54 protein-coding genes, 1 other RNA gene and 2 other annotated features (2 of these 57 cut by a window edge) are annotated in these 57,671 nt (G+C 37.0%); of the genes, 47 read left to right on the forward strand and 8 right to left on the reverse strand.

The genetic code is table 11. The features are described from left to right. The 3 genes from obgE to pheA form a co-directional block, all read left to right on the forward strand. A protein-coding gene (gene obgE, locus LDK52_RS03040) for a GTPase ObgE (RefSeq protein WP_277584477.1) crosses the window boundary here: on the forward strand, positions 1–549 show its end. Its footprint begins 741 nt before the window's first position; 549 of the gene's 1,290 nt are visible here — the last part of the coding sequence; its start codon lies beyond the left edge, outside the window; the stop codon is at positions 547–549. An 18-nt stretch (positions 550–567) separates the two neighbouring features. Beyond that, a complete protein-coding gene (locus tag LDK52_RS03045; RefSeq protein ID WP_277584478.1) occupies positions 568–1,023 on the forward strand; it encodes an ACT domain-containing protein in 456 nt (151 codons plus the stop codon). Between the two features lie 133 nt (positions 1,024–1,156). Then, positions 1,157–2,035: a prephenate dehydratase gene (pheA, locus tag LDK52_RS03050; RefSeq protein ID WP_277584479.1), complete on the forward strand. Its 879-nt coding sequence runs from the start codon at positions 1,157–1,159 to the stop codon at positions 2,033–2,035. 579 nt (positions 2,036–2,614) lie between these two features. On the opposite strand, the gene LDK52_RS03055 is transcribed toward pheA, so the two are convergent. Then, positions 2,615–3,145 (reverse strand): transcription repressor NadR, encoded by a 531-nt coding sequence (locus LDK52_RS03055; protein WP_277584480.1) that lies wholly within the window; start codon positions 3,143–3,145, stop codon positions 2,615–2,617. Positions 3,146–3,280: 135 nt separating this feature from the next. On the opposite strand from LDK52_RS03055, the gene safA reads away from it, so the two are divergent. The 8 genes from safA to LDK52_RS03095 all read left to right on the forward strand — a co-directional run bounded on the left by safA (position 3,281) and on the right by LDK52_RS03095 (position 10,196). Further along, on the forward strand, positions 3,281–4,096 hold the full coding sequence (safA, locus tag LDK52_RS03060) for a SafA/ExsA family spore coat assembly protein (protein ID WP_277584481.1): 816 nt from the start codon (positions 3,281–3,283) through the stop codon (positions 4,094–4,096). Positions 4,097–4,099: 3 nt separating this feature from the next. Continuing rightward, positions 4,100–4,948, forward strand: coding sequence for a phosphotransferase (locus tag LDK52_RS03065; protein ID WP_277584482.1), 849 nt, complete (start codon positions 4,100–4,102; stop codon positions 4,946–4,948). Between the two features lie 93 nt (positions 4,949–5,041). Beyond that, complete coding sequence (gene ruvA / locus LDK52_RS03070) at positions 5,042–5,662, forward strand: Holliday junction branch migration protein RuvA (RefSeq protein ID WP_277584483.1); 621 nt, start codon at positions 5,042–5,044, stop codon at positions 5,660–5,662. Positions 5,663–5,683: 21 nt separating this feature from the next. Then, positions 5,684–6,694, forward strand: coding sequence for a Holliday junction branch migration DNA helicase RuvB (ruvB, locus tag LDK52_RS03075; protein ID WP_277584484.1), 1,011 nt, complete (start codon positions 5,684–5,686; stop codon positions 6,692–6,694). Positions 6,695–6,709: 15 nt separating this feature from the next. Next, a complete protein-coding gene (queA, locus tag LDK52_RS03080; RefSeq protein ID WP_277584485.1) occupies positions 6,710–7,750 on the forward strand; it encodes a tRNA preQ1(34) S-adenosylmethionine ribosyltransferase-isomerase QueA in 1,041 nt (346 codons plus the stop codon). Further along, positions 7,751–8,890 (forward strand): tRNA guanosine(34) transglycosylase Tgt, encoded by a 1,140-nt coding sequence (tgt, locus tag LDK52_RS03085; protein ID WP_277584486.1) that lies wholly within the window; start codon positions 7,751–7,753, stop codon positions 8,888–8,890. 43 nt (positions 8,891–8,933) lie between these two features. Beyond that, a complete protein-coding gene (yajC, locus tag LDK52_RS03090) occupies positions 8,934–9,200 on the forward strand; it encodes a preprotein translocase subunit YajC (protein WP_277584487.1) in 267 nt (88 codons plus the stop codon). A gap of 357 nt (positions 9,201–9,557) precedes the next feature. Next, positions 9,558–10,196, forward strand: coding sequence for a DUF421 domain-containing protein (locus LDK52_RS03095; protein WP_277584488.1), 639 nt, complete (start codon positions 9,558–9,560; stop codon positions 10,194–10,196). Between the two features lie 9 nt (positions 10,197–10,205). Here the strand turns inward: LDK52_RS03095 and LDK52_RS03100 are convergent, their stop codons facing one another. Further along, positions 10,206–11,732 carry a putative polysaccharide biosynthesis protein gene (locus LDK52_RS03100; protein WP_277584489.1) on the reverse strand — a complete coding sequence of 509 codons (1,527 nt, stop codon included), beginning with the start codon at positions 11,730–11,732 and terminating at the stop codon, positions 10,206–10,208. Between the two features lie 92 nt (positions 11,733–11,824). On the opposite strand from LDK52_RS03100, the gene LDK52_RS03105 reads away from it, so the two are divergent. From LDK52_RS03105 to dtd, 7 genes are all read left to right on the forward strand, one after another. Then, positions 11,825–12,139: a post-transcriptional regulator gene (locus tag LDK52_RS03105; protein ID WP_277584490.1), complete on the forward strand. Its 315-nt coding sequence runs from the start codon at positions 11,825–11,827 to the stop codon at positions 12,137–12,139. Between the two features lie 76 nt (positions 12,140–12,215). Beyond that, positions 12,216–14,492, forward strand: a complete 2,277-nt coding sequence (gene secDF / locus LDK52_RS03110) for a protein translocase subunit SecDF (protein WP_277584491.1) — start codon at positions 12,216–12,218, stop codon at positions 14,490–14,492. Between the two features lie 86 nt (positions 14,493–14,578). After that, positions 14,579–14,929 carry a LapA family protein gene (locus tag LDK52_RS03115; RefSeq protein WP_277584492.1) on the forward strand — a complete coding sequence of 117 codons (351 nt, stop codon included), beginning with the start codon at positions 14,579–14,581 and terminating at the stop codon, positions 14,927–14,929. Positions 14,930–15,439: 510 nt separating this feature from the next. Further along, positions 15,440–17,794 (forward strand): single-stranded-DNA-specific exonuclease RecJ, encoded by a 2,355-nt coding sequence (gene recJ / locus LDK52_RS03120; protein ID WP_277584493.1) that lies wholly within the window; start codon positions 15,440–15,442, stop codon positions 17,792–17,794. Continuing rightward, positions 17,785–18,297, forward strand: a complete 513-nt coding sequence (locus tag LDK52_RS03125; protein WP_277584494.1) for an adenine phosphoribosyltransferase — start codon at positions 17,785–17,787, stop codon at positions 18,295–18,297. Before recJ ends, LDK52_RS03125 begins: the two co-directional genes overlap by 10 nt. 128 nt (positions 18,298–18,425) lie before the next feature. Then, the gene (locus tag LDK52_RS03130; protein ID WP_277584495.1) at positions 18,426–20,618 is read left to right on the forward strand and encodes a RelA/SpoT family protein; all 2,193 of its coding nucleotides are present in this window, start codon (positions 18,426–18,428) and stop codon (positions 20,616–20,618) included. Between the two features lie 49 nt (positions 20,619–20,667). Then, positions 20,668–21,105: a D-aminoacyl-tRNA deacylase gene (dtd, locus tag LDK52_RS03135; RefSeq protein ID WP_277584496.1), complete on the forward strand. Its 438-nt coding sequence runs from the start codon at positions 20,668–20,670 to the stop codon at positions 21,103–21,105. 696 nt (positions 21,106–21,801) lie between these two features. On the opposite strand, the gene LDK52_RS03140 is transcribed toward dtd, so the two are convergent. Then, positions 21,802–23,367 carry an N-acetylmuramoyl-L-alanine amidase family protein gene (locus tag LDK52_RS03140; protein ID WP_277584497.1) on the reverse strand — a complete coding sequence of 522 codons (1,566 nt, stop codon included), beginning with the start codon at positions 23,365–23,367 and terminating at the stop codon, positions 21,802–21,804. 113 nt (positions 23,368–23,480) lie between these two features. Then, positions 23,481–23,717: a binding site (T-box leader), on the forward strand. Between the two features lie 56 nt (positions 23,718–23,773). Here LDK52_RS03140 and hisS point away from each other — a divergent pair. From hisS to LDK52_RS03155, 3 genes are all read left to right on the forward strand, one after another. After that, positions 23,774–25,063 carry a histidine--tRNA ligase gene (gene hisS / locus LDK52_RS03145; protein ID WP_277584498.1) on the forward strand — a complete coding sequence of 430 codons (1,290 nt, stop codon included), beginning with the start codon at positions 23,774–23,776 and terminating at the stop codon, positions 25,061–25,063. Continuing rightward, on the forward strand, positions 25,060–26,832 hold the full coding sequence (aspS, locus tag LDK52_RS03150) for an aspartate--tRNA ligase (RefSeq protein WP_277584545.1): 1,773 nt from the start codon (positions 25,060–25,062) through the stop codon (positions 26,830–26,832). The genes hisS and aspS overlap by 4 nt, the downstream gene beginning before the upstream one ends. An 844-nt stretch (positions 26,833–27,676) precedes the next feature. After that, a complete protein-coding gene (locus LDK52_RS03155) occupies positions 27,677–27,943 on the forward strand; it encodes a YqhV family protein (RefSeq protein WP_277584546.1) in 267 nt (88 codons plus the stop codon). 53 nt (positions 27,944–27,996) lie between these two features. On the opposite strand, the gene LDK52_RS03160 is transcribed toward LDK52_RS03155, so the two are convergent. Together LDK52_RS03160 and LDK52_RS03165 are read right to left on the reverse strand one after the other, a co-directional pair. Then, positions 27,997–29,232 carry an MFS transporter gene (locus tag LDK52_RS03160; protein ID WP_277584499.1) on the reverse strand — a complete coding sequence of 412 codons (1,236 nt, stop codon included), beginning with the start codon at positions 29,230–29,232 and terminating at the stop codon, positions 27,997–27,999. A gap of 70 nt (positions 29,233–29,302) precedes the next feature. Further along, positions 29,303–29,929: a LysE family transporter gene (locus tag LDK52_RS03165; RefSeq protein ID WP_277584500.1), complete on the reverse strand. Its 627-nt coding sequence runs from the start codon at positions 29,927–29,929 to the stop codon at positions 29,303–29,305. A 191-nt stretch (positions 29,930–30,120) separates the two neighbouring features. Here LDK52_RS03165 and ssrS point away from each other — a divergent pair. The 3 genes from ssrS to LDK52_RS03180 all read left to right on the forward strand — a co-directional run bounded on the left by ssrS (position 30,121) and on the right by LDK52_RS03180 (position 31,411). Then, a non-coding RNA gene (gene ssrS, locus LDK52_RS03170) (6S RNA) lies at positions 30,121–30,305 on the forward strand. An 89-nt stretch (positions 30,306–30,394) separates the two neighbouring features. Beyond that, the gene (locus LDK52_RS03175; RefSeq protein ID WP_277584501.1) at positions 30,395–31,156 is read left to right on the forward strand and encodes a tRNA threonylcarbamoyladenosine dehydratase; all 762 of its coding nucleotides are present in this window, start codon (positions 30,395–30,397) and stop codon (positions 31,154–31,156) included. Positions 31,157–31,216: 60 nt separating this feature from the next. Beyond that, positions 31,217–31,411, forward strand: coding sequence for a hypothetical protein (locus tag LDK52_RS03180; RefSeq protein WP_277584502.1), 195 nt, complete (start codon positions 31,217–31,219; stop codon positions 31,409–31,411). 806 nt (positions 31,412–32,217) lie between these two features. Here the strand turns inward: LDK52_RS03180 and LDK52_RS03185 are convergent. After that, positions 32,218–33,504 (reverse strand): replication-associated recombination protein A, encoded by a 1,287-nt coding sequence (locus tag LDK52_RS03185; RefSeq protein ID WP_277584503.1) that lies wholly within the window; start codon positions 33,502–33,504, stop codon positions 32,218–32,220. 136 nt (positions 33,505–33,640) lie between these two features. Between LDK52_RS03185 and cymR the strand changes: the two genes are divergently transcribed. From cymR to mtnN, 17 genes are all read left to right on the forward strand, one after another. Then, complete coding sequence (gene cymR / locus LDK52_RS03190; protein ID WP_277584504.1) at positions 33,641–34,063, forward strand: cysteine metabolism transcriptional regulator CymR; 423 nt, start codon at positions 33,641–33,643, stop codon at positions 34,061–34,063. A 10-nt stretch (positions 34,064–34,073) separates the two neighbouring features. Further along, entirely contained in the window at positions 34,074–35,204 is a 1,131-nt protein-coding gene (locus LDK52_RS03195) for a cysteine desulfurase family protein (protein WP_277584505.1), read from the forward strand. A gap of 88 nt (positions 35,205–35,292) precedes the next feature. Continuing rightward, positions 35,293–36,405, forward strand: coding sequence for a tRNA 2-thiouridine(34) synthase MnmA (gene mnmA / locus LDK52_RS03200; protein WP_277584506.1), 1,113 nt, complete (start codon positions 35,293–35,295; stop codon positions 36,403–36,405). 16 nt (positions 36,406–36,421) lie between these two features. Next, positions 36,422–37,078, forward strand: coding sequence for a tetratricopeptide repeat protein (locus LDK52_RS03205; protein ID WP_277584507.1), 657 nt, complete (start codon positions 36,422–36,424; stop codon positions 37,076–37,078). Between the two features lie 21 nt (positions 37,079–37,099). Beyond that, entirely contained in the window at positions 37,100–39,511 is a 2,412-nt protein-coding gene (gene recD2, locus LDK52_RS03210; RefSeq protein WP_277584508.1) for an SF1B family DNA helicase RecD2, read from the forward strand. A 36-nt stretch (positions 39,512–39,547) separates the two neighbouring features. Next, positions 39,548–39,758, forward strand: a binding site (T-box leader). 663 nt (positions 39,759–40,421) lie between these two features. Continuing rightward, the gene (gene alaS, locus LDK52_RS03215; RefSeq protein ID WP_277584509.1) at positions 40,422–43,055 is read left to right on the forward strand and encodes an alanine--tRNA ligase; all 2,634 of its coding nucleotides are present in this window, start codon (positions 40,422–40,424) and stop codon (positions 43,053–43,055) included. Between the two features lie 77 nt (positions 43,056–43,132). Continuing rightward, positions 43,133–43,399, forward strand: a complete 267-nt coding sequence (locus LDK52_RS03220) for an IreB family regulatory phosphoprotein (protein WP_093537053.1) — start codon at positions 43,133–43,135, stop codon at positions 43,397–43,399. A gap of 2 nt (positions 43,400–43,401) precedes the next feature. Continuing rightward, complete coding sequence (ruvX, locus tag LDK52_RS03225; RefSeq protein WP_277584510.1) at positions 43,402–43,821, forward strand: Holliday junction resolvase RuvX; 420 nt, start codon at positions 43,402–43,404, stop codon at positions 43,819–43,821. 11 nt (positions 43,822–43,832) lie between these two features. After that, positions 43,833–44,147 carry a DUF1292 domain-containing protein gene (locus LDK52_RS03230; RefSeq protein ID WP_277584511.1) on the forward strand — a complete coding sequence of 105 codons (315 nt, stop codon included), beginning with the start codon at positions 43,833–43,835 and terminating at the stop codon, positions 44,145–44,147. A 215-nt stretch (positions 44,148–44,362) separates the two neighbouring features. Further along, positions 44,363–45,481 carry an endolytic transglycosylase MltG gene (gene mltG / locus LDK52_RS03235; protein ID WP_277584512.1) on the forward strand — a complete coding sequence of 373 codons (1,119 nt, stop codon included), beginning with the start codon at positions 44,363–44,365 and terminating at the stop codon, positions 45,479–45,481. A gap of 114 nt (positions 45,482–45,595) precedes the next feature. Continuing rightward, positions 45,596–46,231 carry an O-methyltransferase gene (locus LDK52_RS03240; RefSeq protein WP_277584513.1) on the forward strand — a complete coding sequence of 212 codons (636 nt, stop codon included), beginning with the start codon at positions 45,596–45,598 and terminating at the stop codon, positions 46,229–46,231. A gap of 5 nt (positions 46,232–46,236) precedes the next feature. After that, positions 46,237–47,166: a peptidase U32 family protein gene (locus tag LDK52_RS03245; RefSeq protein ID WP_277584514.1), complete on the forward strand. Its 930-nt coding sequence runs from the start codon at positions 46,237–46,239 to the stop codon at positions 47,164–47,166. 56 nt (positions 47,167–47,222) lie between these two features. Beyond that, positions 47,223–48,497, forward strand: a complete 1,275-nt coding sequence (locus tag LDK52_RS03250; protein ID WP_277584515.1) for a peptidase U32 family protein — start codon at positions 47,223–47,225, stop codon at positions 48,495–48,497. Further along, entirely contained in the window at positions 48,497–49,135 is a 639-nt protein-coding gene (udk, locus tag LDK52_RS03255; RefSeq protein ID WP_277584516.1) for a uridine kinase, read from the forward strand. The genes LDK52_RS03250 and udk overlap by 1 nt, the downstream gene beginning before the upstream one ends. 111 nt (positions 49,136–49,246) lie before the next feature. Further along, complete coding sequence (gene greA, locus LDK52_RS03260; protein ID WP_277584517.1) at positions 49,247–49,720, forward strand: transcription elongation factor GreA; 474 nt, start codon at positions 49,247–49,249, stop codon at positions 49,718–49,720. 580 nt (positions 49,721–50,300) lie between these two features. Then, a complete protein-coding gene (locus LDK52_RS03265; RefSeq protein ID WP_277584518.1) occupies positions 50,301–50,996 on the forward strand; it encodes a YrrS family protein in 696 nt (231 codons plus the stop codon). Between the two features lie 94 nt (positions 50,997–51,090). Then, on the forward strand, positions 51,091–51,783 hold the full coding sequence (gene mtnN / locus LDK52_RS03270) for a 5'-methylthioadenosine/S-adenosylhomocysteine nucleosidase (RefSeq protein WP_277584519.1): 693 nt from the start codon (positions 51,091–51,093) through the stop codon (positions 51,781–51,783). A 345-nt stretch (positions 51,784–52,128) separates the two neighbouring features. Here the strand turns inward: mtnN and sigK are convergent, their stop codons facing one another. Then, positions 52,129–52,857: an RNA polymerase sporulation sigma factor SigK gene (gene sigK, locus LDK52_RS03275; RefSeq protein ID WP_277584520.1), complete on the reverse strand. Its 729-nt coding sequence runs from the start codon at positions 52,855–52,857 to the stop codon at positions 52,129–52,131. 93 nt (positions 52,858–52,950) lie between these two features. Beyond that, positions 52,951–53,490 carry a CDP-diacylglycerol--serine O-phosphatidyltransferase gene (pssA, locus tag LDK52_RS03280; RefSeq protein WP_277584521.1) on the reverse strand — a complete coding sequence of 180 codons (540 nt, stop codon included), beginning with the start codon at positions 53,488–53,490 and terminating at the stop codon, positions 52,951–52,953. Between the two features lie 91 nt (positions 53,491–53,581). On the opposite strand from pssA, the gene LDK52_RS03285 reads away from it, so the two are divergent. The 6 genes in view from LDK52_RS03285 to LDK52_RS03310 are tightly spaced (at most 39 nt apart) and all read left to right on the forward strand, a layout consistent with a single transcriptional unit that may run on beyond the window. Beyond that, a complete protein-coding gene (locus LDK52_RS03285) occupies positions 53,582–54,364 on the forward strand; it encodes a phosphatidylserine decarboxylase (protein WP_277584522.1) in 783 nt (260 codons plus the stop codon). 39 nt (positions 54,365–54,403) lie between these two features. Then, complete coding sequence (locus LDK52_RS03290) at positions 54,404–54,925, forward strand: YqeG family HAD IIIA-type phosphatase (protein ID WP_277584523.1); 522 nt, start codon at positions 54,404–54,406, stop codon at positions 54,923–54,925. Next, positions 54,922–56,025 (forward strand): ribosome biogenesis GTPase YqeH, encoded by a 1,104-nt coding sequence (gene yqeH / locus LDK52_RS03295; protein ID WP_277584524.1) that lies wholly within the window; start codon positions 54,922–54,924, stop codon positions 56,023–56,025. Before LDK52_RS03290 ends, yqeH begins: the two co-directional genes overlap by 4 nt. An 11-nt stretch (positions 56,026–56,036) precedes the next feature. Further along, positions 56,037–56,867: a shikimate dehydrogenase gene (gene aroE / locus LDK52_RS03300; RefSeq protein WP_277584525.1), complete on the forward strand. Its 831-nt coding sequence runs from the start codon at positions 56,037–56,039 to the stop codon at positions 56,865–56,867. Then, positions 56,854–57,159 (forward strand): ribosome assembly RNA-binding protein YhbY, encoded by a 306-nt coding sequence (yhbY, locus tag LDK52_RS03305; protein WP_277584526.1) that lies wholly within the window; start codon positions 56,854–56,856, stop codon positions 57,157–57,159. Before aroE ends, yhbY begins: the two co-directional genes overlap by 14 nt. Continuing rightward, positions 57,156–57,671 carry the 5' portion of a nicotinate-nucleotide adenylyltransferase gene (locus LDK52_RS03310; RefSeq protein ID WP_277584527.1) on the forward strand. The gene runs 57 nt beyond the window's last position, so only the first 516 of its 573 coding nucleotides appear in the window; the start codon lies at positions 57,156–57,158; the stop codon falls past the right edge of the window. Before yhbY ends, LDK52_RS03310 begins: the two co-directional genes overlap by 4 nt.

Raw genomic sequence — 57,671 nt, forward strand, 5'->3', positions numbered from 1 at the left:
GGTATGGAAGGCCGCGATCCTTACGAGGATTACTTAACCATTAATGATGAACTAAAACAATATAATCTTCGTTTAACGGAAAGACCACAAATTATTGTAGCCAATAAAATGGACATGCCAGATTCCGAAGAAAACTTAAAAATATTTAAAGAAAAAATCGGATCTGATATTAAAGTATTCCCAATTTCAGCAATTTCTCGTCAAGGTTTACAAGAGTTATTATTTGCTGTAGCAGACATGTTAGAGGTTGCACCAGAATTCCCATTAGAGGAATTAGTGGAAGAAGAAACAGAAACGTCTGTTATGTACAAGTATCAAGCGAAACAAGACGATTTCACTATTTCAAGAGATGATGACGGGGCTTTCGTATTAGCTGGTGGATCATTAGAAAGATTATTTAAAATGACTGACTTCAGTAGAGAAGATTCTATCCGTAGATTCTCTAGACAATTACGGGGAATGGGAATCGATGATGCTCTTCGTAAGCGTGGAGCTAAAGATGGGGATATAGTACGATTACTGAAATTTGAATTTGAATTCATCGAATAGAGGAAAGTAGGGAGCCGCATGAAAGATGTGACGAACCAGAGATTTTTTTTAGTACGGGAGGATGTGCTGACAGAGGCAATGCAAAAAACCTTGGATGCAAAACACCTCCTTCAATCTGGGAAGGCATCTTCGATATGGGATGCTGTAAAAGAGGTAGATTTATCTCGGAGTGCTTTTTATAAATATCGTGATGCGGTTTTTCCATTCCATTCGATCGTTCAAGAGAGAATTTTAACTGTCTTTCTCCAATTAGAAGATAGAGAAGGGACACTTGCTAGGCTATTGCAATTGGTGGCTGATTCCACATGTAATGTGTTAACAATCCATCAAACGATACCTATTCAAGGAAGAGCTAGTGTAACATTGTCACTGGATGTAACAGCGATGAATAGGGAATTAGAAGAATTTATAAATGAAATGAAGCGATTAGATTTTGTGGAATCTGCCGAAGTAATTAGCTCTGGTGCTTTATAATAGAAAAGAGGAAGACGCCGTCCAGCAGCGAAAAGCGCTGGAAGACTTGAAATAAAAGGCGTCCTTTGCCTTTTCTACAAGTCTGAAGCGATCGAGCTGTTGGCGTCTGAAGCTAGACAGGGAGGTTTTTCTAATGACAACAAAACAAGTTGCTTTTCTAGGGCCAGAAGCTTCTTTTACACATTTAGCAGCAAAGTCATTATTTTATCAAGAGGTATTAGTGCCAATTCGTACTATACCTGAATGTATTGAAGCTGTTGCAAATGGAGAAGTGGATATAGCTGTTGTTCCGCTAGAAAATGCGTTAGAGGGCACAGTTCCGTTAACGATCGATTATTTGTTTCATGAGGCGGATTTATTTGTGATTGCAGAGCTATTATCTCCTATTGAGCAACATTTAATGGTGCATCCAAAAAATGTGGAAAGATGGGAAGAAATAATAACTGTTTACTCCCATCCACATGCTTTGGCACAATGCCATAAATATTTGTACTATCGATTTGGAAAAGTACCATTAGAGCAATCAACCTCAACTGCTGCAGCAGCAAAATACGTTTCTGAAAATGAAGATTTATGTATCGCTGCTATTGGAAATACTTCAGCTGCATTAGAATATGGGTTGAAAATAGTAGAGCAAAATATACATGATTTCCATTTTAATCATACACGATTTTTTGTTATCTCTAAAAAGAATCATTGTATCGAACGAAATGGTCATACAGAGCAAGTGAAAACAACGGTGATGATTACCTTACCAAAAGACGATCGATCTGGAGCCTTACATCAGGTGCTTTCTGTGTTTGCATGGAGACAGCTCAATTTAAGTAAAATTGAGTCTAGACCATTAAAAACAGGTTTAGGGCAATATTTCTTTATCATGGACGTTCTTGAAGACGAGAACAAGCCAATGATGATCGGTGCACTAGAAGAGTTAAAGGCACTGGGCTGTGGCGTAAAATCATTAGGCTCGTATTATACATACGAAACAAAAAACGAAGCAATCCGTTCATAAATGGATTTGCTTCGTTTTTTTGTAATTATGTATATAAAAGTGTAACACCCAACAAGAAGTTTAAGCATAGCTTAGATGATAAGATTGGTTAAATTTTAGATAGTGATACAATAATTTGAAATTGCTTTTGTATTAGAAATGCTAAATGCCAATGATAGATGAAAATGCAGATTTCCTTTTTTAATAGTGGAAATAAAGAAAAATAATAAGTGTCTACGCAATAAAGAAGTGGAATAGCAAACGAAATTGCATCTTCAGGCAGTCGTTGCGAAATGTTTTTTTATTTTGCGACGAGCTTTGCGCAGGAGCACCACGATGTCGCGTACTTAGACTGTCATCATCTCTCCTCTATTATTAGGAAAGTATCTTTTCTCTAGTTAACCTAAAATGTACTTACCTGTTTCTAAAAGTTGTAGAAGGGCGACGGAAAGTCAATCGCCATAAGATTACCGAGAAAAAAGATGCTGGTCGTGACGTCAGTCACGACCAGCATCTTTAAAAAATCAAACGGTAATTATATAGCGATAAGTCTGTCCAAAGCCCTTCGAAAACAGTAGAAACATGTTTTGATCATAAAAGTTATTCTTCCATTAGATAACCCTTTTCTCTAATGGCACTTATACCTCTAGTTAAAATTTCTTCGGTTGATGCGGACAATAGATGCAAATGAATGCCAGATGTAAGCTCCAATAAAAATGGTGCGTCCGTATCACGCACTTTCTTTAAAAACATTTCTACATCGTGTCTATTAGAAACCATGATCGAAGAAGTGATTTCTCCATAAACAGGATGTTCAATCGTCACATTTTCTACAGTGACACCCGCATCCACTAATGCTAAAAGCTCATCCTCTGTATGACTGGATTGATGGTTACATGCTACTTTTCGCTGTACATATGGAGTATTTTCTTTATCAGGTAGTACAATATAGCCTTGGCTAGTAGACATAATAGGGGTATTCGCTGCTTTTAATAATGTGACGTCATTCACAATAACCTGTCTGCTAACATTAGCGAGCTTTGCTAACTCTGAGCCAGTCACAGGTGCATGTTGTTCCTTTAAATAGGAGAAAATCCAATTCCTACGGTCTCCACCTTTTAACTTTTTCACGATTATCCCTCCGAACTTGCATAATGACTTGGTTCCTATTCATAAGTTTATCATGAAGGGATGGTAGTTTGTTTAAAATCTGTGACCATTTCAAGGTGGTACACATAATTTAAAGGAGAAGGAAGGAGGAAGACTGTGCAAACTCATATTGTTGTAAAAGGGGACACTTTGTGGAAAATTTCCAGAAATTATGGTGTTTCTTTTGAGGAATTAAAGAAAGTAAATGCGCATTTAGCTAATCCGGAATATATCGTGCCTGGTATGAAGATTTTTATTCCGAATTCGAAAAAAATGGAATCGACCACTCATCCATATAGTGACAATCGACCAGTCAAAAAAGAAATGGTGAAAAAGGAGGAAGTGAAAATCCATCAACCTAATAAAGCAATGCCGATGCATCAAGTACCAAAAGCAATGCCAATGCATCCAACACCAAAAGCAATGCCGATGCAACCTGTACCGATGCCCCAGCCGATGCAACCAGTAGCACCGATATATCAAATACCACAACTGCCACAGCAACCACAACAACCACAACAGCCTCAACAACCGCAGCAACCGAATGTATCCTATACATTCCCATTTCATATGATGCCTGTCCCTGACATTGACATGACTCCGTCTCCACAAGGTTGGAGATTAATGGAGTCCACGTCTATTCACATCCATAATCATATAGAAAATTATGATATAGAGGTGGAGAAAGCGCCAACTCCGCCACCTGTCCAACCAGTACCTATTCAACCAACACCACAACTAACAAGCCCGATGGCAGAAGAGGCTTCACCTGAATTCCCGGAATCGCCTACATTCCCGATGATGTATCCGTGCCCACCATTTCAACATTTTCCATACATGCATCACCAGGCAGAACACGGGGGATGTCCTTGTATGCAGATTTGTTATGTACCTGTATATCCTTGTCCTCCCTATCCCTATCATCATTATTAAAACGTGAATACGTATATACGGCAGATTAAGAAAAATGTATGGAAATGGAAAAATGAAAACGGCGTATTTTCTGTAAAAAAATATCCAACCATTGAACAGGCAGAAAAAATTCGTTTAATTCATAAAGAGCTAGAATACATCGACAAACCTTTTATACTTCCAATTATTGAGTCGTCACAAGAGGATTTTATTATCCAGCCATGGTATACAGGTACACATACGGTTTCCTATAGTTTTAAAGATGACAGAAAGGCAGTTTATTCTCTTCTAAGTCAAATTCATGAGACAAATAAAATCGTAGACTGGGAAGATAGTCATTTATTTTATTCTTTTAATCTAATTTCCAAATGGCAGAATCGGCAATGGAAGATGAACGAAATTTCCTTTTTCATCGAGTCACATATAGGATGTAAACAGACAAAATTATTATTGCTTTGTGGAGATGTTGCATTACGAAATATGAAACCGTTTAATATGGAAAAGCGAACCTTACTCCACGGGGATGTAGTTCATCATAATTTTTTATCGGACAGTTCTGATTACAAAATAATTGATTTTGATTTGGCAGTGGTAGGTCCAAGAGAAATGGAAAATATATTATGGATGCATCGGGTACTTCCGGAAACAGATTATGATATTCTTTCACTTATCCAAGAATTCCCACATCTTGAAAAAGTAGTTCGGCGTAATAAGGAAGCGATGATGTATCCAAACGAGCTATACCGAGAATGGTTGTATGCGTATTCTTTACCTAAACAGCGTAAACAGAAATTTATCGATCAGTTAATACCCTATACGAATAAAGCACTAACAGAATGGCCCCAGTTATGCTATACTTTAAGTAAATTATAATCGTTCTATTTATGAGTTGGTCGCTCGAGCTTTGAGCGGCCTTCTTTGTCTGTTATGCTATAATTACAGTATGAAATGTGAGGGATTTAAAGGATGTATGATTACATAAAAGGACAAGTGACTCGTGTAACACCAGAGTATGTAGTAATAGAGCAGCAGGGAATAGGTTATCAACTTTTTACGCCAAATCCATTCGCTTTCCGAATAAGTGAGGAAATGGTTCAAGTATATACACATTTTCATGTCCGCGAGGATGCACAACAACTAATGGGATTTCCAACGCTTTCCCAAAGGGAGTTATTTCGAAAGCTCATATTAGTTTCTGGAATTGGTCCCAAGGGTGCATTGGCTATATTAGCTAGTGGAGAGCCGACCCACGTCATTCAAGCGATTGAACGGGAAGATGAAATATTTTTAGTGAAGTTTCCTGGTGTCGGAAAGAAAACTGCTCGTCAAATGATATTAGATTTAAAAGGAAAGTTAAATGATTTAATAGATTTTGAGCAGCTAGAATATGAAGCGGATGGGCCAAACTTATTCGATAATGGGGAAGCGAATCATGAACTAGAAGAAGCTATGCTTGCACTAACAGCATTAGGATATTCGGAAAGAGAATTAGCTAAAATTCGTCCACTACTTAAAGCGGAGGCTGGTCTTCAAACAACCGATCAATTTATGAAAAAAGCTTTACAGTTATTATTTTCAGGTAAATAAACAAAAAAGGAGGTTTTAGGTATGGATGAACGTGTCATTTCAAGCGAAATCTCCAATTTTGACGAACCATTTGAACAATCTCTTCGTCCCCAGTTTCTTCAGCAATATATTGGGCAAGATAAAATTAAACATAATTTAGCAATATTTATTGAAGCAGCTAAAATGAGAAGTGAAAGCTTGGATCACTGTCTTTTATACGGACCTCCTGGACTTGGTAAAACAACACTTGCTGCTGTCATTGCAAATGAAATGGGCGTGCAAATTCGAATGACGAGTGGTCCAGCTATTGAGCGTCCTGGTGACTTAGCGGCAATTGTTAGTTCTCTAGAGCCTGGAGATGTTTTATTTATCGATGAAATTCATCGGTTGAATCGTTCCATTGAGGAAGTGCTATATCCTGCAATGGAAGACTTTTGCTTGGATATCGTAGTAGGAAAAGGACCTGCTGCTAGAAGCGTGCGACTTGACCTGCCTCCATTTACGTTAATAGGTGCAACTACTAGAGCGGGTGCATTATCTGCACCTTTACGTGATCGTTTTGGAGTACTGCTACGGCTAGATTATTATGATGAAGATGCATTAACATCCATAGTGATTCGTAGTGCAGAGTTATTTAATGCAGCCATTGACCACGAATCAGCGGGAGAAATCGCTAGAAGGTCCAGAGGTACACCGCGTATTGCTAACCGTTTGTTAAAAAGAGTACGAGATTATGCGCAGGTTCGGGCAAATGGCTATATCTCGCTTACTATTGCCCAAGAGGCATTAGAGCTGCTACAAGTAGATCCTCGTGGCTTAGATCATATTGACCATAAACTAATTCTGTCCATGATTGAACGATTTAGAGGTGGTCCTGTAGGCTTGGATACTATTGCAGCAAGTATTGGAGAAGAGTCAACTACGATTGAAGATGTATATGAACCATACCTCCTACAAATTGGCTTTATCCAACGTTCCCCTAGAGGAAGAATTGTTACAGCACTTGCTTACGAACATTTCGAAATTCCATTGCCATTGGAAAGAAAAGAATAATAAAGGATGTCCTATATGAGAGTAGAAGATTTTGATTTTGAATTACCAGAAGAACTGATTGCCCAAACACCCCTATTGGATCGAACGAGTAGCAAGCTTTTAATTGCAGATTTTGAAAAGCAGTCGTATACACATACGGTTTTTAAGGAAATACTAAGCGAATTAAATGAGGGAGATTGCCTTGTCTTGAACGACACGAAGGTAATGCCTGCTCGGCTAATGGGTACGAAAGAAGAAACAGGAGCCAATGTAGAAGTCCTTTTATTGACACAAATAGAAGGGGATCATTGGGAGACACTTGTGAAACCTGCAAAAAGGGTCAAAATAGGTACAGAAATTACATTCGGTGAAGGATTGTTGAAAGCTGTCTGTACAGAGATAAAAGACCATGGAGGACGGATTTTCCGTTTTGACTATACGGGTGTATTTTTTGAAGTATTAGACCAATTAGGTGAAATGCCGCTTCCCCCATATATTCATGAAAAGTTGGAAAATAAGGATCGCTATCAAACGGTCTACGCTAAAGAGCAAGGTTCAGCAGCAGCTCCAACAGCCGGCTTACATTTCACCGATGCATTATTAGATGACATTCGCTCAAAAGGTGTTAAAATAGCGTTTGTGACATTACATGTAGGACTTGGAACTTTCCGCCCGGTTAGTGTAGATTCTATTGATGACCATGAAATGCATTCTGAATTTTATCGAATTACAGAAGAAACAGCAGTTGTTATCAACCAGGTGAAAGCCTCGGGAGGTAAGATTGTTGCAGTAGGAACTACTTCTACAAGAACATTGGAAACAGTGGCAACTAAATTTGATGGACAACTTCAAGCAGATAGTGGTTGGACGTCGATCTTCATTTATCCAGGTTATGAATTTAAATGTATAGATGCAATGATTACGAATTTCCACTTACCTAAATCTACCTTAGTAATGCTCGTTAGTGCACTTACTTCAAGGGATTTTATACTCCAAGCCTATAAAGAAGCGGTAGACTTAAAGTATCGATTTTTCAGTTTTGGAGATGCAATGTTTATAAAAGGAAGGAATTTTTAAATGACAGCAGTTACGTATGAACTTATCAAAAAAGACAAACAAACAGGCGCTCGATTAGGTATTGTACACACGCCTCACGGGTCATTTGAAACACCTGCATTTATGCCGGTAGGTACACAAGCAACAGTAAAAACAATGGCTCCAGAAGAGATCAAAGAGATGGGTGCAGGTATTATTCTTAGCAATACCTATCATCTATGGCTTCGTCCAGGAAACGACATTATTCGCGAAGCAGGCGGACTTCATAAATTTATGAACTGGGACCGTGCCATTCTTACTGATTCAGGAGGATTCCAAGTATTTAGTTTAAGTGATATGCGTAAAATTGAAGAGGAAGGTGTTCATTTTCGAAATCACTTAAATGGGGATAAATTATTCCTAAGTCCTGAAAAATCCATGCAAATTCAAAATGATTTAGGCTCAGATATTATGATGGCATTTGATGAATGTCCGCCTTTTCCTGCATCTTTTGAATATATGAAAGCATCTGTAGAACGTACTTCACGTTGGGCAGAGCGTTGTTTAACTGCGCACACGAATACAGATAAGCAAGGACTTTTTGGAATCATCCAAGGTGGAGAATATGAAGAATTACGCCGTCAGTCTGCCAAGGATTTAGTTTCGCTTGATTTCCCTGGATATGCAATTGGAGGATTATCTGTTGGGGAACCAAAAGATGTGATGAATCGTGTACTTGAATTTACAACGCCTATGATGCCTGAAAACAAGCCTCGTTATTTAATGGGAGTTGGATCTCCTGATTCCTTAATCACCGGCTCTATGCATGGTGTTGATATGTTTGACTGTGTTTTACCAACACGTATTGCTCGAAATGGTACGTTCTTTACGCATCAAGGTCGTCTTGTTATTAAAAGTGCTAAGTTTGCTCGTGATTTTGGACCAATCGATGAAAAATGTGATTGTTACACATGTAAAAATTATTCGCGTGCTTATATTCGCCATTTATTCAAAGCGGATGAAACATTTGGTTTACGTCTAGCATCTTATCATAACCTGCATTTCTTAATGAAATTAATGGAGAATGTAAGACAAGCAATACGGGAAGATCGTCTATTAGATTTTAAAGAAGAGTTTTTTGAAGAATATGGGTATAACAAACCAAATGCAAAAAACTTCTGATTCTTGTATACTAGATAAAGAGAAAAAGGGGGGAAATAAATACATGGATACATTAGTAGGTTTGTTACCAATTATTGCGATGTTCGGAGTAATGTGGTTCTTTATCATTCGACCAGCACAAAAGCGTCAAAAAACAACTTCACAAATGCAAAATAATCTTAAACGTGGAGACGATATCATCACGGTTGGTGGTCTACACGCGAAAGTTGATGCAGTAGATGATCAAACGATCTTCGTAATAGTTGGAGACGGAACTCGTTTACAATTCGAGCGCGTAGCAGTAGGAAGAATAGTTTCAGAAACTAAGTAATATCGAAATGTGAAAGCGCCTATGATAGCCCCGACAGGCACTGGAAGGATTTCGCGTAAAGGCGTACTTTGCAGGTGGAAGTCAGTCTAAGTTCGCGACATCGTGTCGCAACGACTGACTGACCGCATCGTGCGGCCCTGAAATCCTGAAGTGACCCGAGGGGCTAGGCGCTGGAACTAGACAGTAAGAAATGTGAAAGCGCTTTTGAAAAGTAATCACTCAACTGAGACTTGGATAAGCGCTGGATCAAACTACATAAATTCGTGGGACAACTAATTAAAAACAAAAGAAAAAGAACTTATTCATTTTTATGAATAAGTTCTTTTTCTTTGGACAAAGTAATCATGAGGTGATTATGTGCAGGACATACTCATAATTATTATTCGGACATTTTTTTTGTACTGGTTTATTTTAGTTATTCTTCGTTTGATGGGGAAAAGAGAAGTAGGCGAGCTAAGTATTTTTGATTTAGTTGTCTTTTTGTTAATAGCAGAAGTTGCTGCATTCTCTCTAGATGATCCTCATAGTAAACTTTTCCATGCCATTGTACCAATGATTATTTTATTTCTGATTCAAGTTAGTGTATCCTATTTTTCCTTAAAGAGTAAAAAATTTCGTGATGTCATGGAAGGGGAACCTTCGATACTTATGAGAGATGGAATCATTGTTGAAAAAGAGATGAGAAAACAACGCTATAATTTAGATGACCTCCTTCAACAATTACGAGAACAACAAATTGGTTCTATACAGTCTGTCTCCTATGCTTTTTTGGAGCCATCAGGGAACCTATCTGTCTTTAAAAAAGGAGAAGAACAATATGTTTTTCCTCTCATCATCGATGGTGAAATTCAACAAAGACATCTAGAGCATATTGGTAAAAATGAAAAATGGTTGTTAGAAGAGCTAGGGCAAAAACAAATTATGAGCTATAAAAAAATATTTTACTGTAGTTATGAAAATGAAACTCTTTACATTCAACTAAAAACTTCTTTTTAGCAATATCACTCAGAATCTGTTTTTAGAGGTTTTAGCAATCTTAAATATAACGCTTACCTCTTTACGTTTAATCTGCCTAAAAAGAACTAAAGCGACTGTTAAATAGAGCATAGTGAATAGACAATCAACTACTAAAGGGAAACTGCCAATGGAAATAATCAGTGGTCTTGAAATGATGGTTAATAAAAATACTGCATACGGCATGACAAAAAAGGAGAAGCCAATTTGTGCTTCTTTTTTTTCTTTTAAAGAAGCGATATGTAAAAAAGAAGTAATTAATACTCCAAATCCAATCGCAACAATCGCACCTTTTTCTTGAATAGTTGCTTGAGAAGCAAGGAAAAATAATAACAATAGCTTTCCTACACCACCATATAAGGAATTGAGAAAGGCAGCTTTTGAATTATCTAAGGCTTGCAAAATAGAAAATAAAGGACTTTGAATATAATAAAAGAAAAAAATTGGAGCTAAAATTTTCATATAAACAGTTGCATTTTCAACATGGAATAGGGCTTCTACTAGCTCCCCGCCGTGCAGATAAAACAGTGTAGCTGCGTAACATCCCGTCAATGTAGAAAATTTTAGCGAAAGGTGAATTCTTTCTTTTAACAGTTTGAAATTTTTCCGAGCGAATGCATCACTAACTGCCGGTATGAGGACAATAGATAGGGCGTATGGGATGAAAGAAGGGAATAATAACAAAGGAACTAAAACACCTGATATAACTCCATAAAGGGTTGTTGCAGCAACAGCAGTAACTCCAGTAATAGCTAATGCCTTGATGAAAATGATTGGTTCCAAAAACCATGTAAAAGATCCGAATAGACGGCTCCCAGAAGATGGTAATGCAATAGCGAAAAGTGGAGTTAATGGATACGTTTTAGATGATTTTTTATATGTTTGTTTTGATTTCCATTTGTCGTATTTCCATTTCAAGTAGACCAATGCGATAAGCTCTGCGATCAAAGCAAGGATCATTGCGTAAGCAGCGGCTTCTTGTGGGGAAGCAGACGTTAAAAAGAACGGAAGTAGAAAACTGATTAATATAATTCGTACGATTTGCTCCATTAATTGGGCAACTGCTGTTTCTTCTAATCGTGCTATTCCTTGGAAAAATCCTTTTAATATTCCTCCTGCCGCAGCTATCGGAACAATTGCGATAGATACGTACAAAGTCATTGTAATGGCATCATTTTTTAATAGATTACCCGAAATATAAGGTGCTACAAAGATAAATAGTGGTGTGAAAACTATAATAGAAATAACGGTAACAATGACAGAAGTCCGCATAACAGAGAAATAGTCTGTATTTGCATTTCTTGCTCGTAATTCGGCAATAATTTTAGCCATGGCAATTGGAATACCAAGTTGTACTAAAGAAAGGAAAAAAATAAAAGCAGGATAGGCAGTCATATAAATGCCCACTGTTTCTTCACCAGTTAAGCGAACAAACTGCATACGATAAATAAATCCTAAAAACTTAGACAAAAAAATAGAGATCATTAATAAAATGGACCCTTTTAAAAATGTAGACAATTAAACACTTCCTTCTCAAATACAGGAACTTCGTATACAATAACAATATGCATAATGCTTAGTACATTATTCTTTAAATGGGGTGCGATATTATGGAAAATAATTATGAAGATATCTTTGCGCACGTTTTACCAGCTATAGAAAGTAAAAGAAATGAGTTTGTCGTTTATCAATACGACACGGTTACAGAAAAAGATATTTGGAAATATTGTGTGACGAAGAAATGGAGAAAAAAAGATGTAGCTTCCTTGCCTCTCTATCAAATCATCAATGATATTCTAACTATCTCTCCCGCAGAATTTATGACATTTGAACAAATTGATAATCAAAGAACATCTAATTGGTTTTCGGATATTAATCATGAGGAATTGCGAATGTTATTAAACCCGGGTTTAGAAGAAAAGTAAGACAAGGTGATTTGACAGTGAGCGCAACGTGTTTCATAATAAACATGTTGCTTTTTTTTGAGGAGGAAACTTACATATGAAAACTAGAGGACGCATAGTTGCGTTTTTATTGTTACTCGTTATTTTTGCAGGCACAATCAGTCCCACGGTTACAGGTGTGTTAAAAGATATTAAACTAGGTCTAGATCTTCAAGGTGGTTTTGAAGTTCTTTATCAAGTCAAAGAGTTAAAAGAGGGGCAAAAAATAACAGAAGATGTTGTGGCGGATACAGCTTCAGCACTCTCAAGCCGTATTGACGTACTAGGAGTTAGTGAGCCTAGTATTCAAATTGAAGATGGCAACCGAATTCGGGTACAACTTGCAGGTGTGGAAGATCAGAACTCCGCTAGAGATTTACTTTCGACACAAGCGAATTTAACATTCCGAGATTCTGACGATATTGTAATGTTAGATGGAATGGACTTGAAGGAAAGTGGAGCTAAGGCAGCTTTTGATCAACAAGGACAACCTATAGTTACGCTAGAATTAAAAGATGCCGATAAGTTTGCAGAAATTACTTCGGAAATTGCTGCAAGGCCAGCACCAGACAATGTTCTAGTTATTTGGTTAGACTTTGAAGAAGGTGTAGATTCATATAAAGTGGAAGCATCGAAGCCTGAAGGAGAACAAAAATTCACTTCAGCTCCACGAGTTTCCCAACGTATCAACTCAGATAGCGTAGAAATTTCCGGTGCATTTACTGTGGATGAAACGAAAAATCTATCAGGTATTTTAAATGCAGGTGCTCTTCCAGTTAAATTAGAAGAAATCTACTCTACTTCTGTAGGGGCACAATTTGGGGAAGAAGCATTAAACAATACAATTTTAGCTAGTATTATAGGTATTGCAGCAATTTTCATCTTTATGATTGCATATTATCGCTTACCTGGTGTTGTTGCAGTTATTTCATTAGTAGTATATATTTTCTTAATCTTAGTTATTTTTGATTGGATTAATGGTGTATTAACACTACCAGGAATCGCGGCAATTGTGCTTGGGGTAGGTATGGCAGTAGATGCGAATATCTTAACCTATGAGCGGGTGCGAGAAGAATTACGTGTTGGTAAATCAGTGAAAAAAGCATTTGATGCGGGAGCAAAAGAATCATTTACTGCAATCTTTGATGCCAATATTACAACATTATTAGCAGCGGCAGTATTATTCTTCTTCGGTACAAGTTCTGTAAAAGGATTTGCTACACTGTTAATCATTAGTATATTAGTTATTTTCATCACTGCTGTATGGGCTTCACGAGTATTACTAGGATTGCTAGTAAATAGTGGATACTTCGATAATAAACCAGGTTGGTTTGGTATTCCGAAGAAAAGAATGCACGCTCCAGAAGAAGAAGTGGCTACACTTGACTTAACAACAAAATTTGATCGTTTTGATTTTGTTCATAGTCGTAAAATCTTCTATATTGCTTCGATCACATTGACGATAGCAGGTATTATTGTGTTGAGCGTGTTCAAGTTAAATTTAGGAATTGATTTCTCTTCTGGAACACGAGTTCAAATTGAGTCTACTCAGCCTTTAACTCAGGCAATTGTTACGGAGAAAATTGAAAGTATCGGCCTGCCTTCAGATGATATTGTAATCTCCGGTGAAAATGGAGACAGTGCAGTAGTTCGATATAAGGATGACTTTACACAAGATGAAATTAAAACATTAAAAACAGAAATGACTGAACAATTTGGCGTTGAACCAAGTGTGAGCACGGTTTCTGATACTGTAGGAAAAGAGCTTGTGAAAAATGCAATATATGCATTAATGTTTGCAGCTCTTGGAATAGTTATATATGTTGCTTTCCGTTTCGAATGGAGAATGGGTCTAGCATCGATCGTTTCGCTACTTCATGATGCATTCTTAATGGTTTCAGTATTTAGTATTCTTCGTCTAGAAGTGGATATTACATTTATCGCAGCAGTTTTAACGATTGTTGGTTATTCTATAAATGATACGATTGTAACGTTTGACCGTATTCGAGAAAACCTACATCGTAGTAAGACCATTACATCAGAAGATGAGTTGGCAACAATTGTCAATAAATCACTAAGACAAACATTAGGGCGTTCTGTAAATACAGTTCTAACTGTAATTTTAGTAGTTGTAGCTCTATTAATATTTGGTGCAGAAGGAATTCGTAACTTCTCTATCGCTTTATTAATCGGATTGTTAGCTGGAACGTATTCTTCTATCTACATTGCAGCACAAATTTGGTTTGATTTGAAAGTGAAAGAAATGCGTAAAACTGGCGGTATTGAAGTGAAGAAAGAAGAAAAAAAATGGGGTTCTGATGAGCCTGTCGTTTAATGTTTAAATAATATATGGAGCAGGGTATAACATCATATACTCTGTTCCATTTTTTTATGGTACATTTAGAAGAAAGAGGTGCTACTATGAAATTTCAATGGTCATTATTATTTGGTTTGTTATTCGCTATTATTATTGCTTTATTTGCAATTTACAATGTTGATCCTGTTCCAGTCAGCTATGTCTTTGGTACATCACAATGGCCTTTAATCCTCGTTATTCTAGGCTCAGCTCTTTTAGGAGCGCTACTAAGTGGCTCTGTTGCAATTTATCGTTCTTTTATGTTATCAAGGAAAGTGAAGCACTTGGAGAAAGAGCTTGAAAAGAAGGAGGCTACGATTGGTGTTTTGCAAAATGAGGTAGTAGCTTACAAAGAAAAACCTGTAGAGTTTTTTGATGAACCGGTGACAATTAAAGATGAAAATAGAACAATCTGACGCGTGAACCTTTTGACAACTGTCAGAAGGTTTTTTATATGTAGAAAGATAAGGTAAAAATGAAGGGTGAACATATGGTTTACAGAACTTTAAAAAGTGAATATTACTACTGATTTCCGTTACAGGTGAGGGAACAAAGGCTAAGAGCGCCACCTCTCAAAGGGAAGGCAATCTAAGTTCGCCGCGTCCTGCGGCAACGATTGCATAACCCACATCCTGTTGGCCACCGCGGTGTGAGCGATGAGCTATCACCGTCGCTAGGCTCCAGTGGGAACAGCACGAGCTGAAGACCCTGGACTGAGCGTGGCGAGGGAAGCGGCTGAAGCCATGCCCACGGAAAGCGTCCGCTCGGAGCGGAAATCAACGGCTTATCTACATTTTGGGTTATTAGAGGACCATGCGCCTTTTTGCAAGGTTTTTCTTAAGAGGGTGGTATTGCTCTGATATACTGCTTTTTCACAACGTTACTACTTCATATAAGGTATAATAGATTACAAGGAAGTGAATAAAATGATTCAATCTCAAAAAAAATGGCAAGTTTCTAGGCCTAATATACAAGTAGTAGAAATGTTAGAAAAAGAGCTTTCAATTCCGAGGGTTTGTGCAAAAGTATTAGCATCAAGAGGATTTGAACTAGTGGAGGATGCAAAATCATTTTTACATACAAGTGCTGACCAACTACATAATCCATTTTTACTTCCAGGTATGGAAGTGTTAGTTGCTCGTGTGAATAAGGCTGTTGAAGCTGAAGAACGTATAATGGTCTATGGAGATTATGACGCGGACGGTATTACAAGCATTACGATCATGGTTAAAACACTAGAATCACTCGGTGCTGATGTTATCTATAAGATTCCAAATAGATTTATAGATGGCTATGGTCCAAGTGAGCGATTGTTTCAAGAAGCCTATGACGAAGGCGTGAAACTAATTATTACCGTTGATAATGGAATTTCTGGTATAAAACCGATTGAATTTGCAAAAGGTTTAGGTATGGACGTCATTGTGACAGACCATCATGAACCTGGTGAGAGTTTACCAATGGCGGATATTATTATTCATCCGAGTTTAGAAAATTCAACCTATCCGTTTCCATATTTAGCAGGGGTAGGTGTAGCTTTTAAAGTAGCCCATGCATTACTTGGGGAAATTCCTAAGGATTTCTTTTATCTAGTTGCAATCGGAACTATAGCAGATCTTGTTTCATTGACCGGAGAAAATCGCTATCTAGTCCAGCAAGGCTTAAAGCAAATGCAGCATACAGATTCTGTCGCTATTGAAGCATTAGCAAATGTAAGTGGGGTAGAGCTTCGTTCAATCGACGAAGAAACGGTTGGATTTATGTTTGGACCTCGCATTAATGCGGTAGGACGACTTGGAGAAGCTGCACCTGGTGTAGATTTATTTTTAACAGAAAATCCTACCCATGCACTTGCACTGGCTAATATGCTCCATGAAAAAAATAAAGAGCGACAAGCAATAGTTAAGCAAATTACGGATGAAGCAATGGAGCAACTAGAGCAATTTCCACCTCAGGTTGGACCAAGTGTCATTGTAGTAGGAAAGGTCGGCTGGAATCCAGGCGTGTTAGGTATTGTTGCTTCCAAACTGGTTGAAAAATACTATAGACCTGCCATTGTATTAGGATTTGATGAAGAAAAGAATATTGCTAAAGGATCCGCTCGTAGTATTGAGGGATTCCATATGTATAAAGAGATTGCCAAAAACCAAGATATTGTCCCTCACTTTGGTGGACATCCTATGGCTGCAGGTATGACGATGGCTTTGGAAAATGTAGATGAGTTTCGAGAAAGACTAAATGATCAAGCTAAATCAGGTTTAACAGAAGATCAGTTAATACCTATAGTATCTATTGATGTACCGTTAGAGATGGATGAAATATCTACGGAATCCATTGAATCGCTAAAAAAATTAGCTCCATTTGGAATGGGTTTTGCAAAACCAGTTTACTGCATTGAACATGTAGAAGTTTCAACTGTTCGTAAAATTGGCTCTGCACAAAATCATTTGAAAATGGAATTGAAACAGGGGGCTGTCCTTTTAGATGCAATTGGATTTGGAAAAGGGCAACTAGCAGACGAGATAGCTCCAACGACCAAATTATCTTTTATCGGTGATTTGCAGATCAATGAATGGAATGGACGTAAGAAACCTCAACTGATGATCCAGGATGTAAAGACGGATGAATGGCAGCTTTTTGATATTCGAGGAATCCGACAAGTGAATCGTTGGAAACCACTTATACCTTTAGAAGATACAGTGTATGTTGCTTTTAATGAAAATACCATTAAGCATTTTAGTTCTACCATCGACAACAAACTCTATTTAATGAGTGAATTGCTGGAGCAATCTATACAAACCCCATATGTAGTACTTTTAGATTTACCAGAAGATGAGCAAACTCTTATTAATCTAATGCAATCTCATTCTTGGAAACGGATATATGCACACTTCTATACGAATGAATCTTCCTATTTCGAGGGAATACCGACGAGAGATCAATTTAAATGGTATTTTTCATTCCTAGCAAAAAGAAAAACTTTTGTCTTGAACCAGCATATTAACGAATTATCTAAACATACTGGTTGGAGTCAAAATACATTTAATTTTATGTCGAAGGTGTTTTTTGAACTAAGTTTTGTTAGAATAGACAATGGGATGTTGATACTCAATGAAAGTCCAGATAAAAAGGATTTATCGGAGGCACCTTCCTACAAACATCGTGAAAAACAAATGGAACTTGAACAAAAATTATTATACGCGCCGTATGTGGAGCTGAAACAATGGTTTGAAGAGCGAATAGCAGTACAAACCGTTCCTGAGGAGGAGCAACAATGGATTTAAAGCAATATGTAACAACTGTAGAGGACTGGCCAAAGCCAGGCATTAGTTTTAAAGATATTACATCAATTATGGATAATGGAGCGGCCTATAAATACGCTACTGACCAAATTGTAGAGTATGCAAAAAAAGTGAATGCGGAAATAATTGTAGGACCTGAAGCACGTGGGTTTATCACTGGATGTCCAGTTGCTTATGCGCTTGGTGTTGGTTTTGCACCAGTTCGTAAAGAGGGAAAACTTCCTCGTGAGGTTATTCGTGCTGAGTATGGTTTAGAGTATGGTAAAGATGTTTTAACCATGCACAAAGATGCAGTTAAACCAGGACAACGTGTGTTAATCGTGGATGATTTATTAGCGACAGGTGGTACAATAGATGCTACAATTCGATTAGTAGAAGAATTGGGTGGAGTAGTTGTTGGTTGCGCCTTTTTAATAGAACTTACTTATTTAGAAGGCCGTAACAAATTAGAAAACTATGATATTTGTACATTGATGCAATATTAATCACTGTATGGCTGAATGTTTGCAGTTAGCAAGCTTATTTAGGGTGGACTTTACAAGTCCCTCTTTTTTTTATACAATATGGTTTAAATACTAATTTAGAAATATAAAACGAAATCAGGTGAGTTGGAATGGCTAAAGATCAAGTGAAGACAGCGGAAGATGTGTTTGAAACACTCTTTACATACATGAATGAAGAGCATGTGAACTTTGTTAAGAAAGCTTATGAGCTAGCAGAGCATGCACATAGAGAACAATTCCGAAATTCGGGTGAACCTTATATTCTACATCCTATTCAAGTAGCTGGTATTCTTGCTGATCTTCAAATGGATCCAGAAACCGTTTCTGCGGGCTTTTTACATGATGTCGTAGAAGATACAGAATATAGTCGTGAAGATATAGTAGAGCAATTTAACGAAGAAGTGGCTCTGTTAGTAGAGGGCGTAACGAAACTGGGTAAGATTAAATACATGTCTAAAGAAGAACAGCAAGCTGAAAATCATCGCAAAATGTTTATAGCAATGGCACAGGATATACGTATTATCCTTATTAAGCTTGCGGACCGCTTACATAATATGCGTACGTTAAAACATCTACCAGAAGAAAAGCAACGTAGAATATCCAATGAAACCTTAGAAATTTTTGCACCACTTGCGCATCGACTTGGTATTTCTGCGATCAAATGGGAGCTAGAAGATACTGCTTTACGCTACTTAAATCCTCAACAATATTATCGAATAGTTAATTTTATGAAGAAAAAACGTACAGAACGTGAATCGTATTTAAGTAATGTGATGGAAGATATACGAAAACAGTTAATTGAAATGGAAGTTGAAGCTGATATTTCTGGTCGTCCAAAGCATATTTATAGTATTTATCGTAAAATGGTCGTTCAGAACAAACAATTTAACGAAATTTATGATTTACTGGCAATGCGAATCATTGTAGATAGTATTAAAGATTGCTATGCCGTTTTAGGAGTTATTCATACGCTTTGGAAACCAATGCCTGGACGTTTTAAAGATTATATAGCTATGCCTAAACAAAATTTATATCAATCTCTGCATACGACCGTAATTGGTCCAAATGGGGATCCTTTAGAAGTTCAAATCCGCACGGAAGAAATGCATAATATTGCAGAATATGGTGTAGCTGCACACTGGGCATATAAAGAAGGAAAAAAAGTAGAAACCGATAAAAAAACGATTGATTCTCAATTGAATTGGTTTAGAGAAATACTAGAATATCAGCATGAATCCTCGAATGCAGAAGAATTTATGGAGTCTTTAAAGTTCGATTTCTTTTCCGATATGGTCTATGTTTTTACACCAAAAGGAGACGTTGTAGAACTACCCGCAAGCTCTGTTCCAATAGATTTTGCCTACCGAGTGCATTCAGAAGTGGGCAATAAAACAATTGGTGCAAAAGTGAACGGCAAAATGGTACCACTTGACACAAAATTAAAAACAGGCGATATCATTGAAATACTAACGTCCAAACAATCATTTGGTCCAAGTAGAGACTGGGTTAAAATAGCTCAATCTTCTCAAGCTAGAAATAAGATTAAACAGTTCTTTAAGAAACAGCTACGTGACGAGAACGTTATCAAAGGAAAAGAACAAGTAGAAAAAGAAATTAAATCGCAAGGCTTTGATCTAAAAGAAGTGCTAACTCCAGAAAATATAAAACGTGTGTGTGATAAATACGCATTTTCTGGTGAAGAGGATTTATATGCAGCTGTAGGCTTTAATGGCATTACTGCGCAACAAGTGGTGAATCGCTTAGCAGAAAAAATGCGTAAGATTCGTGATCAGGAAGAAGCATTAGAGAAAATAACAACTGAAATGCAAACCCCAACTGTTTACAAAACGACAGAATCAGGTGTAATCGTTAAGGGAATTGAAAATATGCTCATCCGCTTATCACGTTGTTGTAGCCCAGTTCCAGGTGATGATATAGTTGGATTTATCACAAAAGGACGTGGAGTTTCCGTCCATCGCGCAGATTGCCCAAATGTACACAACGATGACACTCATTCCCGGATTATTGAAGTAGAGTGGGTAAAATCTGACACTCCAACGAAAAAAGAGTATCAAGTTGACATAGAAGTATCTGCTTTTGATCGGTCAGGCCTATTGAATGAAGTTTTACAAGTGGTAAATGAATCTAAAACCAATATCGCTGCGGTAAGCGGTAAATCAGAAAATGATATCGCAATCATTCATTTGACAATTCTCATTTCAAATACTTCCCACTTAAATAGAGTAGCAGATCGAATAAAGCAATTACCTGATATATATTCTGTTCAACGAGTTATCAATTAAAGTGCTGTACTAAATTTTCAGCAGCCTAGTACAAAGGAGTTTACTTTTCATGAAAGTATTGTTGCAACGTTGTAAAAATGCAAGCGTGACCGTGGATGGACAAGTCACAGGAAAGATTGACAATGGCTATTTATTGTTAGTTGGAATTACTACAACTGATACTGAAAAAGAAATAAATTATCTAGTGGAGAAAGTTGTAGGTTTACGCTTATTTGAGGATGCGGAAGGCAAAATGAATCACTCAATCGAAGAAGTGCAGGGAAGTATTTTGTCGGTTTCTCAATTCACTTTATATGCCGACACGAAAAAAGGTAGAAGACCTAGCTTTACTGATGCGGCTAGACCAGACGTGGCAAAACCTTTATGGGAACTCTTCAATGAGAAACTACAAGCAAAAGGCTTACAACTAGAAACTGGCGTATTCGGTGCTATGATGGACGTCACATTTACAAACGATGGTCCAGTAACAATTATGTTAGAAGCTTAACTGCAAAAAGGTTGTATAAATTACTCAGTTAGTGAGTGATTTGTACAACCTTTTTTAAAGGGTAGATCTGTGTAATAGTTTCACTATAATCAATTAAGTGAGTAGTACGCAACTATAAGATTTAGCATAGCCTTTCGCTTGGATGATATGAGTAATCAAATTAATCTAGTGATAAAATCGAATGTTAAATTAGGGATATTATTCTGTAAGGAAGGATGAAGATAGTAGATTTCCTTTTTTACTAGTGGAAATAAGGAAAAATAGTAAGTATCTACCCAATAAAGATGCGAAATAGCGAACGAAATTGCATCATCGGGCCCGCACGATGCGGGTCAGGCAGTCGTTGCGAATGTTTTTTTATTTTGCGCAGGAGCACCACGATGTCGCGCACTTAGACTGTCATCATCTAACCTCTATGATTAGGAAAGTATCTTTTCTCTAGTTAGCCAAAAAAGCACTAACCTGTTTCTAATAGTTGTAGGAGGGGAAAGGATAGACAAACGCTATAAGATTACCGAAAAAAGGGATGCTGGTTAGGTTGTGACGTTCGTCACAACCTAACCAACATCCCTAAAAATTCAATCGGTAATAATATAGCAAAACGTCAGTCCAAAGCCCTTCAAAAACAATAGTAACAGGTCTTGAATTTAAAGAAGTTGGCGTTTTTTTCCAATTAATTCATATTGTATCAAAAATCTATTCTAATTGATCATCAAAATAATTAATAATTCCATTATATATACCATGTGTAGCTTGTTCTCGATAGTTTTGAGTAGTTACACTTCGTTCTTCGGAAGGATTACTTAAATAACCTAACTCTATTAAAATAGCATTCTGTTTATTTTCTCGTAATACCAAATAATCCCCTGGCTGAGTACCTCTATCTTTCAAGGAAATCATATTACCAAGCCCTTTATGGACATATTGAGCCAATTCCTTTTGATAACTATGCATATAATAGGTCGTGAAACCCTTTACGGAACTATTTTCGATTGCATCATAGTGCAAGCTGATGAATGCATCAGCATCAACTTGGTGTGCAATGGTTACTCGTTTACGAAGGTCTACAAACTCGTCTGATTCTCTTGTCAAAATTACATTGGCTCCTGCAGCTTGTAATTTGGATGACAGTAATTCAGAAGTAATTAATGTAATATCTTTTTCATCTGTTCCAAGAGCACCAGTTGTCCCACGGTCATTTCCACCATGGCCTGCATCGATGACAATAGTTAGCCCTTTTAAGGTACCCTTCTTACGATCGACTTTCTTTTTATCTTCCTTTTCCACTTTGCTTTTATCTTCTGATTGCTCCGTTACATTAACTGTAGTGGATGAAGAAGAAACTAACCAACTAGCTACATAAGCTGTTTGCTCATCTTCTAACATAATTTTATACCAATCATCGATCTTTTCTAATACTGAATATGAAGTACCAGCATCTGCTCTTGAAACTACTTCACTACCCGTAGTACTACCTTTGCGAAGGTTTGTACCATTATAGAGAATAGTGATAGATCCATTTGTTGTGGCAGCATCCATACTTTCAGAAGTAGTAGTAATTGAAGTGGTAGTGAAGGTGCCATAGAAGCTATACAGCCAACCTTTTTCTCCATTTTCTAGTTCTACTTGCACCCAATTATGATCAGAATCAATAACTGGAAATTGGTCCCCTTTATTAACTATTCCTATTTGTTTGGAAGTTAAATCTGCCTTTGAACGAACATTTAATGCATCGACAGATACTTCAAATACTTTTTCTGCAGGACTCGTACTTTTATTTGCGGTTTGTTCGGCCACTGTTATATAGGATTGATTGATCCATCCTTTTCTACCTTGAAAATCAATTTCAATCCAATCCTCATGTGATTTGTAGGCATTTGCAGAATCACCCTCTTGTAATTGACCTATAACTGCGGAAGAGGTAGTAGGTTCCGTTCGAACATTCAAACGATTTACTTTCGATATGATCTGCTTGTTTGTCAACTCAAGCGATTCTTTTGTTGTGTACTGACTTGCAACCCATCCGGTAGTATCACCAAACTTTACTTGAAGCCAATCGTTTTCTTTGTCGATGACGTTTAATTTGTCATCTTTTGTAACAGCACCGATCGTATCGTATGTAAGGCCCGGACCTGACCGTACTTTTAATGAACCGACAGTTACATTCACTTCATTCTCCTGCGCATTTACCGGCAAGTAAGGTAATAGTAAGCAAGCAGATAGAAAACTAATCGTCATTTTATGTAGTATTTTAGCGTTCATTGAATCACCTCTATACTCATTGTAAGTAGTCTGACCAAAAAATTCTACCTTTTCTTCAAAAGGGTTGACTTATTTGTCTTACGTCATTAAGATAAAGTATAATCAAAAACTAAAACAAACCGATGACCGAAAAAGTAGCTGACTAAAACGGATGATAAGAGAAGGAAAGACGTGGCTGAAATCTTTCCTACATACGAATTCAGTGAACAACATTCGAGAGGTTTTTTGTCGAAAGAGATTTTCTTTAGTAGGCAAAAACGGAACTGGTCGTTATCCAGAATTGAGAGGGTCAATATTTTTGACCAACTAGGGTGGAACCGCGGAAGCTTATATAAGCTCTCGTCCCTTGCTATTTATAGCAGGGGATGAGGGCTTTTTTATATGGAAATGGAAAGGGGCAATTGCCATGGATATTAAAGTACCTAGAGGAACACAAGATATTTTGCCATCAGAATCTGGTAAGTGGCAAGCAATAGAAGCACTAATTAGAGAACAATGTCGTATGTATCAGTACAAAGAAATTAGAACTCCTGTTTTTGAACATACTGAATTGTTCACTAGAAGTGTTGGAGATACGACGGATATTGTTCAAAAAGAAATGTATACATTCCAAGATAGAGGGAATCGTTCCCTTACATTACGACCAGAAGGTACTGCATCCGCGGTAAGAGCATTTGTTGAACATAAAATGTTCGGTTACGCAAATCAGCCTGTGAAGCTTTACTATATGGGACCAATGTTTCGTTATGAGCGTCAACAGGCAGGCAGGTATCGCCAATTTGTGCAATTTGGTATTGAAGCAATAGGTAGTGCTGATCCTGCAATTGATGCAGAAGTTATTTCTTTAGCAATGTCCGTCTATCAAAATGCAGGGTTGAAAAAGCTGAAGCTTGTTATTAATTCACTTGGGGATACGGAAAGTAGAGTTTCTCATAAAACAGCCTTAGTTAATCACTTTGAGCCGCATATAGAAGAATTTTGCTCGGATTGTCAAAACAGACTACAAAAAAACCCTCTACGTATATTGGACTGTAAAGTAGATCACAATCATCCGTTAATGGAAACGGCACCATCTTTAGCAGATTTTTTAAATGAAGAGTCAGCTGCTTATTTCGAAAAAGTAAAAGAATATTTAACGATTTTAAATATTCCATTCGAAATAGATCCTAATCTGGTACGTGGATTAGATTATTATAACCACACTGCATTTGAAATTATGAGTGCTGCAGAAGGCTTTGGAGCAATTACAACACTAGCAGGTGGGGGAAGATACAACGGTCTAGTAGAAGAGCTTGGTGGTCCAGATGCTCCTGGAATAGGATTTGCCATGAGTATTGAAAGACTATTGTTAGCTATTGAAGCGGAAAACAATGAATGGACTGAAAAGTCTACATTAGATGTCTATGTCATTGGACTAGGGGAAGCTGCTAAGAAAAAAGCGGTTGAACTTACGTATCAACTTAGACAACAAAAAATTACTGCAGATATGGATTATTTAGACCGTAAAATGAAAACGCAAATGAAATCAGCCGATCGTTTACAGGCAAAATATGTATTGGTGATCGGTGATGATGAATTAGAACAAGACAGTGCTATGGTAAAGGATCTAGCCACAGGTGCACAAAGCTTAGTTCCATTTAGTTCATTAGTAGATCATATTAAGACTAGTTCAACACAGTTGGGGGCAGAAGAATAATGAGTAGAACACATACGAGTGGACAATTAAATGAACAACAAATCGGTGAATCAGTCCAATTAATCGGATGGGTACAAAAGCGTAGAGATTTAGGTGGATTAATATTTGTTGATGTACGTGATCGCACAGGGCTTGTGCAAGTAGTTTTCAATCCTGAAATTTCCGAGCAAGCTATTCAAATTGCAGATAAACTACGCAATGAATACATCGTTGAAATAAAAGGTACGGTAGTTGCACGTGCTGCAAACCAAGTAAACAAAAATATTTCCTCTGGAGCAATTGAAGTACATGCTACAGAAGCGCTCATTATTAACGAAGCTAAAAATCCTCCTTTTGCAATTGAAAACCAAACAGATGCTGGGGAAGATATTCGTTTAAAATATCGCTATCTAGATTTAAGAAGACCAGTAATGTATGACACATTTAAAATGCGTTCAGATATTACGAAAACAGTCAGACGCTTCTTAGATGATGAAGGATTCTTGGAAGTGGAAACGCCTATTTTGACTAAATCTACTCCAGAAGGAGCACGAGACTATTTAGTGCCAAGTCGAGTCCATGATGGAGAATTTTATGCACTTCCTCAATCCCCACAGTTGTTTAAACAACTACTAATGGTCGGTGGATTTGAAAAATACTATCAAATTGCTCGATGCTTCCGCGATGAAGATTTACGTGCAGATCGTCAACCAGAATTCACTCAAATCGATATGGAAATGAGTTTCCTATCGATGGATGAAATTTTGGAAATGAACGAGCGTATGATGAAAAAGATTATGAAGGATGTGAAAGGAATAGACGTTACGACTCCTTTCAATCGTATGAATTATGATGAAGCGATGAATCGCTTTGGATCAGATAAGCCGGATGTTCGTTTCGGACTAGAACTGGTTGATCTTTCGGAGTTAGTGAAAGATAGTTCATTTAAAGTTTTCACTTCCGCTATAGAAACTGGTGGGCAAGTAAAAGCGATTAATGTCAAAGGTGCGGCAGCTAATTATTCACGTAAGGATATAGATGCTCTCGGAGAATTTGCAGGTGTTTATGGTGCCAAAGGGCTTGCTTGGTTGAAAGTGGAAGAGGAAGGCTTGAAAGGTCCGATTGCTAAATTCTTCGAGGGAGAAGAAGCTACAAGCCTTATTCAAACATTAGAAGCAACAGCTGGAGATTTATTATTATTTGTTGCTGATAAAACATCTGTTGTGGCAGATGCATTAGGTGCATTACGTTTAAAACTTGGGAAAGAACTTGATTTAATTGATGAATCTCGCTTTGAATTCTTATGGGTAGTTAACTGGCCATTATTTGAATATGATGAAAAAGAAGGTCGTTACTACGCAGCTCATCACCCGTTTACAAGACCTTTTGATGAAGACCTTGCATTAATGGATACTGAACCAAGTAAAGTACGCGCGCAAGCTTATGACTTAGTGTTAAATGGTTATGAATTGGGCGGAGGTTCTCTACGTATTTATTCTAGAGAAGTGCAAGAAAAAATGTTCGAGATCCTTGGATTTTCGGATGAAGAAGCGAAAGCTCAATTTGGTTTCCTAATGGAAGCTTTTGAATATGGAACACCTCCACATGGCGGAGTTGCATTTGGACTAGATAGATTAGTAATGCTTCTTACAGGTAGTACGAATCTTCGTGATACGATTGCATTCCCGAAAACAGCAAGTGCAAGTGATTTGTTAACTTCTGCACCAAGCCCAGTGTCAGAGGCTCAATTAGATGAGCTAAGCTTGAGCTTAAAATTGAAAAGTAAGTAATTATAACGAAGGATTTGTCATGACATTAGTCATGATGAATCCTTTTTTTGATTAAAGATTTTCTTGACCCTAAACTCTCTTACAAAGTAAAATCTATCTAATGATACTGTAGATTTCCGTTACAGGTGGACGCGTTCCGTGGGGTGAGCGATGAGCTATCACCGGTCGCTACGCGTCGCTGTGATATCTCATCTGTCTCACTCATCCCACCGGAGTCGCCCCCTTAAACTACAATCAAAAAGGGAGTAGTACCCAACAATAAGATTTTGCAGAGCATATCGCTAAGAAGAAATAATTATTGAGAGTTAATGAAGATATAATATCGAGCTAAAATCGTTTGGTGTCAACCTTATTACTAAAGGAAACTGAAGCTATACCTATGAGAGCACCCGTCATAGCCAACATTTACAGTGTTTCTAAGGTTCCTCTTCTTGTAAAGAAATCCCCTATAATATATATTTTTTTCATTTAAAAACATGAATATTTACAAGACTTCATTATTTATATTCATCTTGATGAAAATCGACTTTGTTGATTGGCGTGGAAGCGGCGACTCCAGCGGGAACAGTGCGAGCTGAAAGCCCCGCAGGAACGTTTGAAATGGACAAAGGCTAAGAGCGCCACATCATGTGGCAACGCCTTCGTGACCAACATCCTGTTGGCCCGAGGAGATTGAAGCCGTGCCCGCAAAGCGTCCGCCTGGAGCAGAAATCAACGAACTTCAGTTTCCACTACCTAATATGCTTTTATAAACTTATTTACGCTGAGACAAATATAAAATTTATGCCATACATATAATTTTAACAGTACATATTCTTTTATCAAAGAGGGGTAGAAGCTACTGATTATTGAAAAAGCACTATTATTTATTATCATACTAAGATTACTTTCGGGAAGCATTGAATTATCGGCCGCTATGCTTATGATTAAATTTAATGATTTGGAAAAAGCTTTATATATTAACTCCTTACTTGCTTTAGTAGGTCCAGTTGTTTTAATAGTAACAACCGGAATAGGTTTAAGCGGCCTCTCTGAAAAGATTTCCTTAACAAGAATGGTTTGCTTATTTGTGGGTATATTACTCATTCTTTATAGTTTAAAATCAAAGTGAACATATAAAATGGACTGGTTAGCATATAGCTTTCCAGTCCATTTTGGTTATACTTAATGATTTTGTCCCTCAATATCTTCTACCTTGATAAGTTTCATGGCAAGAAAAAAGAGGGCAATGCCGATTATGCCAGCGACTATATAGCTAATATTAAGGTGATTTTTCATGACTAGTGACATGATTGGCGGTCCAGCTGCAACTCCGATGAACCTTGCAGAACTATAAAAAGAAGAGATAGTGCCTCGCTCTTCTTTATTTATATTTTCCGTAATCAGAGCATCTAAAACTGGCAGCAAAGCACCTATAGCTATTCCCATGACACTCGTGATAACTAATAAGAGAATTAGTTTTTCTTTTGTAAATCCTATAAATACTACACTTATAGACATAACTATTAGGCAAATCATCGTCATTTTTTTCATAGTGGAAACATTTCCTTTAATATTTCGACCAGTTATAAATGAAGCGATACAAAGCATAAGTAGTGGAATGGCTAACACAAATCCTTTTTTTATTCCTTGTATATTATGCGTTTTTTCCAGCATTTCGGATAAGAAAAACAAAACACTAAATAATAGAAGCATAACAAATGCGCCATTTATAAAGACTGTTAAAAGCCATTTCCCTTCTTTTTTAACTGTCTTTTTTGTGTTACTCAAAAAGTCTTTGAATTTTATGGGTTCATCTTTCTCTTTCGGTACTTTTACAAAGAAAAATATCATTACGATGGAAATTAAACTGAAAATTGATATAGAAAAAAAGGGTAAAAACCATAAAACTGCTGCTAAAATAGATCCAAGAATAGGGCTTAAAACCTTACCAAAAGTATTGGAGGTTTCGATAATACCGAGACAGGAACTGGTTTTTTCATCGTCATCCTTATATAAATCTCCAACAAGTGGCAATACTATTGGCATGGCACCAGCCGCTCCTATACCTTGAAGGATTCTACCAATAATTATCCAAAAAAAAGGATCGGCTATCTTCCATGAGGCAAAACCGGCGACAATTCCTCCTAGTAGCGCAAGTATCAGGCTTGGTAAAATAACAATCTTTCTTCCGAAACGATCGGAAAGGTAACCCGCCACTGGTATAAGGAAAATAGCTGCAATGGAATAACTAGTAATAATCATACTCGATTGAAATGAACTGATCCCTACCTTTTTTTCTAAAATAGGCAAAATAGGAATTAGCATAGAATTACCAAGTGTCATGACGAGTGGAATAGAGGCCATGCTTATAACACACCAAATACTAACATTGTCCGCTTGATTGTTATTCTTCATCATTTGCACACCTCAACTAATGATCTTTAAGGTATGTTTTCCTTCGAGCATTACAATATACGTACAGAGACTTTTAAAACAAGGCTTGAAAAGCTTGCATGCCAAAATAAATGCCGAAACCAATCATACATAAAGAAGAAATAAATGAAATGGCTTTTAATACTGAGGTGGATAGAAAATTTCGTGATCTACTTGATGAAAAGGCCATGATAAAATCTACCAGTCCAATACCAAGTAATATAGCCATGCTGATGATAATGGTTTCAATACCAGAGATTTCACCGCCACCACTCACTAAAATGGATCCGTAAATACCAAGCCAAAATAGAATGGTTAATGGATTTAAAAAAGCCATTAGTAAACCAGCTAAAATAGAGTGACGTAAACGAACAATTTTTCGGAATTTGGGGTCCATAGAAATATTGTTTAACGTCAATAAATTTTCAATTCCTGTATACATAAGGACAAAAAAACCAAAACACCACAAAAATATTCGCATATATGGAGAATCGATAAATTGACCTACTCCAAAGTAAACCATTAGCATATAAATTATATCTGTTACTATTGCCCCTAGTCCAAAAAACCATGCGTGGAAAAAACCATTTTTTATTCCGGTGTTTAGCAGTGTCGCTTTTACAGGGCCAATCGGTGCTGCCAAGGATATCCCTAACAAGAAATATGTACTTAAGGAATTCATTCATGTCCTCCATTTTTGTTATATGATGCATCATATTCATGATGGACTAACCTTACAACTTAAGGAGCTAAATATTATGAAAGATAAGCGAAAATCAAATAATTCCATTTACCTATTATTCAGAATAGTTAGTTAAGTCTATGGCGAAATGATTGAATTTATATAATCCATGTGCTATTATACAACTAACACGAATCCTGATGTGTTCGCAATTTGCCAATCAGTTTTGACCGAACAATTATATCGTCGGGAGTCTAACTTTTATTATGAATGACATGCCCTTAACCGGGACGCCAGGATTAGTAAAGAGGACACCCACCTGCGTCTTGCGGGTTCAAAACGATACGCTCTATTTGTCGGCACGATTGGGATTCGTATCATTTGTTCCATATCCTCTGGCGTATTTGCTGGAGGTTTTTTCTTGGGGTTTAATCCTACTAATCTGATTTAAATGGAGTGTTTTTTATGTTACATCAATTTTCTAGAAATGAACTTGCAGTAGGTAAACAGGGTGTAGAATTACTGAAGGATACGACAGTCGCCATCTTAGGTGTTGGTGGAGTAGGTTCATTCGCCGCGGAAGCATGTGCGCGAAGTGGTGTGGGACGAATTATTTTAGTAGATAAAGACAATGTAGATATTACTAATATTAACCGTCAATTAGTAGCATACATATCAACGATTGGCCGATCTAAATCAGAAGTGATGAAAGAACGAATTGCGGACATTAATCCGGAGTGTGAAGTGATCGACATGCATATGTTTTATACGGAAGAAACTTATGAGCAATTTTTTGCGATGAATATAGATTATGTCATTGATGCTTCCGATACAATTATCTATAAAATTCACTTAATGAAAGAATGTTTAAAACGTAATATTAAAATTATTTCTAGTATGGGTGCTGCAAATAAAACGGATCCAACTCGATTTAAAATTGTAGATATTTCTAAAACACATACCGATCCGATTGCGAGAGTAATACGTAAAAAGTTACGCAAGGAAGACCGTATAACGAAAGGAATTCCAGTTGTATTTTCAGATGAGAATCCTATTGTAGTTAGAGAAGATGTAGTTGGAACCGTCGGGAAACCAGAAGCTACCATTAGAAAAGCAAAAATGCCCCCTTCATCTAATGCATTTGTACCGTCTACAGTTGGATTAATATGTGCTAGTTGGGTAATAAATGATATTACAAGAGAAATTCCGCTTGAACGGGTAAAGTAATTGCTTGAAGTTTTTTCCTGATGATTTATACTAAATCTATATATAAAGGAGGGAAATACGATGACTGAAACAAATAATCAAGAAGAACCTAAAAAGAAAATGACGCTTCAAGAAGCTGTTAAGCAAAAACTTGAAGATAAAAAGAATCAAGCAGCAGGTGGCAAAACTTCCCTTAATGGTACTGCCGGAAGTCAAAAAATGAAAAGTCAACAGACTAAAAAAGTAAGTAACACAAGACGCAAGATGGGTGTTTAATCCATAAATAATCCAGTCCCTTTTCTAAGGGGGCTGGATTTTTTTAATGATTAAAGTATATAAAATTGGACTTAAAAGATTGAGTATTACTACTGATTTCCGTTTCAGTGGAGTACAAAGGCTAAGAGAGCCACGTCGTGTGGCAACGCCTTTGTGACCAACATCCTGTTGGCCTCCGTGGCAAGGCTTCAATCTCCTCGTCACTACGAAAACATATGCTCCTGCGGGGCTTTCAGCTCGTGCACCTGACGCTTCGCTATCGGGGCAGAAAACATTTGCTGTTCCCACAGGAGTCGTCACCTTACACTCCAATCAATATAATGTGTAATACTCCCTTCGAAGATATAGCGTAGCCTATCGCTTAGATTATAAGATTGAACAAATTTTAGAGAGTTATAAAGTTATATTAATCGCCTTTTAAATTAGTAATACAATTCTCTAATGAAGGATGAAGAAAGTAGATTTTCTTTTACACTTGTGGAAATAAAGGGAAATAGAAAGTGTTACCTAAATAAAGAAGCAAAAGAGCGAACGAAATTGCATCTTCGAGAGCTTCCTCTATGAATAAGGAAGTATCTTTTCTCTAGTTAACAAAAAATGCACTAAACTGTTTCTAAGAGTTTTACGAGGGTGACGGATAGACAAATGCCATAAAATTACCGGAAAAAAGGGATACTTGGTTGGTTGTGATGGACGTCACGACCAACCAAGTATCCCTAGACGTTGCTCGGTAATCATATAGCAAACTGTCTGTCCAAAGCCCATCGTAAACAGTAGAAACAGGTTTTGACTTTATAGGTTTCTTTTTATTTTTCTTTTTTAAAATTCTCTAGTCGTTTATAAATAGCAGCTAATCTTTTTTCTTCTCCAGCTTCAACCGGTTTATAAAACGTACTACCTACTAAATTATCTGGTAGGTAGGTTTGATTGACCCAACCTCCGAAAGTACCGATTTTATGGTCATGTGGATAAATATATCCAACATGACCTAAATCGGCAGCTCCTGCATAATGCGTATCCTTTAAATGACTTGGAATATCGCCAGTTTTTCCTTGATGAATACTTCCAATAGCAGCATCTAATGCCGAATAGGCAGAATTGGACTTCTCCGACAAACACATAAGTACAACTGCATTGGCTAAGGGGATTCTTGCTTCTGGTAATCCTAAACGTTCAGCAGATTGAATAGCGGCTAACACTTGTGGTCCAACGGCTGGGTTAGCAAGTCCAATATCTTCATAGCTCATCACCAGTAATCGTCTCGATACAGCTACTAAATCTCCATTTTCTAAAAGATGTGCCAAGTAATAGAGAGCAGCATCCGTATCGCTTCCACGAACAGATTTCTGTAGGGCTGAAAGTAAGTTGTAAAAATGAGAGCCTTTTTTATCTCCGAAAACACCAACCCGATCTACCAAACTATTTAAGGTGGAATCCTCTACAACAGTTACTCCGTTTTCTTCAAAACTAGCGAAAATAGTAGATTCTAACAAGGTTAAAGCTTTCCTAGCATCCCCATTAGCAGCATCTGCCATTAGTTTTCTTTGTTGTTCCGTAATTTGAATGTTCAATTGACCAAGGCCTTTTATTTTATCGTCCAAGGCTCTTATTAAAAGTAAATCTATATCATCCGTTGTAAGTCTTTTGAGTTGTTTAATCTCTCCACAACGTGATCTTATTGCTGGATTTACATCATGAAAGGGATTTTCTGTTGTTGCACCGATTAGAATAATCGATCCATTCTCTACGTGAGGAAGCAGTGTATCTTGCTGTAGCTTGTTGAAGCGATGAATTTCGTCTAGAAATAAAATAACTTTTCCACTAATACGAGCATCTGCTACTACATCTTCCACATCTTTTTTACCAGCTTTTGTAGCATTCAGTGCAACGAAGGGTAGCTTTGTCGTACCTGCAATGGCAAAAGCAAGAGATGTTTTGCCAACTCCTGGATCACCGTATAGAAGCATAGAGGGTACATGTCCGTTTTTTATCATTTTATATAAAGCAGTGTTTTCTCCGATCACATGCTCTTGTCCAGCGAGTTCATCAATCGTTTGAGGTCTCATCCGATATGCTAAAGGTTCATTTTGCAAAATGATCTCTCCTTTTTCGTACGTTTGTTCTTTTATTATATAGAAGATTGTCTAAAAAGTCATTTTGAAGTCGATATAGTGAGTAATTATGCTATACTAGTGAAAGAATTTTTTTAATCATATGAGGTGAATTATAGTGAAATTTTCAACTAAGGGAAGATACGGTTTAACGATAATAGTAGCTCTGGGGAAGCAATACGGGGAAGGTCCAATTGCACTAAGACAAATTGCTGCTGAATATAATTTGTCTGAAGCATATTTAGAGCAGATTGTATCACCTCTTAGAAATGCAGGACTTGTGAAGAGTGTAAGAGGGGCATATGGTGGATATATGCTATCAAAAACACCTAATGAAATTACTGCAGGAGATGTTATTCGAGTTCTAGAGGGTCCGATTCAAATCGTTGAGGGTATTGAAGAGGAAGCTCCCCCACAGCGTGAATTATGGATGCGTATAAGAGACGCCGTAAAAAGTGTACTAGACACAACTACGATTGAAGACTTAGCAAAATATACTGAAGAAGATCCAGATAACCCTGGATATATGTTTTATATATAAGGAGTTTAATATGACTAGAATATATTTGGATCATGCTGCCACAACACCAATGGCTGAAGAGGTAATTCAAGTCTATACAGCTGAAATGAAGGAAGAGTTTGGAAATCCATCTAGCATACATCAAACGGGTAGAAAAGCAAGAAAAAAAGTAGATGATGCTAGAACCATTTTAGCTAAAAGTATTGGAGCCCATGAAACGGAAATTACAATTACTAGCGGAGGAACGGAAGCAGATAATTACGCTATTTTTGGAACTGCTTACGCTAGGAAGAACGAAGGTAAGCACATAATTACAACTCAAATTGAACATCATGCTGTGCTTCACGCATGTGAGCAGCTTGAAAAAGATGGTTTTGACGTAACTTATCTTCCAGTAGACAAAAATGGATTGGTCAGTATCAATGACTTGAATAATTCGCTAAGAGAAGATACTATTTTAGTTTCCATTATGTTTGCAAACAATGAGGTTGGTATTATTCAACCTATCGAGGAAATTGGAGAGTTATTGAAGGATCATCCAGCTTATTTCCATACAGATGCTGTACAAGCATATGGTAGTTTATCAATAGATGTTCGGACGGCTCATATCGACTTACTAAGTGTTTCCAGTCATAAGATAAATGGACCTAAAGGGATCGGCTTTTTATATCAACGAAAAGGTGTTTTTCTTAAACCGATTTTTTACGGAGGACAGCAAGAGCGAAAAAAACGAGCAGGTACAGAAAATGTGCCGGCTATTGTTGCATTTGCAAAGGCAGTCCAACTGAAACAGATTGCTATTACAGAGGGCATTCTAACTTATAGTCAATTAAAGCAAGTTTTTCTGTCCGAATTGGAGCGACTACATGTTCCTTTTAAAGTTAATGGCACCCAGGAATCCGTACTTCCACATGTGTTAAATATTAGTATTCCCAAGACAGATGTGGAAACTTTTCTAGTGCAATTAGATTTAGCGGGTATTGACGCATCTAGTGGATCTGCTTGTACTGCCGGTTCGATTGATCCGTCTCATGTACTAGTAGCAATGTATGGTGAAAATACACCAGAGCTGCGCAATTCAGTTCGTTTTAGCTTTGGCCTGTACAATACAAAAGAACAAGTGATGGAAGCTGCACAAAAAATAAGCAACATAGTATTATAGTTCAAACTCAACTAAAGGTTTAACTTCATTTTGTTTGAGTTTGAATACTACAATGAAGGCTAAGATTTTAGCGAAAAGAGTGAATACGATGAAAAAAATAGAAGATACAAGAGTAGTTGTTGGAATGTCCGGAGGAGTAGACTCTTCCGTTGCGGCATATCTACTGAAAGAACAAGGCTATGATGTAATCGGCATCTTCATGAAAAACTGGGATGACACCGATGAATTTGGTATGTGTACTGCTACTGAAGATTATGAAGACGTGATAAAAGTTTGTAACCAAATAGGTATTCCTTATTATGCCGTAAACTTTGAAAAGCAATATTGGGATAAAGTTTTCACTTACTTTTTAGAAGAATATAAAGCAGGACGAACTCCTAATCCAGATGTCATGTGTAATAAAGAAATTAAATTTAAAGCCTTCTTAGAGCATGCATTAGCATTAGGAGCAGATTATTTAGCAACTGGTCACTATGCACAAGTAGAAGTTCATGAAGGACAAACTCGTATGCTACGTGGAAGAGACAATAATAAAGACCAAACGTATTTCTTAAATCAATTAAATCAAGAACAATTAGAAAAAGTAATGTTCCCAATTGGCCATTTAGAAAAGAAAAAAGTGCGTGAAATTGCATTAGAGAAAGGACTTGCTACAGCAACGAAAAAGGATTCCACAGGTATCTGTTTCATTGGAGAAAGAAACTTCAAGGAATTTTTGAGCCAATATCTACCTGCACAACAAGGTGCCATGGAAACAATGGATGGCAAAGTAATGGGACAGCATGATGGGTTGATGTACTATACAATTGGTCAACGTCATGGTCTAGGAATCGGTGGTTCAGGTGATCCTTGGTTCGTAATGGGGAAAGATTTGGACAGAAATGTACTTCTAGTTGGGCAAAACATTAATAATGATGCACTCTTTTCAACTAGCTTAACTGCAACTGATTTATCTTTTACAACGACATTAGAAAAGCCGCAATCATTCCAAGCAACAGCGAAGTTCCGTTATCGCCAAGAGGATATAGGTGTACTGGTGGAGTTGATAGATAATAATCGAGTGAGAGTTATATTTGATGAACCAGTTCGTGCTATTACACCAGGACAAGCCGTTGTTTTCTACCAAGGAGATGAATGTCTAGGTGGAGCTACAATTGATGAAGTATTCAAAGATGGCCTTAAACTGGATTATGTTGGATAACTGGAGGTACTAACACATGAATTACAATGAATTAGGAATACAAGCTATACATGAAGAAGATTATGAAAAAGCGGTAGAGCTTTTTACGAAAGCGATTGAAGAAAATCCGGAAGAGGCAATCGGTTATATTAATTTTGGAAATCTTTTATCCTCGATGAATGAAGATGAAAGAGCAGAGAAGTTTTTCCAAAAAGCGATTACTTTAGATGGTGGTGCAGCAACTGCCTTTTACAGTCTTGCAAACTTATACTATAATGCGGATCGATTTGAGGAAGCTGCGAAGTTATATGAAAAAGCGATCGCGGGCGGAATTGAAGGAGCGGACGCTTATTATATGCTTGGGAAGAGTCTGGAAAAAGAAGGTCATACCATGCTTTCACTGCCATATTTACAAAGAGCATATGAACTAGCTACAGACGATATTCAAGTGAAATTATCCTACGGTATTGCCCTTGCTAGCGTAGAGATGTTTGAACAAGCAGAACCCGTATTTAAAGAAATTGTAGAGCTAGATGCGAAAAATGCAGATGCTCACTATAATTTAGGCGTATTGTATGCAGTTTCGACATCTGACACAGAGGCTGCTCTGTCCCATTTAAAAGAAGCTTTTACTTTACAACCTAGTTATGATCAAGCACGCTATGTGTACGACATGATTTCCCTACGCAATTAATGAAACTTAGGAGGCGGTAGTATGACCATTGAAATAGATAATGAAAAACAATTTATTACGGGTCGTCCTATCGTTTCGATTTTTCATAACCCTCAAAACTTATTCTCTATTATAAAAGTGAAAATCAAATCCACTAATACTACATACATAGAAAAGGAAATAATTGTCTCTGGTTATTTCCCCCCATTAGTACTAGAAGAACCATATAAATTCATTGGATATGTTAAAAATCATCCGAAATATGGCGTACAATTCCAAGTAGAAACATTCCAAAAGGAAGTTCCAGCAACGGAGCAAGGAATTATTCATTATCTTTCGAGTGATATGTTCACTGGTATAGGTCGCAAAACGGCAGAACAAATTGTTAAAAAACTTGGAACAAATGCCATTAACAAAATATTGGATGATCCATCAGCGTTAGATGTAGTTCCACGTCTTTCTGAAGAGAAAAAACAAACACTACGTGCAGTATTAGAACAGAATCTAGGCTTGGAAAAAGTGATGATTCAACTAAATGAATGGGGATTTGGCCCGCAAATTGCTATGAAAATCTATCAAGCATATAGAGAAGAAACGCTCACCGTCCTTACGAAAAATCCTTTCCGCCTAATTGAAGAAGTAGAGGGAGTAGGTTTCGTTCGAGCTGACGAGCTTGGTTACAAGCTGGGAATTCAAGGGAACCACCCCGATCGTATTAAAGCAGCAATCTATCACCTGCTTCAAACTGCTTCGTTAGGAGAAGGCCATGTATTCTTATATGCAGAGCAATTATTAGAATCTGTTAAAAGGCTATTAGAAAATGCACAGCGGGAAGAAATTCCTTATGAAGCAATTACCAAATGTTGCATTGAACTTGCGGAAGAAAGTCGGATTGTCGGCGAAGTGAATCGTTTTTATATTCCTTCTTTATATTATTCCGAAGTTGGAATTGGCTCTAAAATTGAAACATTACTAGCTGAAAATGATTCACATCATCAATTTCCATTAGCAGAGATGAAAAAGCATCTTGGAGGAATTGAAGAACGCTTAGGGGTGCAGTATGCGCCGACTCAGATTAATGCGATTGAGACTGCATTAAATGCAAGTATGACCTTATTAACGGGAGGTCCTGGTACTGGGAAAACAACCGTTGTGCGAGGAATCGTTGAACTCTATGCAGAGCTTCATGGACTTTCACTGGATCCAAAGGAATGGTTAAAGGACAAGAAACCATTTCCTGTAGTTTTAGCCGCTCCAACTGGTAGAGCAGCTAAACGCCTAAGTGAATCGACGGAATTACCTGCTATGACTATTCATCGATTATTAGGTTTTACTGGCAAAGAGGATGCAGATGTTGAAGGCAAAGAGATAGAAGGCAAACTAATTATCATCGATGAAACATCTATGTTAGATACTTGGTTAGGACATCAATTATTAAAAGCTATCCCAAAAGATGCCCAAGTTATCTTTGTAGGGGACGAAGATCAACTTCCACCGGTAGGACCTGGACAGGTTCTAAAGGATCTACTTGCATCCAAACGAATTCCTACAGTAGAACTAAAGGATATTTATCGTCAAGCAGAGGGATCATCGATTATAGAACTTGCCCATGAAATGAAGCAAGGGAAGGTACCGGCATCCTTATTAGATAAGACAATGGATCGTTCTTTTATTAAGGCTTCAACCGAACAAATCCCTAAAGTTGTGGAACAAGTATTAAAAAGTGCTTTATCCAAAGGGCATTCCATTCGAGATATGCAGGTTCTAGCACCTATGTATAGAGGTCCTGCGGGAATTGATGCACTAAACAAAATGATTCAAGAAATGGTCAACCCGAATACAGACGGTAAGCGAAAAGAAATGATTTTTGGCGAAACTATTTATCGTATAGGAGATAAAGTACTTCAACTAGTCAATCAACCAGAGAGTCATGTGTTTAATGGCGATATGGGGGAAGTCATTAGTATCTTTAGAGCTGCAGAAACAGTCGAGAAAAAAGAAATGTTAATTGTTTCTTTCGATGGCAATGAAGTGACCTACGAAAAAAATGATTTGAATCAACTGACATTAGCTTACTGTTGTTCCGTTCATAAAGCACAGGGTAGTGAATTTCAAACGGTTATTATGCCGATAACGAGAAGTTATATGAAGATGCTAAGACGAAATTTACTATATACAGGAATTACGCGTGCTAAAAACTTTCTCATATTATGTGGCGACCCAGAAGTTTTTAAGTTTGGAGTGGAGCGAACGGATGATCTTCAGCGGTTAACGACGTTAAAAGATCGTTTAACTAATGAAGAAGAACTGGTGCAACAAGAACATAAAGAAATAGAATCAGATAGAACTCAAACGGACGTTACCTACTTATCTGCTGGAAATTATCATATAATTGACCCTCTTTTTGGGATGAATGGAGTCAGTCCGTATCAATTTATGGATACAGACAATTGACACAAGCGGATTTGTTTTTTATAATCAATTGCATATAGTAAAATGTTGATGGAGAAAGTACTAATGTTAGCTGACTAGAGATGGATTCCTTGGCTGGAAGAATTCACGGACCTAACATATAGGAAAGCTACTCCTGAGTACAGTTAAAACCTGTCGTTCGGCCGCGTTAAGGCTTCTTGAGAGACATAGTAGGAATTCTGCTATGTAACTAGGGTGGTACCGCGAAACAACAGCTTTCGTCCCTTTTTTAGGGATGAGGGCTTTTTTTATTTGTTTTGGTTTTGAGTGAAGCAATACTGTTGATTTCCGTTACATCGCACTTTCATGTTTCGAAGCTAGTGCAGCGATGCAGAAACAGGTGGAACGCTTTCCGCGTGCGAGGCCGAGCCTCCTCGTTCGCTGCGAAAATATATGCTCCTGCGGATACTCGTCGCAAAGACATTACCCAAACAAAGTTTGGTCAATGTCCTCCTTACTGGGTCTCGACTTTCTCGCTTATCCCGCTGGAGTCGCCACCTTTCACTACAATCAATAAAGTGAGTAGTGATTATTCATTTATTAGATTTATCCTTTATTACAAACACGATGAATAGGTAGCATTCTTTAAAGACTCAATATGAAGCAGGTGAGAGTTTAAGTAAGTGTTATTTTATCAATAGCTATTTTCAGGATGTGAGCCTAACAGCCGCAAGAGCGCGAAGAATGAGACCCCGTAAAGGATGTGGGAGCGACGTTAGGAGCGACTCATCCTGCGGAGGCTCATGCGTAGCGTGCGGCAGCTCACATCCGTATAGAAAATTTTATCTCGGCTCCCTTTAACACAACAATCTTTACTTACAGAAAGCCGATCCGAATATTTAATTTTCAAGGTCTACCAACAATAAATACAAATTATTAGGAGGAATTTAACATGAAACAATTAACAGGTGCTCAAATTAGACAAATGTATTTAGACTTTTTTATGGAAAAAGGTCATTCACAGGAACCATCAGCTCCACTTGTGCCTATAAACGACCCATCTTTACTTTGGATCAATAGTGGGGTAGCAACATTAAAAAAATATTTTGACGGTCGTGTAGTTCCTGAAAATCCTCGTATTACGAATGCGCAAAAATCTATTCGTACAAACGATATTGAAAACGTTGGGAAAACAGCAAGACATCATACTTTCTTTGAAATGCTTGGTAACTTTTCTATTGGCGACTACTTCAAAAAAGAAGCAATCCAATATGCTTGGGAATTTTTAACTGATTCTAAGTGGATGGCTTTTGAACCAGAAAAATTATCTATTACGATTCATCCAGAGGACGAAGAGGCATATACTATTTGGAAGGATGAAATTGGAATTCCAGAAGATAGACTTATCCGTTTAGAAGGTAACTTCTGGGATATTGGGGAAGGTCCAAGTGGTCCCAACTCGGAGATTTTCTACGACCGTGGAGAAAGCTATGGTAATGATCTAAACGATCCAGAACTATATCCGGGTGGGGAAAACGAACGTTATTTAGAAATTTGGAATTTAGTATTCTCCGAATTCAATCATAATCCAGACAATACGTACACACCTTTACCAAAGCAAAATATTGATACTGGTATGGGACTAGAGCGTATTACAAGTGTTGTACAAGATGTTCCAACAAACTTTGATACAGATTTATTTATGCCAATTATCCGTCAAACGGAAATGATATCCGGCAAGTCATATCGTACAAATGATGTGGATGATACTGCATTTAAAGTAATTGCTGACCACGTTCGGACAGTAGCATTTGCTATTGGAGATGGTGCATTACCATCAAACGAAGGTAGAGGATATGTCCTTAGAAGATTACTTCGTAGAGCGGTTCGTTTTGCAAAACAATTAGGTATTGAAAAACCTTTCCTACATGAACTTGTCCCAGTTGTTGGGGAAATCATGCGAGATTTCTACCCAGAAGTAACAGAAAAACAAGATTTCATCATGCGCGTTATGAGAACGGAAGAAGAAAGATTCCATGAAACACTCCATGATGGTTTAGCTATTTTAGAAAAAGTAATCGTAGAACAGCAAGCTAAAGGGGAGTCTTATATCCCAGGAACTACAACATTCACGTTATATGATACGTACGGTTTCCCAATTGAATTAACGGAAGAATATGCAGAAGAGGCAAATATGACCGTAGACCATGAAGGATTCAAAACAGAAATGGAAGCGCAGCGAACTCGCGCGCGTGCTGCACGTCAAAATGTAGATTCAATGCAGGTTCAATCAGAAGTATTCGGAAATCTACATGATGAAAGTGAATTTATTGGATATGATACGATGACGGTTGCTACTAAAGTTACTTCGATTGTTCGTGATCAAGTACTAGTAAAATCGGCACATGAAGGCGAAGAAGTTAAAGTAGTATTAACTAAAACGCCTTTCTATGCTGAAAGTGGTGGCCAAATTGCCGATCATGGTGTAATTGAAAATGATACTTTTAGAGGATACGTAAAAGACGTCCAGAAAGCTCCTAACGGACAAAATTTGCACACAGTTATGATTGTCTCTGGTGAAATCATTACAGATGCTGAAGTTGTGGCAACTGTCGATAATTCACTTCGTGGTCATACGATTAAAAATCACTCCGCTACACATATTTTACATCAGGCTTTGAAAGATGTATTAGGAACTCATGTAAACCAAGCCGGTTCTTATGTAGGCCCAGATCGTTTGCGATTTGACTTTTCTCATTTTGGACAAGTAACAAAAGAAGAGATTGAACAAATAGAGCGTATAGTAAATGAAAAAGTGTGGGATAATATTCAAGTGGTAACTGGCTTCCATAATATTGATGAAGCAAAACAAATGGGAGCAATGGCATTATTTGGCGAAAAATATGGTGCTATTGTACGAGTGGTAAAAATGGGAGATTTCTCATTAGAGCTATGTGGTGGTATTCACGTTCAAAACACTTCGGAAATTGGAATCTTTAAAATCCTTTCGGAAAGTGGAATAGGAGCAGGTACAAGACGTATTGAAGCTGTAACCGGTAAAGGTGCTTTTGAAATAGTTAAAGAAGAAGAACATATGTTAAACGAAGCGGCAAACTTACTAAAAGCACAACCAAAGGATTTAGTGAATAAAGTCGCTCAAACATTACAAGAACTAAAAAATGTTCAAAAAGACAATGAGTCACTTTCTGCGAAAATTGCTAATAGCCAAGCTTCATCTGTTCTATCATCTGCACAAAAAGTAAATGATATAACGGTATTATCCGTAAAAGTAGAGGCAAAGGATAATAACCAACTACGTCAAATGATGGACGATTTAAAACAAAAGCTAGAAAAAGCGGTTATTGTTTTAGGTGCAGTTGATGGGGATAAAGTAATGATTACAGCAGGAGTAACAAAAGATATAGTTGGTGGGAACTATCATGCTGGAAATATCGTCAAACTAGTAGCAGAGCAATGTGGAGGTAAAGGTGGAGGTCGTCCAGATTTTGCAATGGCAGGGGCTAAAGATGGAAGTAAGCTGGATGCTGCCTTAAGTTCTGTAGTGGAATATATTAAATCTGTTTAAACTTTTTCCAAAATAGGGTATACTATTACAATAGATACATTTGTTTACTCACTTAAATAGAAAGCGAGGTGCTGATCATGAGTTCATTTGATAAAACGATGAAATTTAATTTCCCTGAAGAATCAATGGAACAAGAAGTAAAACATGTGATGGTTCAAGTTCACTCTGCACTAGAAGAAAAAGGGTATAATTCTATCAATCAAATTGTAGGCTATTTATTGTCAGGTGATCCAGCTTATATTCCTCGCCATCAAGACGCAAGAAATATGATTCGAAAACTTGAACGAGATGAAATATTAGAAGAATTAGTGAAGTTCTATATTAAGAAAAATAATGAGGCTTAATGATGCGAATTATGGGGTTAGATGTTGGATCACGTACCGTTGGAGTAGCAATCAGTGATGCATTTGGTTGGACTGCACAAGGTATTGAAACGATAAAAATACATGAAGAAAATTTAGAATTTGGTCTAGAACGAATTGATGAACTCGTGAAAGAGCATACTGTAACCGAGTTTGTTGTTGGATATCCGAAAAATATGAATAATTCTATTGGTCCGCGGGCTGAGGCATCAGAATCATATGCCAAGCTCTTAACCGATAAATATCATTTTCCAGTTACATTATGGGATGAACGATTGACAACGATGGCTGCAGAACGTATGTTAATAGATGCGGATGTTAGCCGTAAGAAGCGTAAGCTAGTAATTGACAAGATGGCTGCTGTAATGATCTTACAAGGCTTTCTAGACAGAAAAAATAGATGAGGTGACTACAAATGGACCATGGTCAAGAAAATATTACAATTGTAGATGAGAGTGGAAACGAACAACTTTGTGAAGTATTGTTCACATTTGAATCAGATGAATTTGGAAAATCCTATGTACTTTATTATCCAATAGGAGCAGAAGAAGATGAAAATGAAGAAATTGAAATTCATGCTTCATCCTTCACTCCAAATGAAAACGGAGAAGACGGGGAATTACTTCCAGTCGAATCTGATACTGAATGGGATATGATCGAAGAAATGTTAAGTACATTCTTAGATGAGCAAGATGAAGAAGAAGAAGAAGACGAAGAAGACGAAGAATAAGATTATCTATTTAAGGTGGATGAGGGAAGCCTCGTTCACCTTTTTCTTTTTATATATTTTCTTGTATAATGAGATAGGATAAAGTGAAACTTCATTCAGAGGGTATTTTTCTCCCCGCTGAATGTTAGTTGAACCAATCGGACCTTTAGGGCAGTTTATCCGCATATTCTTTGAGGTATTACTGCCCGTTAAGGCGGGATAAAGGGGGAGAACCCGTGGGAAATGAGACAAAAAAAGATATAATGTTTAATAAAATGAAAAATAAGAAAAAAGAAGTAAAGCTTGTTAGGAAAATTGTTTTAATTATTACCTTTCTAATAATTGTAGTTGGAGGTATAGGTGGATTATTAGTCTATAACTTTGTGGAATCAGCTTTACAACCATTAGATCCTAATTCTGAAGAGACTATAACACTGGACATTCCAATTGGATCAGGATTAGATAGTATCTCCAACAAGTTAGAAGAAAGTGGAATTATTAAAAATGCGGACATCTTCAAGTATTATGCAAAGTTTAACAATGAATCTCAATTTCAGGCTGGAGAGTATAGTTTAACGAAAGCTATGACATTAGATGAAATTATTCAAAGCTTAAAAGCAGGTAAAGTTTACAGAGACCCAGTTTTCTCCTTGACTATTCCTGAAGGATTAACACTCGAGCAAATTGGACAAGTAGTTGAAAAGAAAACAAATCATTCTGCAGATGATTTCTTTACGCTTGTAACAAGTGAGGAATTTGTTGATAGAATGATGATAAAATATCCAAATGTTTTAGGAGCAGAAATTAAAGGAGAAAATGTTCGCTATGCATTAGAAGGATATCTTTTCCCAGCAACCTATCCGTTTTTTGAGGAAAATCCTTCACTCGAATCAATCGTGGATGCGATGCTTGCAAATACAGATAAAGTTGTGACTTCATATTCCGATCTATTGCAAGCAGAAGAAAAATCAGTTCACTGGCTATTGACATTTGCATCTTTGTTAGAGGAAGAAGCTACGGCCCAAACAGATCGAGCAACCATTGCAAGTGTATTTTATAACCGCATTGAAGAAGGTATGCCTCTGCAAACAGATCCAACTGTTCTATATGCAAAAGGAACGCATAAAGATCGAGTGTTGTTTGAAGACTTAGAGTTTGATAACCCCTACAATACTTATAAAAATATAGGTATGCCACCTGGACCTATAGCAAACGCTGGTAAAACGTCTATTGAAGCTACACTGGATCCGAGTGATACAGATTATTTTTACTTCTTAGCAGGTAAAGATGGCACCAATCACTTTTCTGTAACTTATGATGAACATCTTCAAAAAATTGACGAATTCTTAAAATAATTTGGCTGCAGGAGAAGGAGTGATATCGCATTCCTTCTCCTTCTATGTTATTATAAGAGTTGTTTTTTTACATAATAGGGATTACTATTTTCTTGACCTAAAGGGGTTTGTTAGATGAATATAAGTGATGATTTTTTGAAGGATCTAATTAAACCTAGATCCGCTATTTTTTTGGAAATGGAACAATATGCAAAAGATAACCATGTGCCTATTATGCAACTAATGGGTATGGAATCGTTATTGCAACTCCTCTCCTTACAAAAGCCAAAGTCTATTTTAGAACTCGGGACTGCAATTGGTTACTCTTCCATGCGTATGGCAACAAAACTAAAGAAATCATCCATCGTGACCATTGAGAGAGATGAAACAAAGGCCGCACTGGCTAAGACTTATATGGAGCGTGCGGAATTACAAAATCGAATTCAAGTAATCGTTGGGGATGCTTTAGAAATATCTGCAAAAGAGCTTGGAGATCTACAATTTGATGCTATTTTTATTGATGCAGCTAAAGGCCAGTACAAAAAATTCTTCGAAAAATATGCCCCATTTTTAAATGATGGTGGTGTTATTTATTGTGATAATTTATTGTTAAATGGATTGTCCGAATTACCGATGAGTGAAGTGCCTAGAAGAAAAAGAACAATGGTCCGAAACCAACATCAATTTATGGAGTGGCTAATGAATCATCCGGATTATGACACAGCATTCTTACCTGTTGGAGATGGAATGTTAGTAAGTATTAAGAGGTGAAAGACGTGAAAAAAACGGAATTATTAGTAACACCTGCAAGTATTAATCATTTAGAAGATTTAATAGTAGCTGGAGCAGATGCCTTTTTAGTTGGCGAACAATTTTTTGGTCTAAGACTTCCTGGGGAATTTACATTGGAAGATATTGCAACAGCAAGAATTCTCACGTCTAAACAAAACAAAAAGCTATATGTGGCGATAAATGCCCTTTTCCATAACGATAAACTAGAAGCGCTAGCACCTTATATGAAAAAACTGCAAGAAATCGACGTAGATGGAATTGTTTTTGGTGATCCAGCTGTCCTTATAGCAAGACGTGAAGCTGAAGTAACTATTCCGTTACACTGGAATACAGAACAAACAGCAACCAATTACTTTACAGCGAATTATTGGGGCAAACGTGGGTCCACTAGGGCCGTGCTAGCAAGAGAGTTAAGTCTTGATGAGGTAGTAGAAGTAAAAGAAAATGCGGAAGTTCAAATAGAAGTGCAAGTTCATGGGATGACTTGTATCTTTCAATCGAAGCGTTCACTATTAGGGAATTATTTCTTATTTCAAGAAAAAGCAATGGAAGTAGAAAATCGTTCAATAAATAGCCATATGTTTTTACATGACAAAGAACGTTCCAATAAATATCCGATTTATGAGGATAGTAATGGGACGCATATTTTCAGTCCAAACGATATGTGTATGATAGATGAACTAGATGAGTTATTAGATGCTGAAATTGATAGTTTAAAAATAGATGGGATCCTACAAGACCCTTCCTATGTAACTGCAGTTACAGGCTATTACCGTCAAGCTATCGATGCTTATTATGAATCGAAAGTGGCTTACAAAGCATGTAAAAAAGATTTATTGAACAAAATTGAAGAGATTCAACCAGCATTAAGACCATTAGATACTGGCTTTTTCTTTAAAGAGACGGTGTATTAACACATATAACAAAAAAGTTTGCATGTGTTAATCATTTAGGGAAGGATAGGTTGTATTTGCTTAACACTAAAATAGATAAAATAAGTGAGCTAATTGATGGTAAGCGTGTTATTACGAAAAAACCTGAATTATTAGCGCCTGCTGGAAGTTTAGAGAAGTTGAAAATTGCTGTCCATTATGGTGCTGATGCAGTATTTATAGGTGGTAGAGAATTTGGACTTCGATCAAATGCGGGAAATTTTTCAATAGATGAAATGCGAGAAGGGGTAGAATTTGCGACTCAGTATGGTGCAAAAGTGTACGTGACTACGAATATATTCGCCCATAATGAAAATATGGATGGACTGGAAGAATACCTCCAAGCTGTAGAATCTGCTGGTGTCACTGGTATTATTGTTGCAGATCCTTTAATAATTGAGACATGTAGAACCGTAGCACCTAAACTAGAGCTTCACTTAAGCACTCAACAATCCTTGTCCAATTGGAAAGCTGTTCAGTATTGGAAAGAAGAGGGGCTTAATCGAGTAGTACTTGCTCGTGAAACTAGTGGAGACGAAATTCAATTGATGAAAGAGAAAGTTGATATTGAAATTGAAACGTTTGTACACGGGGCAATGTGTATCGCTTACAGTGGTAGATGTACACTTTCCAATCATATGACTGCCCGAGACTCGAATAGAGGCGGATGCTGTCAATCTTGCCGGTGGGATTATGATTTGTATGAACAGACCGATGGACAAGAACAGCCGTTGTTCAAAGAGGATGATGTTCCATTTGCGATGAGTCCAAAAGATTTGAAATTATTGGAGTCAATACCTCGTTTAATCGAATTAGGAATCGATTCTCTTAAAGTGGAAGGTCGTATGAAGTCTATTCACTATATAGCTACAGTTGTGACTGTTTATCGTAAAGTAATTGACGCCTATTGTGCAGATCCAGAAAACTTTGAAATGCAACAAAGCTGGGTAAAAGAACTAGAAAAATGTGCAAATCGGGAAACAGACACAGCATTTTTTGAGGATGAACCTGGGTTTGAACAACAAATGTACGGGGTACATGATAAAAAATTAGGCTATGATTTTGTGGGACTTGTGTTAGAGTATAACGAAGAAACACAAATAGTGACACTGCAACAACGAAATTATTTTAAGCCTGGGGACAAAGTAGAGTTTTTTGGTCCAGAAATAGAAAATTTTGAGTTGGATATAAATGAAATTACAGATGAAAAAGGACAGGTATTGGATGCAGCGAGACATCCATTGCAAATTGTCCAATTTAAATGTGTGACAAAATTATATCCAAATAATATGATGAGAAAAGGGATGAAATAATGACGAAGAAAACTCCTCTTATCATTGGGATCACAGGTGGATCAGGATCAGGTAAAACAAGCGTAACGAATGCAATAAGTGAAGTATTTAAGAACCATTCAGTAGTAGTAATACAACAAGATTATTATTATAAAGATCAAAGTCATTTAAAGTTTGAGGAAAGACTTAATACAAATTATGATCATCCTTTAGCTTTTGATAATGACTTATTACTTGAACATATTCACAATTTGTTAGACAATAAGGCAATTGAAAAGCCAGTATACGATTATGCCAAACATACCCGCTCTTCAAAGACGATTAAAATAGAACCTAAAGATGTAATTATTTTAGAAGGTATACTGGTATTGGAAGATGAGCGACTTCGAAATATGATGAATATCAAATTATTTGTCGATACAGATGCAGATTTACGGATTATTCGTCGTATTTTACGTGATATTAAGGAAAGAGGGCGTACAGTAGATTCCGTAGTGGATCAATACCTTCATGTAGTTCGTCCGATGCACAATCAATTCATCGAGCCAACTAAAAGATATGCAGACATAATTATTCCAGAAGGTGGTCACAATGAAGTGGCAATCGATTTAATGGTAACAAAAATTAAGACTATTCTTGAAACGGATGTTATTGTATAATATGATGATTGTGATTGACAATAATTTCATGAAATTCATAACATTGTGATAAGATGCATATGAATACTACATGAATAAGTTTTAAGTGTGTACTAAAAGGAGTGTATGGGAGTGTCAACAGAGAAAAAGTATCCAATGACCGTTGCTGGTAAACAAAAATTACAAGATGAATTAACTCATTTAATAACGGTTAAACGTAAAGAGGTAGTAGAACGTATTAAAATTGCTAGAAGTTTTGGCGATCTATCAGAGAACTCTGAATATGATTCAGCTAAAGAAGACCAAGCATTTGTAGAGGGGAGAATTTCAACTCTAGAGTCAATGATTCGCAATTCAGTTAATATCGAAGGTGAAGGAAACAACGACACTGTTTCACTTGGTAAAACAGTAACATTTGTGGAAATCCCAGATGGTGATGAAGAAACTTACACAATCGTAGGTTCTGCAGAAGCTGACCCAATAGAAGGTCTAATTTCAAATGATTCTCCAATTGCTAAAGGTTTAATTGGCAAGTCTACAGGAGATCGAGTGAAAATCCTAACTCCTGGTGGAGAAATGGACGTTGAAATAAAAACTATTTCATAAAACAAAGAGGTAAACGAAACCGTTTACCTCTTTTTTGATAAGAAAATATATGAAATACAACCTGTATAAGGAGTTCATGGGCTAAAAAATTGAATAAGACTACTGATTTCCGCTCCGAGCGGACGCTTTCCGTGGGCACGGCTTCAGCCGCTTCCCTTGCTCCTGCGCAAGCTCGTCGCAAAAAAGATTTTCGCTAACGCTCAGTCCAGGGTCTTCAGTTCGCGCTGTTCCCACTGGAGTCGCCGCTCTGCGCTCCAATCAATGATATCCACTTTATATAATTGGATATAAAAACACCTAAATATACGTATTTTACTTTAAAACAAGTAAGGTTGAAAGGGACTCAGATCAAAGGAAATCCACTTTCTTTTACTAATAAAATAGTATACCTAACCAAGCGGACTGTTTTCCGCTGGTTTGGAGCTTAAACAGATACTTGTACTTTACTAACTAGAATCTTTTACCTAAATAATTTGGTAAGTAGTTGTGAGAATATAGCTATTTTTTAGCTTGTTGAAACAAAACCCTATCATTATCGTCTATGTATAGTATATTCTCTTATATTGAAGGAGGAAGTTGCATGCCAGAAAAGAACTCGAAATTTGACTCACGCTTAGATCAACGAAATCACAAGCGAAAAAAGAATAATATTTTAAATATATTAATAGGAGTAGTAATTTTACTTATCATCATCGTCGCAATAAATATTGTTACAGGTGATGATGAAAAAGAAGTTGCTGATCCATCTACCAAAACCTCTGAATTAGAGGAAGGAAATGCTGAAAATGAATTGGTAACAGAAGAAGAAGAAGACGTGGAATCTGAAGACGAAAAAGAAATTATCGAAGAATCCACTAAACCTACTTCCTCAAATGAAGATACAACGATAGAAACACAAGAGAATGCAAGCACCGATACAAAAGAGAATGAAGCTGGTACTGTTACTACAGAGCCATCAGACGATTCAAAAGTAAATTCGGTTGTAATCGACTCTGGATGGCAGCCAATAGGTACTAAGCAAACTGGTGAACATGTTTCTAGTTATACGAAAGGAGCTGTTGACTGGGAAGAGAAAGTGGATGCATTGGCCTATGCCGCTAACTTAGATCCCTCTAATATGTATGTTAAACGTCTCGGTAACGGTGGTAGTCCACAAAAGTCGATAGGAATTGTTACATCTAAAGATGGAAGCGAAATTTATCGTATATCCCTCGAATGGGTAGATGGTGAAGGATGGAAACCAACAAAAAAAGAAATACTGAAAACATTAGAATAGAGCCCTAAATAGTTCCAAAAAGAAAAGCTTCTTGACTTAAGAAGCTTTTTTCCTTATTTTTAAAGAAGTGCATTCTAGAGAGGGGCAATAAAGTATGAAAATAGCGGTAATTGGTGCAATGGAAGAGGAAGTAGAACTTCTGAGAAATAAAATAGAAAATCCTGAAACAAAGACTATAGCAAACAGTGAATTTACAAGTGGGACATACAATAATCATGAAGTCATTTTATTGAAAAGTGGAATCGGGAAAGTGAATGCGGCCATGACTACTTCCATATTATTAAGTGAATATAAACCTGATTATGTGATTAACACGGGTTCTGCAGGTGGCTATGATCCGAATTTAGAAGTAGGGGCTATCGTAATATCGGATGAGGTAAGATATCATGATGTGGATGTAACCGCTTTTGGCTATGAAATGGGACAAGTACCCCAGCTTCCAGCTGCATTTAAGGCAGACGAACGCTTAATGAAATTGGCAGAGGAAGCAGTATATGAAATTGGAGAACACCAAGCTGCAACAGGTTTAATAGCGACTGGTGATATCTTTATGCATAATCCTGCAAAAGTTGAACAGGTTCGTGTCCTTTTTCCGCAAATGAAAGCTTGTGAAATGGAAGCTGCTGCAGTTGCACAGGTTTGTTATCAATTTGAAGTTCCTTTTGTCGTCATCCGTGCACTTTCTGATATCGCTGGAAAAGAGTCTTCTATAAGTTTCGATGAGTTTTTACCAGTTGCTGCAAAACATTCGACACAAGTAGTTTTACAGGTAATCGAAAAATTATAAGTTTGTCATTAATATGCCATACTGAGTAGTTTGGCATATATTAATAATTCTCCCTTTATATGCTATGATAAAGTTATCAAGCGCTTTTTAATGTAATAGGAGGAGATTAAATGTTATTTCTAATGGCAACATCAATTATCATAACAGCAGTATTAGCATTTATCATGATCGCAGAGACAAGTGAAGATTGATCCCGCATTTATGGGCAGTAACTCTCCTATACCAAATTTTGACCTATCTAACTAAGTATAAATGGTATAAACTGCCCGTAAAAGCCAGAATGGTTAAACTAACAATTAATGGGGAAAAGAACCCCCCATTGATTGAGGTTTCACTTTTACTTATCTAAGCTCTTTTGGTGTTTGATACATCAAAAGAGTTTTTTTCATGTATATAGGACTGGTATAGTTTTACTAGAGCGCGTTTTTCAATCCGAGAGACGTAACTCCTAGATATTTTTAGTTGCTTAGAAATATCTTTTTGAGTCATCGGTTCATGCCCATGTAAACCATATCTTCGAATGATGATTTCGAGTTCCCTGTTTTCAAGATGAGACAAATGTCGATATAAATTTTTAGTATCTTCTTCCTCTACCAACTGTTCATCCGTGCTTTTATCGATACCTGGAAGCAGGTCTGTAATCTCTAAAGAGTGACCATCTTTATCCGTTCCAATTGGTTCATGAAGCGAAACATCCTTTTGTACTTTCTTTAATGATCGCAAATACATTAGTATTTCATTTTCGATACATCTGGCAGCATATGTGGCTAATTTTGTTTTCTTCGTCGGTGTATAGCTATTGACAGCCTTCATCAGACCAATTGTACCAATTGAGATATAATCGTCTAGTAGTTCATGTTTTGGGTGGAATTTTTTTACGACATGGGCAACCAATCGCATATTCCGTTCGATAAGTTCGTCCCGAGCCGATAAATCGCCGCCTATAAAACGATCTATCATTACTTTTTCTTCTTCCGGAGTGAAGGGTTGATGAAATGCCTGGCCTTTCAAATAACCAAGAACGAGAGGGAATTCTACAAAGATGCTTATAAAGGCAGTCATTAGACCTGTCATGAGGTTCACCTCCATCTAGTTGTTAGACCAGTATATGTCGAAAGATGGCAGAATATGAAAAAAGCGACCGCAAATTCGCAGCCGCTTTTCTTATTAAACTTTTCTTAATGTAAATGTACTGATCATCAATAATGCGAGGATAATGAATAAAAACATGTACGACACGGATGGTACATATTCTATTGCAAAATAAGATAGTGTTAAAATCACACCTGCCACAGTAATTGGTAGACCTGTAAAAAAACCATTCGATTCAGAAATATTAAATCGTGCGAGCCTGAAAGCACCACATGCTATATAGATGACGGTTATTATCATTCCAGTAACACTAAACTCATGCAATACTAACGAATATATCAGTAACGCAGGAGCTATCCCGAATGAAATGATATCGCTCATGGAATCTAGTTGTTTGCCTAATTCGGATTCAAGATGGAGTTTTCTTGCTACAATTCCATCAAATCTATCTAAAAGGCCAGCTATAAATATAAATAACACACTGAACGTGTAATTTTCATTCATCGTTGCCATGATGGCTGCACCACCAAATGCAAGGTTGCCAATGGTGACCATATTCGCCGCATGTGATTTCAATTTTTTTACTGTTTGATACATTGCATTTTGTAAAAACATTGTAAATCACTCCTTTACAAATAACGTATTTGTTCATTATACTTCGATTAAGTAAAAATAGTAAGTTTAATTTTTCCTAGGGAGCTAAAAAATGAGAGAACGATTATATCAAACCATGATTGAATTAACGAATGGGAAATGGTCCTCTTCGCTAATCCGAAGCTTTACACAATCCAAAAAAAGCAAACGTCTGATTCCCAACTATATTAGGCATTTCAATATATCAACCCATGATACGATACAAAAAAGTAATGAATTCACCACTTTACATGACTTCTTTATTCGTAAGGTTAAAGCAGAGAGTCGTCCGATTGATCAGAAAATGGCTAGCATTATAAGCCCGGTTGATGCTACAATAGAAACTTTTGGGGATATTACAGAGGACGGGCTCTTTTATGTAAAGCAAAAAACCTACACGTTACAGGATATGCTAGGTTCAGAAGAAATAGCTTCATTCTTTCGAAAAGGAAAATATATTGTTTTATACTTAAGTCCAGCCGAATATCACCGAATACATGCTCCAGTAGATGGTAAAGTCATAAATCAATATATTCTTGGGAAAAAATCATACCCAGTTAATAAATGGGGACTTCAATTTGGAAAACAAACGATAAGTGGGAACTATCGCATGTTAACGGAACTAGAAATGCCTAACGAAAAAAAATGTATACATATAAAAGTAGGAGCTATGTTTGTAAATTCTATTGAGCTTACGAATAATTCTACCGTATGGAATAAAGGAGAAGAAATTGGGTATTTCTCCTTCGGATCGACTGTTGTTATGCTGTTTGAAGCAGATAGTGTGGAGTTCTCCAGTCTTGTTCATCCTGGCAAATTTGTCCGAATGGGTGAGAATGTAGCAAATATGCTATAATCATTAATAAGAAAAAGCCTCGAATTGGAGTGTTCGTCTTTGTATTCAAATTTTATACCTAGTGAATTTGTTAGAAGTGTCTTTCACATATCACCAGAACTGTTAAAAGATAAAGGAATTAAGGCAATCATTACAGATTTAGATAACACATTAGTTGAATGGGATCGACCAGATGCAACCCCTAAATTAATCGAGTGGTTCGCAAGTATTAAAGCTGCTGGGATTCAAGTAACGATTGTTTCGAATAACAATGAGCTGCGGGTTAAATCCTTTGCAGACCCACTTGGAATTCCTTTCATATTTAAGGCCCGTAAACCACTTGGAAAAGCATTTCTCCAAGCTTTAAGTATTATGTCGGTGAAAAGAGAAGAAGTAGTAGTCATTGGTGATCAGTTATTAACCGATGTATTTGGTGGGAATAGATTAAAACTCCATACGATTTTAGTCATTCCGGTTGCAAAATCAGATGGAGTTGTGACCAAATTTAATCGTATGGTAGAACGAAGAATTTTTAGTTACTTGGACAAAAAAGGCCAAGTTACATGGGAGGAAGAAGCGTGACAGAAGCACCAAAATGTATCGGTTGCGGTACAATAATTCAAACAGAAAAATTAGGAGAACCTGGTTATGCACCAGTTTCCTCTTTAGAAAAAGAAGATATAATATGTCAGCGCTGTTTCCGATTGAAAAATTATAATGAATTACAACCAGTTTCCTTGACAGATGATGATTTTCTACGAATTTTAAATAATTTAGGAATGCAAAAAGGGTTAATCGTTAAAATAGTGGATATCTTTGATTTTAACGGTAGTTGGTTGCCTGGTTTACATCGTTTTGTTGGCAAAAACCCTATTTTGTTAATTGCTAATAAGGCAGATTTATTACCTAAATCAGTGAAAAAAAATAAAGTCATCAATTGGATGAAACATGAAGCTAAAAAACTAGGTTTATCTCCGATTGATGTATTATTTGTGAGTGCGCATAAAGGAACAGGTATGACAGAAGCAATGGAAGCAATCGAACATTACCGAAAAGGTGAAAATGTGTATGTTGTTGGTTGTACAAATGTTGGTAAGTCCACATTTATAAACCGTATTATTAAACAAGCTACTGGTGAAGATGCCGTTATCACAACCTCGCATTTCCCTGGAACTACATTAGATATGATTGAAATTCCACTAGACGATAAAAAATCTTTGTTCGATACTCCTGGTATTATTAATCATCATCAAATGGCGCATTTTTTAGATCCATCGGAATTGAAATTTATTACACCTAAAAAAGAAATCAAACCAAAAGTATTTCAGTTAAATAGTGAACAAACACTCTATTTTGGTGGTTTATCTCGTTTTGACTTTATTAAAGGTGAACGTGCAGCTTTTACTTGTCATATAGCAAATGATATTCCCATTCACCGTACAAAATTAGAGAATGCGGATAATTTATATAAAGAGCATAAAGGTAAATTATTATCTCCCCCTAGTGAGGAGTTTGCTGATCTATTACCTCCTTTAGTTCGTCATGAATTTAAGATTAAAGAGGATAAAACAGATATCGTATTTTCAGGTTTAGGTTGGATTACTGTACAACGTGGTGGAGTAATTGTAGCGGCGCATGCACCTGCAGGCGTAGAAGTATCATTACGTCCATCGTTAATATAGGAGGGATAGGTTTGAAAAAATGGTTTGCTGTCATAGGAAATCCTATATCCCATTCCTTATCGCCTACTATGCACGAAACATGGTTAAAGCAGCTCAATTTAGATGCAAGTTATATTCCCATTCATGTGGAATTAGATCATTTAGAGCAAGCTGTGGAATCGTTAAAGCTTTTAGGATGCAACGGTTGGAACATAACCGTCCCTTTTAAAGAAGCGATTATTCCTTTTCTGGATGCAGTGGATGATTCTGCTAGAGGAATTGGTGCAGTAAATACTGTAGTGAAAACAAAGGACAATAAATATGTTGGGTATAATACCGACGGGTTAGGTTTTATTGAATCCCTTGGTACAATCTTACCTGAACATAATATATTGCTGCTTGGAGCTGGAGGAGCTGCGCGCGGTATAGCTCATGCTTTCAAAAGTCTTGGTTTCATACAGCTTACAATTGCGAATAGAACGTTAGCAAAAGCAACTACTTTAGTCGATGAACTGAAGATAGGACAGGCAGTGACTCTCAAGGATGCTGAAAATACATTGAACGAGTTTGATATTGTTGTTCAAACTACCTCATTAGGGATGAAAAGTAACGATGCATCGTTACCAATTCAGCTAAATCGATTAAAAGAGAATGCAATTGTTGCGGATATCGTATATAATCCTTTAGTTACCCCTTTTTTAGAGGAAGCAAGGAAATACAATGTTCGAACAATTAATGGTCTAGGAATGCTTGTACATCAAGGAGCACTGGCCTTTTCATATTGGAATGGGATGAAACCCGATACTGATGGGATGATCCAACAATTGGTAGAGCAAATAGGAGGAAATTATGTTAACAGGTAAACAAAAAAGATTTTTACGTAGTCAAGCACACAATCTAGCACCGATTTTTCAAGTCGGTAAAGGTGGAGTGAACGATGCGATGATTAAACAAATCGGAGAAGCACTTGAAGTTCGCGAGTTAGTTAAAATTAGTATTTTACAAAACTGCGAAGAAGATAAGCATGAAGTAGCGGTAGCACTTGCAAAAGGGACTAGAGCAGAGCTAGTACAACTGATTGGTTTAATGGTAGTGCTGTATAAACCATCTAAAAATAATAAACGAATCGAGCTTCCAAAAGCGAGTCGTGCATGAGAAAAAAAGTAGGGATTTTAGGCGGGACTTTTAACCCGCCGCATATTGGTCATTTGATTATTGCAAATGAAGTACTGGATGCATTGAAACTAGATGAAGTACGTTTAATGCCAAATGCTACCCCTCCTCATAAAGAAATTCAAAATAAAATCACAGCTAAGCAACGTCTGACTATGGTGGAATTATCTATCAAAGAGGTTCCCATGCTAAAAATAGAAACGATTGAAATCGATCACGGTGGAACTTCCTATACTTACGATACGATGGAGCTTCTTAGAAAACGTGAACCGCAAACTGATTTTTATTTTATCATCGGTGGAGATCAGGTAGAAGATTTACCAAAGTGGTATCGAATCGAAGAACTTATCCAAAATGTGCATTTAGTAGGAGTTCCAAGACCAAATAATTTGCTTGAAACTGCATATCCTATAGTAACTTTAAATATTCCTCAAATCGATTTGTCTTCAACTACCGTTCGAAATCGAATCGCGAATGGTGAAACTACTCAGTTT

Origin of the sequence: Psychrobacillus antarcticus (assembly GCF_029533155.1) — a bacterium.
Taxonomy (GTDB): Bacteria; Bacillota; Bacilli; order Bacillales_A; family Planococcaceae; genus Psychrobacillus; species Psychrobacillus antarcticus.

Bases quoted from the DNA above. Each gene is read 5' to 3' on its own strand.
- LDK52_RS03220 (WP_093537053.1), top strand. From the start codon at position 43,133: ATGAGTTCATTTGATAAAACGATGAAATTTAATTTCCCTGAAGAATCA.
- recJ (WP_277584493.1), top strand. From the start codon at position 15,440: ATGATTCAATCTCAAAAAAAATGGCAAGTTTCTAGGCCTAATATACAA.
- LDK52_RS03175 (WP_277584501.1), top strand. From the start codon at position 30,395: ATGTTACATCAATTTTCTAGAAATGAACTTGCAGTAGGTAAACAGGGT.
- LDK52_RS03125 (WP_277584494.1), top strand. From the start codon at position 17,785: ATGGATTTAAAGCAATATGTAACAACTGTAGAGGACTGGCCAAAGCCA.
- mnmA (WP_277584506.1), top strand. From the start codon at position 35,293: ATGAAAAAAATAGAAGATACAAGAGTAGTTGTTGGAATGTCCGGAGGA.
- LDK52_RS03285 (WP_277584522.1), top strand. From the start codon at position 53,582: ATGAGAGAACGATTATATCAAACCATGATTGAATTAACGAATGGGAAA.
- LDK52_RS03045 (WP_277584478.1), top strand. From the start codon at position 568: ATGAAAGATGTGACGAACCAGAGATTTTTTTTAGTACGGGAGGATGTG.
- yhbY (WP_277584526.1), top strand. From the start codon at position 56,854: ATGTTAACAGGTAAACAAAAAAGATTTTTACGTAGTCAAGCACACAAT.
- queA (WP_277584485.1), top strand. From the start codon at position 6,710: ATGAGAGTAGAAGATTTTGATTTTGAATTACCAGAAGAACTGATTGCC.
- LDK52_RS03265 (WP_277584518.1), top strand. From the start codon at position 50,301: ATGCCAGAAAAGAACTCGAAATTTGACTCACGCTTAGATCAACGAAAT.
- ruvB (WP_277584484.1), top strand. From the start codon at position 5,684: ATGGATGAACGTGTCATTTCAAGCGAAATCTCCAATTTTGACGAACCA.
- LDK52_RS03195 (WP_277584505.1), top strand. From the start codon at position 34,074: ATGACTAGAATATATTTGGATCATGCTGCCACAACACCAATGGCTGAA.
- yajC (WP_277584487.1), top strand. From the start codon at position 8,934: ATGGATACATTAGTAGGTTTGTTACCAATTATTGCGATGTTCGGAGTA.
- hisS (WP_277584498.1), top strand. From the start codon at position 23,774: ATGGATATTAAAGTACCTAGAGGAACACAAGATATTTTGCCATCAGAA.
- LDK52_RS03165 (WP_277584500.1), bottom strand. From the start codon at position 29,929: ATGAATTCCTTAAGTACATATTTCTTGTTAGGGATATCCTTGGCAGCA.
- LDK52_RS03180 (WP_277584502.1), top strand. From the start codon at position 31,217: ATGACTGAAACAAATAATCAAGAAGAACCTAAAAAGAAAATGACGCTT.
- udk (WP_277584516.1), top strand. From the start codon at position 48,497: ATGACGAAGAAAACTCCTCTTATCATTGGGATCACAGGTGGATCAGGA.
- mtnN (WP_277584519.1), top strand. From the start codon at position 51,091: ATGAAAATAGCGGTAATTGGTGCAATGGAAGAGGAAGTAGAACTTCTG.
- ruvX (WP_277584510.1), top strand. From the start codon at position 43,402: ATGCGAATTATGGGGTTAGATGTTGGATCACGTACCGTTGGAGTAGCA.
- dtd (WP_277584496.1), top strand. From the start codon at position 20,668: ATGAAAGTATTGTTGCAACGTTGTAAAAATGCAAGCGTGACCGTGGAT.
- LDK52_RS03115 (WP_277584492.1), top strand. From the start codon at position 14,579: ATGAAATTTCAATGGTCATTATTATTTGGTTTGTTATTCGCTATTATT.
- pssA (WP_277584521.1), bottom strand. From the start codon at position 53,490: ATGTTTTTACAAAATGCAATGTATCAAACAGTAAAAAAATTGAAATCA.
- tgt (WP_277584486.1), top strand. From the start codon at position 7,751: ATGACAGCAGTTACGTATGAACTTATCAAAAAAGACAAACAAACAGGC.
- pheA (WP_277584479.1), top strand. From the start codon at position 1,157: ATGACAACAAAACAAGTTGCTTTTCTAGGGCCAGAAGCTTCTTTTACA.
- LDK52_RS03105 (WP_277584490.1), top strand. From the start codon at position 11,825: ATGGAAAATAATTATGAAGATATCTTTGCGCACGTTTTACCAGCTATA.
- recD2 (WP_277584508.1), top strand. From the start codon at position 37,100: ATGACCATTGAAATAGATAATGAAAAACAATTTATTACGGGTCGTCCT.
- ruvA (WP_277584483.1), top strand. From the start codon at position 5,042: ATGTATGATTACATAAAAGGACAAGTGACTCGTGTAACACCAGAGTAT.
- LDK52_RS03160 (WP_277584499.1), bottom strand. From the start codon at position 29,232: ATGATGAAGAATAACAATCAAGCGGACAATGTTAGTATTTGGTGTGTT.
- LDK52_RS03240 (WP_277584513.1), top strand. From the start codon at position 45,596: ATGAATATAAGTGATGATTTTTTGAAGGATCTAATTAAACCTAGATCC.
- LDK52_RS03130 (WP_277584495.1), top strand. From the start codon at position 18,426: ATGGCTAAAGATCAAGTGAAGACAGCGGAAGATGTGTTTGAAACACTC.
- secDF (WP_277584491.1), top strand. From the start codon at position 12,216: ATGAAAACTAGAGGACGCATAGTTGCGTTTTTATTGTTACTCGTTATT.
- LDK52_RS03140 (WP_277584497.1), bottom strand. From the start codon at position 23,367: ATGAACGCTAAAATACTACATAAAATGACGATTAGTTTTCTATCTGCT.
- LDK52_RS03205 (WP_277584507.1), top strand. From the start codon at position 36,422: ATGAATTACAATGAATTAGGAATACAAGCTATACATGAAGAAGATTAT.
- sigK (WP_277584520.1), bottom strand. From the start codon at position 52,857: ATGACAGGTCTAATGACTGCCTTTATAAGCATCTTTGTAGAATTCCCT.
- LDK52_RS03230 (WP_277584511.1), top strand. From the start codon at position 43,833: ATGGACCATGGTCAAGAAAATATTACAATTGTAGATGAGAGTGGAAAC.
- alaS (WP_277584509.1), top strand. From the start codon at position 40,422: ATGAAACAATTAACAGGTGCTCAAATTAGACAAATGTATTTAGACTTT.